The following is a 56,773-nucleotide window of genomic DNA, read 5'->3' on the forward strand; positions in this document are numbered from 1 at the left end:
AGATATCATAAACGTCACACTTGTTCACTCTCCATCCCGCATGATAAACTGACACCACAAAGAAAATGGGGGAGCAAGGATGAAAAAACAAAAATCAGCAGAAAAACACCGCTTACAAGACGATCTTCAATCCGATATCAAAGCAAAACTTCAACAAATGAAAAGTGAGCTGAAGGCAGAGGATGAGAGGAAACAAGAAAGAGAAAAAGCGGAGCAGATCAGAAAAAGAAAAGAAATTGAAAAGAATAAAAGCTTTGAAGAGCTGCTGAATGAAAGCAATCTCGACTGGCATCAGTATAAAAAATAAACCGGCACCGAGTTTCAGGTGCCGGTTTTATTTGTTTATGAGCGATGAGCTTCGTAAATATTCCGTTTCGTATGGAATTGGAGTGCTTTGATTTCTTGTCCGCTCAAGCTCCGGGCGCCTGCAGCCTTGATGTTTTCTTTCAGCTGTTCAATCTTGCTTGCTCCCGCGATAACCGATGCGACAGCGGGCTGCGCCAACAAGTATTGCAGCGACAGTTCTGTCATGCTGAGATCAGGAGCGATGTCGGAAACAGACTTTCGAACGTGTGCCAATTCATCATAAGAATAAGTTAAATAACCGTTTTGCTTTACGCGGTCTCCGGCTTTTTCAAGCGGTTTTTCGGTCAGCAGCCCTTTGGCAAGCGGCCCTCTTGCGACCACGCTGATTTGATGTTCTTCTAAAAGAGACAGCCACTCCTCAGGACGTCTGTCCAATAAGCTGAATTGCATCATAATGCTGGTGATGTTTGACTTTCGTACATATTCTTTAATCACGTTGGGCCGAATGGATGAAATCCCGTAATAGCGGATGACGCCTTCTTGCTTTAGCTCCTCAAACGCTTCGATTGTCTCATCTATATTGTCTTCCATCGTGCCGCCGTGAAGCTGATACAAGTCGATATAGTCAGTTTTCAGCCGCGTTAAGCTCTTTTTGACGGCTTCTTTTATGTAGGCTTTTGAAGGGTCCCAATGCCAGCCTTCTTTTCCCTCTTCCCAGCGGTTTCCCGCTTTTGTTGCCAAAATAATATCATGGCGCCTGTTTTGAATCGCTTCACCGACGATTTCTTCATTACGGCCGAAATCATAAAGGTCAGCGGTGTCCAGATAATTAATGCCAAGCTCGATTGCTTCATCGAGGAGGGACAAGGCTTTGTTTTTCTCCGTTCCGAGTGACATGCAGCCGAGCCCGACTTCGCTTACTGCCAAATCAGAAGCGCCTAGTTTCCGTTTCTTCATGGTTCCACTTCCTTTTCGTCTTTTTTAATGACCGTAATATAAAGGAGCGGAGTTTTCAACTTTTAAGCTCTGGATATCAACTCTCTCACATACCGGAATGTTTGTCCGCATTCCCTCAGCTTTGCCCGCACCTCCCGCGCTTTTCCGACTAAAACGATACCATTTTGCAGGCGATAAACTCTCATCAAAGGACCTCCTTTTGCATGTATGATAAAATGTATGGGGTATGATAGAGAGACAGAACGGGAGATGAAAATATGAAACATTTAGAAGAAAAAACCATCGGAAAAGAAAAGCTTTTTTCAGGCAAGGTCATAGATCTTTATGTGGAGGATGTGGAGCTTCCAAACGGAAAAACCAGCAAACGGGAAATCGTCAAGCATCCGGGAGCGGTTGCGGTATTAGCTGTTACAGACAGCAATAAAATCATTTTGGTTAACCAGTACAGAAAGCCGCTCGAGCGCACGATCGTCGAGATACCGGCCGGAAAGCTTGAAAAAGGAGAAGAACCTGAATATACCGCGTTAAGAGAACTTGAAGAAGAAACAGGTTATACAGCAAAAAAATTGACCAAAATCACCGCGTTTTATACCTCGCCGGGCTTTGCGGATGAAATCGTGCATTTGTTTCTCGCTGAAGATCTGTCTGTACTTGAAGAGAAAAGGGAGCTGGATGAGGACGAATTTGTAGAAGTAATGGAGGTGACGCTTGAAGACGCATTGAAGCTGGTGGAAACACGCGAGGTGTATGATGCGAAAACAGCTTATGCCATCCAATACCTTCAGCTGAAAGAGGCGCAGCAAGCACAAAAATGAAAAACATATATGCTGACTTACACATCCATATCGGCAGAACCTTCACTGGCCGGGCCGTAAAAATAACCGGCGCAAAAACACTGACACTTGACAACATTTTAATTGAAGCCAGTGAATCTAAAGGAATCGAGCTTTTAGGGATTATTGACTGCCATTCACCGGAAGTGATTCTTGAGCTTGAAGAGGGCATTTCTTCGGGCAGATATCGAGAGCTTGAGGAAGGCGGGATCCGATATCGCCGCACCACGCTTTTATTAGGAAGTGAATTGGAAATATACGATGAGTCTTGCAAAGGCCCTGTTCATGTACTTGCCTTTTTGCCGACAATCGCCAAGATGAAAGAGTTTTCTGTGTGGCTTTCTGCCCGGCTCAAAAATATTCATCTCAGCTCACAGCGAATATATGAAACGGGGCTGAATCTCCAGAGAAAAGTAAAGGAATTGGGCGGATTATTTATTCCCGCCCATATTTTTACGCCGCACAAAAGTTTGTACGGAAAAGGCGTTAAAATCTCATTGGCTGAAATCTTCGATCCTGAGCTGATTGATGCAGTTGAGCTTGGATTAAGCTGTGATTCGTATATGGCATCGCAGGTATCCGAGCTGAATAACTATTCATTTCTGACAAATTCTGATGCACATTCTTTAGGAAAAATCGGGAGAGAATATAATAAATTGATCATGTCTGAAGCGAATTTTTCAGAATTTGCGTTGGCTTTAAAAGGCCGGGAAAACAGAGGGATTGCGGCCAATTACGGGTTAAATCCATTGCTTGGAAAATATTATCGAACTGCTTGCGAAGCGTGCGGGGCTCCTGCTGTAAAAGAGGGAGAATCGTGCGCGTCATGCGGAGGAAGAAGATTTACAAAAGGCGTCAGTGAAAGGCTCAGTGAGCTGAGTGACCAGCCGGAAAATCTTACTATGCGTCCGCCGTATGTTCATCAAATTCCGCTGCAATTTGTCCCGGGGGTCGGACCGAAAACGCTGGAAAAACTAAAGAGCGCCTTCGGAACGGAAATGTCGATTCTCCATCAGGCAAGCGAAGAGCAATTGGCTAAGGTGGTATCTCCTAAAACCGCAGCTTTAATTGTAAAAGCAAGATCTGGAAAGCTGAACGTTGAGGCAGGAGGGGGAGGCGCGTACGGAAGAGTAAAAGCATAGGGGAACGGCTGCACGCAAAAATAGACATACTCAAAGAAGGCATGTACTGCCGTTTTAGATAAGCTCTTCTTCTATCTTTTTCTTCGCCCGAATAAAAGCGATCAACTGAATAATCTCTTCTTCAGTCAGAGGTTTTCCGTCAACGGTCATGTTAAGATTCAGGCTGCTCAACTCTGTCAATTCGATTGATGAAGGCGCAGACTGTTTTTTTGGCTCGGTGCGGCCCAGCAAATCGTCGCATGTGGTATTGAAGAGATCGGCTAATAGTGCCAGAGCTTCAAGAGAAGGACGACGGTATCCTGATTCATATCCGGCGTATGTGCTTTTGGCGATGCCGAGCCGGTCAGCCGTATATTGAAGAGACCAATTTTTCTTTTTTCTTAATTCTGTTAAACGATCTAGATTCATGTATCTTCCGCTCCTTTTCACTGAGCTGATTATATCATATAGGTCTGAAGAAGTGTACGCGAATCGAATAATATTTACTTGCTAATTTCATTTTCCGTGTCTATAATTGCATTAAAAGTATGCGGAAAGCGAATGTTTTCTCGCAAATCATCTTAAGATACAGTCATTTTTAGTTGAAGAGGTGTAGGTTATGAAAAAATTGCTGTTGTTGACAACAGGAGGAACAATTGCTTCAGTTGAAGGAGAAAATGGACTTGCACCCGCTGTCAAAGCGGATGAATTATTAAGTTATGTCTCACAGCTTGATAACGATTACACGATGGAAACTCAATCGTTAATGAATTTAGACAGCACCAATATGCAGCCTGAATATTGGGTGAAAATCGCCAAGGCGGTGGAAGAAAATTACGAAGCGTATGACGGGTTTGTTATTACTCACGGAACGGATACAATGGCCTATACGTCTGCTGCATTGTCATATATGCTGCAGCACGCAACGAAGCCGATCGTGATTACGGGATCGCAAATACCTATCACGTTTAAGAAAACAGATGCTAAAAAAAATATCACCGATGCGATCCGGTTTGCCTGTGAAGGCGTAGGCGGCGTTTACGTTGTATTTGACGGCAGAGTCATTCAAGGAACCCGAGCGATTAAATTAAGAACGAAAAGCTATGATGCCTTCGAAAGCATCAATTATCCGTACATCGCTTTTATCAATGAAGACGGCATTGAATACAATAAACAAATGACCCCGGAGCGAGAGCCGTTTGCAGTTGATACGTCTTTGTGCACGGATGTTTGCCTGCTTAAGCTGCACCCGGGCTTAAAACCGGAAATGCTGGACGCGCTGAAAAGCATGTACAAAGGCATTGTCATTGAGAGTTATGGAAGCGGTGGCATTCCATTTGAAGAAAGAGACCTCCTCACCAAGATAAACGAACTGATTGAGAGCGGAATCGTTGTTGTGATTACGACTCAATGTTTGGAAGAGGGCGAGGATATGAGCATATATGAAGTCGGGCGGAGAGTGAACCAAGATTTAATCATCCGTTCAAGAAATATGAACACCGAAGCGATCGTGCCGAAATTAATGTGGGCCCTGGGTAAATCCTCTGATCTGGTGGAAGTGAAAAAGATCATGGAAACACCGATCGCCGATGATGTCGTATTGTAAACGTTCTCAAAATAATTACCACAGAGAAAGTAGGTTTTAAATCATGTTAAACGGCCAAAAAGAATATCGTCAGGAAAAAGATTTTCTTGGAGAAAAAAATATCGAAGCAGATGTATACTACGGTATCCAAACACTTCGTGCAGCAGAGAATTTCCCAATTACAGGCTATAAAATCCATGAGGAAATGATCAATGCGTTAGCAATCGTTAAAAAAGCGGCTGCGCTTGCCAATATGGACGTAAAACGCCTGTATGAAGGAATTGGAAATGCGATTGTCCAAGCAGCAGACGAAATTTTGGAAGGCAAATGGCATGACCAGTTTATCGTCGATCCGATTCAAGGCGGCGCCGGCACATCCATGAACATGAATGCAAATGAAGTGATCGGAAACCGGGCGCTTGAACTGATGGGGCATAACAAAGGCGAGTATATTCATCTCAGCCCGAATACACACGTCAACATGTCACAATCAACAAACGATGTCTTTCCGACAGCGATTCATATTTCCACTTTGAAGCTGCTCGAAAAACTTCTGGGTACGATGGAAAATATGCATAAGGTGTTTAAGAAAAAAGCGCAGGACTTTGACTCAGTTATTAAAATGGGGCGGACGCATCTTCAAGACGCAGTTCCGATTCGTTTAGGACAAGAATTTGAAGCTTACAGCCGCGTGCTGGAGCGGGATATAAAAAGAATTAAACAATCACGGCAGCATCTGTATGAAGTAAATATGGGCGCAACTGCTGTAGGAACAGGCCTTAATGCGGACCCGCGCTACATTGAGCAGGTCGTTAAACATCTGGCTGATATCAGCGGTCTGCCGTTAGTCGGCGCTGATCATCTTGTTGATGCGACACAAAATACTGACGCATACACAGAAGTATCAGCGGCGTTAAAAGTTTGTATGATGAATATGTCCAAAATAGCCAACGATCTTCGTTTGATGGCATCTGGGCCGCGCGCCGGACTTGCGGAAATTTCCCTTCCTGCACGTCAGCCGGGATCATCCATCATGCCGGGAAAAGTGAACCCGGTTATGGCGGAGCTCATCAACCAGATCGCCTTCCAGGTAATCGGAAACGACCATACGATCTGCTTGGCTTCCGAAGCCGGCCAGCTTGAGCTGAACGTGATGGAGCCTGTGCTCGTATTTAACCTCCTGCAGTCAATCAGCGTGATGAACAATGGATTCCGCTCATTTACTGACTATTGTCTGACAGGCATTGAAGCAAATGAAAAACGCTTGCAGGAATATGTAGAGAAAAGCGCCGGAGTTATTACAGCGGTTAACCCGCATCTTGGATATGAAGCGGCGGCCAGAATTGCGAGAGAAGCGATTATGTCCGGTAAATCGGTCCGTGACCTTTGCTTACAATATGATGTCTTAACAGAGGAAGAATTGGATATCATTTTAAACCCGTATGAGATGACTAAACCGGGAATAGCGGGAAAAGAGCTCTTTGACAGACAATAAAGTTTGGAAGAAATGAACATTTAGTTCATTCGGCTCCGGCCGGGTGAACTAAATGTTGCATGCTTTGGGATGAGGCAGTATAGTATACTTTGTTGCACTATTTATTGTAAGCGTTTTAGCTTTTTTCTTTAAGGGGGATGTAGAATGAAGGATGTAAGATTGCCAACATTATTTGAAATTATCATTATATTAGGGGGATTCCTCGCGCTTGTATTGTCTTTTACAGTTTTTTTAGACTTATCGATACAATTGGCGCTTTTCATTTCCTGGTTTTTAGTCATCATAATTGGAATTCGGCTTGGCCACACATTTCAAGATTTGCAAAAATCTATTATTAACGGAATATCAAACGGCCTTGAAGCTGTCCTGATTCTTGTATCTGTAGGCGCCTTAATCGGAACGTGGATTGCGGGCGGCGTTGTGCCTACCCTGATTTACTACGGTCTGGAATTTATTCATCCGAGTATCTTTTTATTAGCAACTTTAATTATTTGTTCGATTATGTCAGTAGCAACAGGTACTTCATGGGGAACTGTCGGAACAGCCGGAATTGCCATGATTGCCATAGGGGAAGGTCTCGGTATGCCGCTGCCGCTCGTAGCCGGCGCTGTCTTATCCGGAGCTTACTTTGGAGACAAGCTGTCACCGCTGTCTGACAGCACTGTGCTTGCATCCTCGCTTTCAAAAGTGGATGTACTCAAGCATGTTCGGGCTATGATGGTTTTAGCCATACCGGCTTATATTATTACGGCTATTTTATTTACGATTACTGGGTTTATCTATGGCGGAAAAAATGTAGATTTAAAGAAAGTCGATTCTTTAAAGTCCGCATTACACCAAAACTTCGATATTCAGATTTGGATGCTGATACCGGCTGTTATCGTTGTTGTATTACTAGCACTGAAAAAACCTTCAATGCCTGTGATAGTGGTCGGGGCTTTACTCGGGGCCATCTGGGCTTCCGTATTCCAAGGGATGAACTTTGCAGAAGCCATTGGAACAGCCTACAACGGATTTCACATTGACACTGGCATGAATTTTATAGATGGGATCCTGAATCGCGGTGGTATTACGGGAATGCTGGACACGCTCGTCGTCATCCTATTCGGTCTCGGCTTCGGCGGATTGTTGGAAAAGCTCGGCGTATTGCGGGTCATTGTATCTTTGTTTGAAAAGAAATTGACTTCAGCGGGAAATGTCACCTTAACCACTCTAATCGTCGCGTTTTTGGGAAATATATTAGGCTGTGCGATGTACGTGTCATTGATTTTGACACCGAAAATTATGGAAGACAGTTATGACAAACTAAACATTGACCGAAGAGTTTTATCCCGAAACGCAGAGGTAGGCGGCACATTGACATCTGGAATGGTGCCTTGGTCTGATAACGGAATCTATATGGCTGGTATTCTCGGCGTTTCTACTTTTTCTTACTTGCCTTTTATGTGGCTGAGCTTCGTTTCAATAGGACTCGCAATTATTTACGGCTATACAGGAAAATTCATTTGGTATACCAAAAACAAATCTGCTCAAACTGAAGAAGTAGTATAAGGGAGAGGCGATAGTGAATGATTACTAAACATATGATTCGGACACTAATGATAGAAACACCTACCGTTCCGGGGAATCTAGGAAAAGTGGCAACTGCCATCGGTCTTTTGGGCGGAGATATCGGTGAGGTTGAGACAGTAAAGGTCGGACCCAATTATACAATGCGGAACATTACCGTACAGGCAGAGAATGAAGAACAGCTTCAAGAGGTTATTAATGCCATTGAGGCACTGGGGGAAGGAATCAGGCTTCACACGGTATCAGATGAAGTGCTCTCCGCCCATGAAGGCGGCAAAATTCAAATGAAAAGCAAAATGCCGATTCGATCATTGGCAGAGCTTGGACGTGTGTATACACCGGGCGTTGCAGATGTGTGCAGGCTGATTGAGAAAGAACCTGAGAAAGCCGATATTTATACGACCATCAGCAACTCAGTCGCTATTGTTACAGACGGAACGGCGATTCTCGGCCTCGGAAACATCGGTTCGGTTGCGGGTATGCCCGTGATGGAAGGAAAAGCCGCGCTGTTTGACCAGCTTGCTGATATCAGCGGTATTCCAATTTTACTGGATACAACAGATCCTGAGGAAATCATCAATACGGTTAAACACATTTCACCGGGGTTTAACGGTATTTTGCTTGAAGATATCGGATCACCGCATTGCTTTGAAATAGAAGACCGCCTGAAAGAAGAGTTGAATATCCCTGTTATGCACGATGATCAGCACGGGACGGCTGTCGTTACTTTGGCCGCGGCAATCTCCGCATGTAAAAGCGCGGGTGTGGATCTGAAGGAAGCGAAAGTGGGACAAATCGGTCTTGGAGCGGCTGGCGTCGCCATTTGCAGGATGTTTATGGCATACGGTGTCAAAGACGTTTTCGGGACAGATAAATCAGAGGATGCAATGAACCGCCTTCAGCAATACGGCGGAAAAACAGCAGCCAACATTGAAGAATTGATGGAAACATGCGATATCATTATTGCCACAACAGGCGTGCCGGGGTTAATCAAAAAAGAATTTGTACGGCCCGGACAGGTTATTTTAGCCTTATCAAACCCTAAACCGGAAATCGAGCCTGAGGAAGCATTACAGGCAGGAGCCGCCTATGCAGCTGACGGCCGTTCTGTTAATAATGTACTGGGCTTTCCGGGTATTTTCCGAGGGGCGCTTAATGCAAAAAGCAAGGTCATCAACCATGACATGCTGGTTGCGGCGGCAGAAGCCATCGCTGCTTGTACGAAACATGGGGACGTAGTGCCGCAGCCTCTTGATCAGAGAGTTCATGCGGCGGTATCTGCAGCGGTTGAACATGTTGCAGTACGCAATAGTTTGTAAGTTTAAGTGAAACAGCGCCAAGTAAAAATGGCGCTGTTTTTTTATCTATCGGCAGCTGCGCCGCTTCTAACTTCCCCCGCGCTTACAGAACAAAGCATGAACGTTATACATAAGAGAAGAGGCCGGTCCAGACAAAAATCTGCTGATTTCTAATGTCAAACATGCCTAAACCTGTGTATAATAGAGCAAACATATAAGGAGAGTGATCGGCATGTCAAAAAGCAACGTGAAGAAAAAACGGGCGCATCTGCTTAGAAACGGCGGACGGGACGCCCCATTGTCAAGAGGGCTGGCCCCATCCTTCAGCACACATGTTAGGAAAACAAAAAGTAAAAAAGACAGGCTTGAAAGAAGCAGGCATAAAGGAAGGAATCCTTATGATCGTTATTTAGACAATCATAAGGATTTTTTATGTGCGTAACGTGTCTGGTGCACGCCCCCGCAAGGAGGTTCTGACGGCATTTCTGATGCGAATCTATTAAAAAAATCATGGGCGCATCGCTTCTTTTATGATTTTTATAAAAGGTAACAGGCATGTTTTCTCTTTTCTTTCATACAATCTATTAAATCAAATCAATAGAGCGTGGGAGGAAAAACATGCGAAAAACATCTTACAAGGAAATCTTTCTGCGGCACGTGAAGGATCATCTGTCTATTTACGTATTTGTCTTTGTTTTATTTCTCATTGGAGTCATATTCGGGGCGATTATTGTCAACAGCATGACAATGACTCAAAAAGAGGATCTGTATTATTACTTAAGCCGGTTTTTTGGACAGCTTTCGGACGGAAAACAGGCGAGTGCCTCGGACATGTTTTGGCAAAGCGTCTTCCATAATGTAAAATACTTAGGCCTGATGTGGATTTTGGGGATTTCGGTCATCGGAATGCCGGTCATTTTTATTATGATATTTTTGAAAGGGATTGTGGTCGGCTTTACAGTGGGATTCCTCGTGAATCAAATGGGGATGAACGGCTTTTTCTTGTCTTTCATTGCCGTATTGCCGCAAAATGTGCTGCTGATTCCGGCTTATATCATCATGGGAACAGTTGCGATCGCTTTTTCATTAAGGCTGATCAGGCAGCTGTTTGTCAAACGGAGTATCAATGAGGCGCCGATTCAATGGTTTGGAAGGTATGCCCTCGTATTCATTCTCATTTTGATATTGTCGCTTTTGTCTTCTGTTTTCGAAGCCTTTGTCTCTCCTTTGCTCATGGAAAAACTGGCGGCTTACTTTTAAAGGGGAGATTTTTTGAAATAATTATTAAAAGAAAATCATTTTATTTATCAGTTTATAATAATTATAGTTGGAACTCCGCGCGTATTTTGTTATAATGAGTCATGGAATGCGGCGTAGGAGGGAAAGACATGGAAAACCGTATCGATCGAATTAAGAAGCAGCTGCACTCATCCAGCTACAAGCTTACGCCACAGCGTGAAGCTACAGTCAGGGTGCTGCTTGAAAACGAAGAAGACCATTTAAGCGCAGAAGATGTATACCTCCTCGTAAAAGAGAAATCTCCTGAGATTGGTCTCGCAACAGTGTACCGTACGCTTGAATTATTAACAGAATTAAAAGTCGTTGATAAAATTAACTTCGGAGACGGCGTATCCCGTTACGACCTTCGCAAAGAAGGGGCAGCTCACTTTCACCACCATCTGGTGTGCATGGAGTGCGGAGCCGTGGACGAAATTGAAGAAGATTTGCTTGGAGACGTAGAAGAAGTGATTGAACGTGATTGGAATTTTAAAATTAAAGATCATAGATTGACATTTCACGGCATCTGCCATCGCTGTCACGGAAACGAAACAAAATAAAGAACATTGCTGAACCTTTTCTCCTGAAGAAAGGGTTTTTTGCTGTTTGAATGTATAAACCCTTTCTGATTTGGCATATGGTTAACTAATGGGATCAACAGAGAAAGGGTCGATTGGGACATGTCAAGATTCTTTAAAGCAGCAGCGGATACTGTAAAGGTCTTTATTCTATTTACCGGTTTTACCGCTTTGTTCTATTATGCTATGATATGGGTGAATTCAGAGTATGAAAACTATCATCGGTATGATAAACCGGAAGGCTCCGCTATGAAAGTCATTGGAATGGAAGACAAAGAGACAGACGGGTGGCTCGGCCGGTTAATGTTTTTTTACCAAAACGGGGAGTAGATCTGTGTGAAGGATCAATTGAAGGATTTCATCCACTATGTAATGGTTGAAAGAGGGCTTTCTCAAAATACGATGATGTCATATGAGCGTGACTTGAAAAGCTATTCTCTATTTTTAACGGAAACCCTTCAGGTCACTTCTTGGAATGAAGTGACACGGATTCATATTATTCAATACTTAAAACATTTGAAGGATTCAGGAAAGTCCGGAAAGACATCGGCACGGCACTTGGCATCCATTCGTTCTTTTCATCAATTCCTTCTTAGAGAAAAGGTGACGGACAAAGACCCTTCCGTACATATAGAAACACAGAAAACAGAGCGGACGCTGCCGAAGGTCCTGTCGCTGAAAGAAGTTGAACTGCTGCTGGACACGCCAAAGCTGACCAGTCCGTTCGGCTATCGGGACAAAGCGATGCTTGAACTGCTGTATGCCACGGGAATACGGGTCAGCGAAATGATTGATTTGAAGACTTCGGATGTGCATCTGTCAATGGGATTTGTCCGCTGTTTCGGAAAAGGGAGAAAAGAGCGGATCGTGCCGATTGGCGAAACCGCGGCGCACGCCATTGAAGAATATTTGGCAAAAGCGCGTGGAAAACTGCTGAAGAAAAATGTGTCAGATGCTCTTTTTCTGAATCATCACGGTAAACAAATCAGCCGTCAGGGATTTTGGAAAAACCTTAAAAAAATCGCGCTGGAAGCCGGAATAAAAAAAGAACTGACACCGCATACCCTCAGACACTCCTTTGCAACTCATTTGCTGGAAAACGGAGCAGACCTAAGAGCGGTGCAGGAGATGCTTGGGCATGCGGATATCTCCACAACCCAGATTTATACGCATGTAACAAAAACGAGGCTGAAGGATGTGTACAAGCAGTATCATCCGCGCGCCTAGCCGCAGGATGACTGCGGCTTTTTCCTTTAAGGGAAACTGAAAATAATAAAGTTTCTCACTATTTTGCTTTGCATTGCAAATGGGAATGTAAACGGTTTATACTTGAGTTGTCAGACCTCTAAACGATACAATGGACGTATAGAAAAAAAGGAGGCTTTATGATGCCTGCATACAATTATAATCGTGTGTTTTTAATCGTAATGGATTCTGTCGGAATCGGCGAAGCTCCGGATGCCGCCGATTTTGATGATAAAGGAGCAAATACGCTCGGACATATTGCCGAGCACATGGATGGCTTACATATGCCTCATATGGCAAACCTCGGGCTCGGTCTAATCGGCGACATTCAAGGCGTTGAAAAAACGGAGAGTCCGCTTGCGTATTACGGGAAGATGAAAGAAGCTTCAAACGGCAAAGATACAATGACAGGACATTGGGAAATTATGGGCCTTTACATTGATAAACCGTTTAAAGTTTTTCCGGAAGGCTTTCCTGATGAATTGATTCAGGAGCTTGAAAAGAGATCAGGACGCAAAATCATTGGAAACAAGCCGGCGTCCGGCACTGAAATTTTAGATGAGCTCGGCAAAGAGCATGTTGAAACCGGCGCGCTTATTGTCTATACTTCAGCGGACTCTGTGCTGCAAATTGCCGCCCATGAAGAGGTTGTGCCGCTGGATGAACTGTACAGCATTTGTGAAACGGCAAGAGAGCTGACGCTTGATCCAAAATACATGGTCGGCCGGATTATCGCTAGACCGTTTGTCGGCGAACCCGGAAACTTTAAACGCACGCCAAACCGCCATGACTATGCGCTTAAACCGTTTGAGCGAACTGTTATGAACGAACTGAAAGACAGCGGGTTAGATGTGATCTCCATCGGTAAAATTTCTGATATTTATGATGGCGAAGGAATTACTTCATCCAGAAGAACAGTGTCTAATATGGATGGCATGGACAAGGTGATTGAAACACTTGACGAAGAATTCACCGGAATCAGCTTTGCGAACCTTGTTGACTTTGATGCTTTGTACGGACACCGCCGCGACCCTGAAGGCTACGGACGCGCTTTGGAAGAGTTTGACGCCCGTCTTCCTGAAGTTTTTGAAAAAATGAAAGAAGACGATGTGCTGATCATCACAGCAGACCACGGGAATGATCCGGTTCATCACGGAACAGATCATACGCGGGAATATGTGCCGCTGCTTGTATACAGCAAAAAGCATCAAAAAGCGCAAAAGCTGCCGCTAGCAGATACATTTGCCGATATCGGCGCAACAATTGCCGATAATTTTCACACGAAAAAACCGAAATACGGAAAAAGCTTTTTATCATTATTACAGTAGGGGGACGTCTTCTTGAAACAAAAGATTGAACAAGCTGCCGCTTTTATTAAACAACATGCTCCGCAATCTCCTAAGATCGGTCTGATTTTAGGATCCGGCCTTGGCATTTTGGCCGACGAAATTGAGGGGGCTGTCAAACTAAAATATGAGGACATACCAGATTTTCCGGTTTCCACAGTTGAAGGGCACGCCGGACAGCTTGTGTTCGGAACCCTTGAAGGCGTTTCGGTTGTTGCGATGCAGGGCCGCTTCCATTTTTACGAAGGATATTCAATGGATAAAGTGACCTTCCCGGTACGTGTCATGAAGGAGCTCGGAGTGGAAGCGCTCATCGTGACCAATGCGGCCGGAGGCATTAATACAGCATTCCGCGCGGGAGATTTAATGATTATTACAGATCATATTAACTTCATGGGTACAAACCCTCTAATCGGGCCGAATGAAGTTAACTTTGGCGTCAGATTTCCCGATATGTCATCTGCTTATGACAAAGACCTTTCACAACTGGCTGAAAAAGTGGCGCAAGAGCTTCAGATTCCCGTTCAAAAAGGCGTATACACGGCTGTGACCGGGCCTTCCTACGAAACACCTGCGGAAGTGCGCTTTTTAAGAACGATTGGTTCAGATGCTGTCGGCATGTCAACAGTTCCAGAGGTGATTGTGGCTAAACATGCGGGGCTCCGGGTCCTCGGCATTTCCTGCATCTCCAACGCAGCTGCCGGAATACTGGACCAGCCATTGTCGCATGATGAAGTAATGGAAGTGACAGAAAAGGTGAAAGCCGGATTTTTACAGCTCGTAAAAGCGGTTATCGCAAAATATAAATAAGTTCAATAAGTAAGACAGCTGTTTCAAATGAAGCAGCTGTCTTTTTTATGTTCTGATTGTGAATGATTTTCCATTCATGGTGTATAAAACCATGTCTCTTGGAAAAAATAAAAGAGATTATGAAATGGAGGGCTTTGGAGATGAAACGTCTGATATCCACTTTATTGATTGGTATTATTTTGCTTACCCTAACACCGTCCGCTCTTGCCGAAAAAGACGGAAAACATACATCAGAACTTGCTCATGAAGCGAAGTCTGCTGTACTGATTGAGCGTGACACAGGCAAGGTTCTTTACAATAAGAACAGCCACGAAAGGTTAGCGCCTGCAAGCATGACCAAAATTATGACGATGCTCTTAATTATGGAAGCGTTAGACAAAGGCAAGATCAAGATGAGCGATAAGGTCAGAACAAGTGAATACGCCGCTTCAATGGGAGGGTCGCAAATTTTCCTTGAACCCGGCGAAGAAATGACCGTAAAAGAAATGCTGAAAGGCATAGCCATTGCTTCAGGAAACGATTCTTCCGTTGCGATGGCAGAATATATATCTGGCTCTGAAGAGGAATTTGTTCAGAAGATGAACAAAAAAGCCAAGGAGCTTGGGTTAAAAGATACAACCTTTAAAAACCCGACCGGATTGCCTGAAAAAGGACATTACAGCTCAGCGTATGACATGGCAATGATGTCCAAAGAGCTATTGAAATACGATAAAATCACCGCATTTACAGGAACGTATGAAGATTACTTGCGGGAAGATACAGATAAAAAGTTTTGGCTCGTCAACACAAACAGGCTGATCAAATTTTACCCGGGCGTTGACGGTGTAAAAACCGGCTATACAGGAGAAGCGAAATATTGCCTGACCGCTTCTGCTAAAAAAGGAAATATGCGGGCGATCGCGGTCGTTTTCGGCGCGAGCACACCGAAGGACCGGAACGCGCAAGTCACGAAAATGCTTGATTATGCTTTCAGCCAATATGAAACACACCCTATGTACAAACGAAATGAAACCGTTGCCAAAGCAAAGGTCAAAAAAGGCAAACAGAAAACGATCGATCTCGCTACATCTGAACCGATCTCGCTCTTAACGAAAAAAGGCGAGGATACCAAACATGTAAAAAAAGAAATTAAAATGAAAGAACAGATCACCGCTCCTATTAAAAAAGGTGATGTGCTTGGAACACTTATCCTGAAAAAAGATGGAGAAGTGTTGGCTGAAAGCCCGGTTACAGCTAAAGACGATATGGAAAAAGCCGGATTTTTGACATTCCTCAAGCGCACAATGGGAGATTGGACAAAATTTAAGTAATTATGCCGAATCGCCACTAGTTTTGTCACGGTGAAGGAATTGCCCCTGATAAAATCGAAACACTCATTATCCGATTAATCAAGGAGGAATGAGCATGAGCCTTGGAATTGACTTCCATGTCAAAGAAACCGTGCTTTGTATTCGATTAACAGGCGAGCTCGATCATCATACGGCAGAGTCCCTTAAACAAAAGGTCGCCAAGTCATTGGAAGCTGAAGACATCCGTCATATTGTGCTGAATCTAGAGGATCTTTCTTTTATGGACAGCTCGGGTCTTGGCGTTATTTTAGGCAGATACAAACAAATCAAGCAGATAGGCGGGGAGATGGTCGTCTGTGCGATCTCACCTGCAGTGAAACGGCTGTTTGATATGTCAGGCCTTTTTAAAATTATCAGATTTGAACAATCTGAACAAAAGGCGCTGCTCACACTGGGGGTGGCATCATGAAAAATGAAATGAACATTGAATTTTCCGCCCTCAGCCAAAACGAGTCGTTCGCCCGAGTGACAGTCGCCTCATTTATAGCCCAGCTCGATCCGACAATGGATGAATTGACTGAAATTAAAACCGTGGTATCAGAAGCGGTGACAAATGCGATCATTCACGGTTACGAGGAAAATTGCAACGGAAAAGTCTACATTTCGGTAACGTTAGATGATCATGTGGTGTACTTAACCATTCGTGATGAAGGGCTCGGTATTACAGATCTCGACGAAGCGCGCCAGCCGTTATTTACGACAAAGCCTGAGCTTGAGCGTTCAGGAATGGGCTTTACGATTATGGAAAACTTTATGGACGATGTCAGTGTTGATTCATCACCTGAAATGGGGACGACGATACGCTTAACAAAGCACTTATCAAAAAGCAAAGCGCTTTGTAATTAAGGAGATTTGTTATGGATGTGGAGGTTAAGAAAAACAGTAAAAACGCGCAGCTGAAGGACCACGAAGTCAAGGATTTAATCAAAAGAAGCCAAGACGGCGACCAGCAGGCAAGAGACCTCCTCATAGAAAAAAACATGCGTCTTGTATGGTCAGTTGTTCAGCGATTTTTAAACAGAGGCTATGAGCCTGATGACCTTTTTCAAATCGGATGTATCGGGTTATTAAAATCAGTTGATAAATTCGATTTATCGTATGATGTCCGTTTTTCCACATATGCCGTGCCCATGATCATCGGTGAAATTCAACGTTTTATCAGAGATGACGGAACCGTAAAAGTGTCTAGATCTTTAAAAGAGCTCGGAAATAAAATTCGGCGTGCGAAAGATGAACTGTCTAAAACATACGGAAGAGTGCCGACCGTTCAAGAGATCGCGGAGCACTTGGAGATTGATGCGGAGGATGTCGTACTCGCTCAAGAAGCCGTGCGCGCCCCATCATCCATTCATGAAACAGTGTATGAAAACGATGGAGATCCCATCACGCTGCTCGATCAAATCGCCGATCACTCGGAAGAAAAGTGGTTTGATAAAATCGCGCTTAAAGAAGCGATCAGTGATTTGGAAGAACGGGAAAAGCTCATCGTTTATCTCAGGTACTATAAAGACCAAACCCAATCAGAGGTTGCTGAACGGCTTGGGATATCGCAAGTGCAAGTATCAAGGCTTGAAAAGAAAATCTTAAAGCAGATTAAAGTTCAGATGGACCATACAGAAAGCTAGCCTTTTCATAAGGCTAGCTTTTTTATGTTGAAAAGAGATTAGTGGTAATTTATGGTCTTTCGGTGCGGATGAATGATAAAACAATCGAACCACATACTACATATATAACCACCCGAAAGATGGTGACCCATGATGGAACGACGCGTATTTATCAGACTCCGCCACCGGGTGCTGGCACACCCGGGTGACATCATCACAGTCGGACATGCCGCACAAATTGAAGGACAGCACCAGCTGAAAAAGCGGCTGTCAGCCTTGCCTCTTTATCAGGTGAGCAAAAAAGATAAAAACATCGTGATCCTGGATATCATAAAAGTGCTGAAAGCCATCCATAAAGCTGATCCGACGCTTGATGTCCAAACGGTTGGAGGAGCGGAGACCATTGTCGAGATTCAATATAAAAAAAGGCGATTATCCGGCGTTCTCTTTATTGGCGTTTGGATGCTTCTGTTCATCGGGTCTTGTCTTGCGATTATGAATTTTCATGAAGATGTAAGTATGAGAGATGTTCATATTGCGTTATATGAAATGATTACCGGAGAGCATAATGAATATCCGTATCTTCTTCAAATCCCGTACAGCATTGGTCTTGGTTTGGGCATGATCATCTTTTTTAATCATGTTTTTAAAAAGCGCCTTAATGAAGAGCCAAGCCCGCTTGAAGTTGAGATGTTTAATTATCAGCTTGATCTCGATGAATATGTGGCGATGAATGAAAATCAAGAAACGACAAAGGATTTACATGATCGTTAGTGTTTTGTTCGTTATGTTTGTCGGGCTTGGGGGCGGCTTAACAGTAGGGGCTGGGTTTGTCGCATTTCTCACCGTTATGGGGATTATTCCGCGACTCATGCAGCTGACCAAAACCATGCGATTTATTCAGGCCTATGAAGGTGCTGTTATATTAGGCGCTGTTTACGGAGGCTGGGAAACGCTTCACATGAATCATCTCTTTTTGTCTAAATGGCTTGCGGTCCCGGTCGGGCTGCTTGCCGGTGTATTTATCGGTATGCTTGCGGCCGCCCTGACAGAAGTGTTAAACGTTTTGCCTATTTTAGCAAAACGAATCGGCCTCGGCAGCAAAATCATCATTCTTATCATGGCCATAGTATTTGGCAAAATAGCGGGATCTTTGTTTCATTGGCTGTATTTTATCCATCATTTTTAAGGAGGTTCCTTCATGTCTAATTTAAAGGAAAATTACAAATCAAAAGTTAAAACCTATCAGCCGAAGCCGCCGTACATATGGAACTGCGTAAAAGCCTTTCTAGTCGGCGGTTTGATTTGCATGATTGGTCAAGCCTTGCAGAATTTCTACATCCATTTTTTTGATTTTAATGAAAAAACCGCGGGTAATCCGACTGCGGCAACATTGATCTTACTTTCCGCCTTACTTACCGGCTTTGGCATTTATGATAGAATCGGACAGTTTGCCGGAGCGGGATCTGCTGTTCCGGTCACAGGCTTCGCCAACAGTATGGCAAGCGCCGCGCTTGAACACAGAAGCGAAGGGCTTGTGCTGGGTGTTGCGACAAACATGTTTAAACTCGCTGGAAACGTCATTGTGTTTGGGGTTGTGGCAGCTTATATTGTCGGAATGATTCGGTTTGCTTTTGAAAGAATGTTTTCATAGGAGGAGAAGGAAATGAAATTAACTGGAAAGCAAACCTGGGTGTTTGAACATCCCATATTTGTGAATTCAGAAGGAACGGCAGTGGGGCCTAAGGAAAAAGACGGCCCGCTTGGATCTTTATTTGATAAAACCTATGATGAAATGCATTGTAATCAAAAAAACTGGGAAATGGCAGAACGGCAGTTAATGGAGGATGCAGTCAGCTCTGCTTTGCAAAAAAACAATTTGCAAAAAGACGATATCGACCTGTTTCTCGCAGGAGATCTCCTCAATCAGAATGTTACGGCGAATTATGTGGCGAGACATCTGAAAATCCCGTTCCTTTGTATGTTTGGAGCGTGCTCAACATCCATGGAAACTGTCGCTGTTGCATCTGCACTGATTGATGGAGGGTTTGCGAACAGAGCGATTGCGGCGACAAGCAGCCATAATGCAACCGCAGAACGGCAATTCCGGTATCCTACGGAGTACGGCGGCCAAAAACCGGATACGGCAACTTCGACAGTTACAGGAAGCGGGGCTGTAGTTATCAGCCAGACGCCGAGTGAGATTCAAATCACAAGTGCCACCGTCGGAAAAGTAAGCGACCTTGGCATTACCGATCCGTTTGATATGGGGTCGGCTATGGCACCTGCCGCGGCCGACACGATCAAACAGCACTTGAAGGATATGAACCGGACTGCTGATGATTATGATCTTATTTTGACAGGCGACCTCTCAGGCGTCGGTTCGCCTATTGTTAAAGATTTGTTAAAAGAAGAGGGGTTTTCTCTTGGGACAAAACATGATGATTGCGGGCTTCTCATTTATACGCCGGACCAGCAGGTGTTTGCGGGTGGAAGCGGTTGCGCTTGCTCCGCTGTAGTCACGTACACCTACATTTTTAATCAGCTAAAAGCGGGAGAACTCAACCGGGTTTTGGTCGTAGCAACCGGTGCGCTGTTAAGTCCTACGATGATACAGCAAAAAGAATCTATCCCGACGATTGCCCATGGTGTTGTATTTGAGCGTGCAGGAGGTGCATCTTAATGGACTATCTTCTTGCTTTTGTGTGCGGAGGCGCAATCTGCATTATCGGCCAGATCTTATTAGATGTTTTCAAATTAACGCCGGCTCACGTGATGACATCCTTTGTTGTAGCCGGCGCTATATTGGACGGATTTGGAATTTACGATAAATTTATCGAATTTGCAGGAGGGGGCGCTACTGTTCCTATCGTCAGCTTTGGCCACAGCCTTCTGCATGGCGCTATGCATCAGGCGCATGTACACGGCTTTATCGGCATCGGAATGGGGATTTTCGAACTGACATCTGCGGGAATCTCAGCCGCCATTTTATTCGCTTTTCTTGTAGCCGTTATTTTCAAACCGAAAGGATAATGCCGACATGACGACAAAACGGAAGGTCATACTTGTTACTGACGGGGATATCTATGCTGCTAAAACCATCGAATATGCAGCCGCGCAAGTGGGAGGGCGCTGCATTTCGCAATCAAAGGGCAATCCTTCGGTCAGGAGCGGGGCGGAACTTGTGAAAATGATTCATTCGGCCCAGAATGACCCGGTGTTTGTCATGTTTGATGACTCCGGTCTGCAAGGAGAAGGACCGGGGGAAACCGCTCTGAAATATGTTGCCTCGCATCCCTCAATAGAAGTGCTCGGTGTCATAGCGGTTGCGTCTAAGACCCATCAGGCTGAGTGGACAAAAGTCGATGTAAGTATTGACCGGGATGGAGAATTAACCGAATTTGGAGTGGATAAAATCGGGATGAGGGAATTTGATGAGCACAGAATGAGCGGAGACACCGTATATTGTCTTGATAAACTCGATGTCCCGCTTATTGTCGGTATCGGCGATATAGGAAAAATGGGCAGAAAAGACGATATCAGCAAAGGATCGCCGATTACCATGAAGGCTGTCGAGTATATTTTAGAAAGGAGCGGGTATCATGGCGGACAAATCGAAAGAGAAAATTAGAGTATACCGGGATCCTTCAAAAAATGAAGCGTATTATAAAAACAGGGTCGGCATGGGGACAAGCTATGATGTCGGTGTCCGCAAACTTAATATATTAGACAGGGAAGTTCAGCTTTATTATCTGAATGGACTATGTGATACGGCTTATATTATTCATTTGATGAGAGAACTTTTAGCCATTAATAATCGCAAAGAGGATTCAGATGAGTTAATAAACATAGTGGAAAACAGATTGCTGAATGCACAGGTAGAAAAAGTTGAAACATTGGACGAAGCAACAGATCAAGTCTTATCTGGATTGATTGCCGTTATTGTTGAAGATGCGGGTTTTGCATTTATCATTGATGTAAGGAGTTATCCCGGGCGGATGCCGGAAGAGCCTGATACAGAGAAGGTTGTTCGGGGCGCCAGAGACGGATTCGTCGAAAATATCGTCGTCAACACGGCTTTGATCAGAAGACGGATCAGGGATGAGCGTCTTCGTATTAAAATGACAAAAGTCGGTGAACGGTCAAAAACCGATATCAGCATTTGCTATATTGAGGATATTGCAGACCCCGATTTGGTCAGCATCGTCGAAAAAGAAGTTGAATCTATTGAGATTGACGGTTTAACGATGGCTGATAAAACAGTAGAGGAATTTATGGTGAAACAGCGCTATAATCCATTTCCGCTTGTCCGTTATACGGAAAGGCCAGATGTAGCCGCCAATCATATACTTGAAGGGCATGTCATTGTAATTGTGGATACGTCACCAAGCGTTATTATTACCCCTACGACCATTTTCCACCATGTACAGCATGCCGAGGAATACAGACAAGCTCCCTCTGTCGGCACGTTTCTCAGATGGGTCAGATTTTTTGGCATTTTATCATCGACCGTATTGCTGCCGCTTTGGTTCTTGTTTGTCCTCGATCCATGGCTTCTGCCTGATAGACTTGATTTTATCGGATTAAACAAAAATACTCATATCCCGATTGTCCTTCAAATTTTCTTAGCGGATTTAGGTGTTGAATTTCTCAGAATGGCAGCCATTCATACTCCGACCGCTTTGTCTACAGCCATGGGGCTGATCGCGGCAGTCCTGATCGGTCAGATTGCGATTGACGTCGGCCTCTTTTCATCGGAGGTTATTTTGTATGTCTCGCTTGCCGCTATCGGCACTTTTACAACACCGAGCTATGAATTGAGCGTGGCGAACAAAATGGCCCGCCTATTGCTGTTGGTATTTGTTGCTTTATTTCATGTAAAAGGATTTGTAATCGGATTGACATTGCTCATTATTTCAATGGCAAACATCAAATCCCTTCAAACCCCGTATTTATGGCCGTTCATTCCTTTTAACGGAAAGGCATTATGGCAGGTGCTTGTCCGCACGGCTGTCCCTGGTGAAAAAGTCCGGCCGAGCATCGTCCACCCTAAAAATCGTGAAAGGCAGCCTGACAATTCATAATCACATTGAAACCGACTGAAGATTATGATATTGTATGTCTTAACTTATATGAGAACTACTAGGTAAGGGCCTTTCAAAACGGTCCTTTTCACCCATAGGCGGACCAGAAAGAGGGAATGACATTGTTTTTACATGGGACATGCAGACAAAATCAGCACGGTCATTTGGAAATCGGAGGCGTGGACGCGCTTTATTTAGCGGAAAATTACGGCACTCCTCTTTATGTATATGATGTGGCTTTAATACGTGAGCGCGCTAAAAGCTTTCAACAGGCGTTTACTGCTGCCGGGTTAAAAGCGCAGGTCGCTTATGCAAGCAAGGCATTTTCTTCAGTCGCGATGATTCAGCTGGCGCAGGAGGAAGGGCTGTCATTAGATGTGGTTTCCGGCGGAGAGCTGTATACCGCAATTTCGGCTGGATTTCCGGCGGAACGCATTCATTTTCACGGGAACAATAAGAGCAGGGAAGAGCTGCAAATGGCTCTTGAGCATCATATCGGCTGTATTGTCGTTGACAATTTTTATGAAATCTCATTAATTGAAGAACTGTGCAAAGAGTCTGGTTACACTGTTGATGTTCTGCTCCGGATTACCCCGGGTGTAGAAGCGCATACGCATGATTACATCACGACAGGCCAAGAAGATTCAAAATTCGGTTTTGATCTGAATAATGGCCAGACAGAACGGGCGATTGAACAGATTCTGCCTTCAGGCCACATCCGTTTGCTTGGTGTGCATTGCCATATCGGTTCGCAGATTTTTGACACAGCCGGTTTTGTATTGGCCGCCGAAAAAATCTTCGCGAAACTGGATGAATGGAGAGAATCATATTCCTTTATCTCGAAAGTGCTGAATTTAGGTGGCGGATTCGGAATCCGCTATACAGAAGAGGATGAACCGCTGCCGGCAACAGTATACGTGGAGAAAATTATCGAAGCTGTAAAAGCAAACGCTGAGCGGTATTCTTTTTCCATTCCTGAAATCTGGATTGAACCGGGACGTTCACTTGTAGGAGACGCGGGAACAACACTTTATACAGTAGGGGCACAAAAAGAAGTACCCGGAACCCGCCGGTACGCAGCGGTTGACGGAGGCATGAGCGACAATATCCGCCCCGCGCTTTATCAGGCGAAGTATGAAGCGATTTCAGCCAATCGGATTGAAGAAGAGCATAATACAACAGTATCCATCGCAGGAAAATGCTGTGAGAGCGGAGATATGCTGATCTGGGACATTGATCTTCCTGAAGTAAAAGCGGGCGACCTTCTCGCGGTATTTTGTACAGGCGCATACGGCTACAGCATGGCGAACAATTACAATCGTATTCCAAGGCCCGCTGTTGTGTTTGTAGAAGACGGGGAAGCCCATCTTGTTATTAAAAGAGAAACATATGAAGACATTGTCAAATTAGATTTGCCCTTTAAAACGAAAGTAAAGCAATAAAAAAAGCGCCGGAATTTCGGCGCTTTTTTCTTTATCCGTTGGAGCTTGACTCGCTGCCGCCGGTGAAGATGGAGACAATCGCATTCCAGATGGATACAAAGAAATCAATCACTTTCTGAATAAAACCTTTTCCTTCATCTGAATCAAGGAACTTTGTGATTTTATCTTTTGCTTTATCAAGCTGATCGCCGACCTGGCCCCAGTCAATATTGACATTTTTCATCTTATTAAACAGGGAAACCAATTGATTTTTCTGGGCATCTGTCAGCGTGACGTTCAATTCAGATGCCGCGTCATCCACTTTCTTTTCGATGTCAGCTTTATTATCGGGTACGCCGTTTTTAGCGAAATCTTCTTTTATTTTTGCGATAAGGGCAGAAGCATTCTTATCACCAATATCATTGCCAAGTTCTGACGTCGTTACAAGCTCTTCATTTGCCACTTGTTTAACATCCTCAGAAATTGCTTCATCAGAAGAGACTTCATAAGCTTTAATCAGGCCGGTTAAAGCGGCTGTGCCAGACACTTCAAAAGGAGCCGTTACATAAACTTTGGCATCCTTAACACCGGCTGTCATAAGCGCGTTTAAGTACATTTCATCCGTAATTGTATCGATATTGTGCGTCTCAACGTTTAACCCGGAACCTTTTTTCGCGATAGTAATGGAAGATGAAGAAATCGCTCTTGTGCCGATTTGCGCGCTTGGTATATATTTTCCTAAGTATTCGTGCTCTTCTTTATTTGTCACGGTTACTTTTGTCGCGTTATCAGGAGCATTCATTTCATCAAGGACTTTTTGCCGATTTTCATTTGATAAATCCGCTCCAAGCGTGACAATTACATCTCCTACCGCCGCATCGGCGAGACTGACTTTCGGAATCGTCAGCAGCAAAACAAACGCTGCAAGCATTCCAATCCAAATTTTCTTCAAAGCAGTTTGACCTCCTTCATTTCACAAACGGCGTAATATCTCCTTTTGTGAGAAGCTGCATCCATTATAATAAATGCAGCTACGAAAGTATAGACGGCTCAAATAACATTCAAGTTTCATTTTATTGCAATTATGGGCGATAGATTCGTTTTCAGTCGAGAGGTATGGTATAATAGCCGCGAAAAGGAGAGAACTTGCAGCAAATAAATACATAAAGATCTCCTTTAAAAATCTTAAAATAAAGAAAGTGGGCATACAATTGAAAACAGGTTACTTTTTACTAGAAGACGGCAATAAAATCGAATTTGAACTATATCCGGAAGAAGCGCCGGGAACTGTTGCAAACTTTGAGAAGCTTGCAAACGAAGGATTTTATGACGGTGTGACTTTTCACCGAGTCATTCCAGGTTTCGTAAGCCAGGGCGGTGACCCAACAGGAACAGGAGCAGGCGGCCCAGGATACACAATCAAATGTGAAACAGAAGGAAATCCGCACACACATGAAGCGGGCGCACTATCTATGGCTCACGCAGGAAAAGACACAGGCGGAAGCCAATTCTTCATCGTCCATGAGCCGCAACCGCATCTAAACGGCGTACACACTGTTTTTGGCAAAGTGACAAGCGGTTTAGAATTTGCTAAAGGCATGTCTAATGGCGATGTAATGAAGGAAGTACGTGTACAAGGTTAATAAATCATGAAGCTTATCCTATACGGGGTAAGCTTTTTTATATGAACTAACTGTATCGTGTACTGAATTTTCAGCATGTGATCTAATTAATCAGGATTCCTTTGGGAGTCCTTTTTTTATTTATGGCCTCTAATGTAAAAAAATAAATAAATGCAAAGTAAATTTCATTTAGGGACAAAATACTTTTGATAAACATAGAAGGGAGGTAATTGAGATGAAAAAAATGCGGTTTGCTTCGTGTATGATACTTGTCGTGGGCATCATGATACCCGCATTAGATACGAAAGCTTTAACTTTTAACGTCTTACCAATCAAACAAGTCACAAAGCAATGGTCAGTTGAGGTTAGTAAAGCTAAATCAGATAAGAATGTATCATGGCCTGAAAAAGGGAAATATAGTACTTATTCAATAGAAATCAAAAACGTTGGTAACGATGCAGCAACTGCTGAAATCCAAATGTATAGAAATGAACCAGATTCAACTACAAGGCTCTCACTTTTTGGCTGTCCTGATGGCAAGTGTAAAAAACAAATTAAGGATACACAATCTCTTGCCAGGAGCTTGAATAACGGAAATCCTGTTCAATATCTCAACTTTATGCTAGCGGAGGAAGCAACAGAATTAGAAGTGGATATTATATGGACTCAGAAGGGGCAAGAAGGCAGAGATTTAAAAGAAACCTTCAGATTCACTGAAAATGGTGTTAATTAATTGAAAGCGGGCTGTCAAATCGACAGTCCTTTTCCATATTTTAAAGCAGAAGAATATTAAGATCTCATATTACATATAAAGACGTTTGATTTATAAGGGAGACGAAATTGGCAGCTATCGGGTTGGTGCAAATTTAATCGTTTTTGGTATCTAAAAGATTTTAAAAGCTAAAAAATGAAATTGCAGTATTCGTCACAACTCTAAAATCAATGGCGCTCTTCGCGGCTGCAATGAACATAAACAGATGGCATGGAGTAGCGTTGCTTTATGTTTTTGCCGGTATGATTCCATTTTCGATTCTCTATACATTAGTAAGTTTTATTAAACTCCTGGCGAAATACAAAACAAAATAATCATTTGGACTTATAAATGGGTAGGCTGATAGAAGCTGGGGATTTTTTTATCAAAGTATAGTTACTATATGGATCATCTTCTATAATCATGCGATCAGTGCTTTGAGCAAGAAGTTGAGATTATGAATATAGTCTTTCAAACTATGTTTTTCCATAAATGGATAATGTATAATGAATGAAGCAATTCATCCTAAATAGAAATGAGAATCCAATATGAGAGTGATATTTTTTATTTTTTCTGTAGTTGTTTTAACTTCTGTGATCACCGCCTTAGCTTATGATAAGACGGGGGCCAATGAACAAGAACCATTAAACAGCTTATACGTTTCTCCTGATGGAAATGATCAAAATGAAGGAACGAAAACAAAGCCGTTTCGCACACTGAAGCACGCGGCTGAAAAGGCTGTGGCCGGAACAACCGTATTGATTCGGAAAGGTACGTATAAAGAAACACTCGAAGTGAAGCATAGCGGTATCAATGGAAAGCCCATCACGTTCCGAAACTATCAAAATGAACAGGTCGTTATCAGCGGAGAATCCGCCGCAGATGAAGAATATGAAATGCCATTAATTCAGATTAACAATAAGAATTACATCACCATCAGCGGTTTGAGGTTTGAGAACCTCTCTGTTTCATCGGAGGAAGCAACCGCTATGGGGATTTTTGTTACTGGCTCCAGCAGCCATATCACCATTCAGAATAACCATGTTCGAAACATAAAGACGACAGCGGATGAAGGTAATGCTCACGGAATTGCGGTCTATGGAACGGGCAGCATGAAAGATATTAAGATCACGGATAATACGGTTGAAAAGCTGACGCTCGGAGCGAGTGAAGCGGTTGTGCTAAACGGAAACATTGACGGCTTCACGATTGCGGGCAATGTGGTCCGTGACAATAACAATATTGGCATCGATCTGATTGGATATGAAGGAACAGCGGATCAAAACGATTATGTGCGAAACGGCGTCGTTGAAAACAATACAGTTTATCATAACTCGACTTACGGAAATCCTGCTTACGGAGATGATTACTCCGCAGGCGGAATATACGTCGATGGAGGACAACGTATTGAGATCAAGAAAAACACGGTTTACAACAACGATATCGGTATTGAAGCAACCTCTGAACACAAAGGAAAATATGCTGAGGATATTCAAATAACCGAAAACAAGGTGTACGATAATGCTTACACTGGTATTTCAATCGGAGGATACGATAAACAGCGGGGCGGCACCATTAATTCTGTGATCGCGCACAACGTTGTTTACCGCAATGACACAAAAGGGCTTTATGGCGGACAGCTGCTCTTACAGCATGATACAAAAGATAACAAAATCGAAAAGAACATTGTGACTGCAAGTGATTCGAGGGTATTTATCGCAAACGATTTTACGACTAACGAAGGTAATGTGGTGAATTACAACGTCTACCACAAGGAAGCTGATAAAGACGGCATATGGATTTGGAAAAAGCATGAATATGACTCGTTTTCAACGTATCAAAAAGCAACGAAAAACGATCTGAATTCTATTTATGCCGATCCGATGTATAGTGACGAAGCTTCTTATGATTTTACGCTGAAGCCGGATTCACCAGCACGTTCCATCATCGAGTAAGCTAATTACATTTGTCAGCCAGAAAAAGGTGGGGCTATGGCAAAATAGAAAAGATGTGCCAGTATTCAAGATGATTACGTATTAGTTACATGAGAAGCAATAGAACAAATGCTGGAAGAAATCGAGGATGGAGTTGAGTTAATGGTTGGGGAATGAGTGACCTGATCAGTTACTTTTCTTCAGAAATGGGAAACGGCATCTTAGCATGAAAACCAAAGAAAAGCTTTATCTGGTAATCGGAAATAACAGGTTTTTGATTAAAGAAAATGAATAAAGAATGAAAGCATGCCGCCAAAGTCCATTAGTGGATTTGCCGGCATGCTTTTTTGAAGTCTAAAACGGAATTATAAAAAAGACTTTTCTCTTATGATCCGTTTAAACTAAAAACCGGTTGCTGACATAGAATGTTTTTGAAGGTTATCAGAATGCAGACAATACGCGATTACTTTCTTCTTGTACTGTTTGACTACATCAACGTGATCGTTGTAACTGTACACAAATAACTTAACATCGTTTTTACCTTTTTTGGTATCAATGACCAATGGAGTCCCGTTGTTTTCTGGATGTAAAAAACGCTGTTCGTCACCTGGATATATATAATATTTTTCCATAAATATAGCCTCGTTAAAAAAATCAATAATTTGACTTTTCTCTTCACCTTCCAAGCGTTTGCCATTGATAGATAAGGTGGCATTTGCGTCACTAAGTTTTGAATGCACTGCAAATTTGTTGAGAAGCCATTCCACAACACCTGTTGGAAGCGACGTCAATAATATTTTAACAAGACTCATGAGAATTAACAGCACAATCGCCCATGACATGTTTATCCACTCCGATACATTTTAAAGTAATATTCGTTTCTAATTTTATACTATCATTAGGACGAGCTTTTGGTTTTGTACATTATGTGAAACTTGATAATTGAGAAGTTGCTTTACTTCAAGGTTTGCAACTTTATTGTCATGTTGGTCTCTATAACGGCGAGCTTTGTCGATATAAGCGGCGCCTTCTTGATTTAAATGAAAAACCGGTAAAATGAAGCCGCAAATTGAATCACTATATTGTGGTGAAATCAAGGTGTAGTAGTAATAATGTCAAGAGTGACCCTTTTTCCGCCGAACAGGCGGTCCAGGATACACAATTACATGTGAAACAGAAGGAATCCGCATACACATGAAGCGCCGCATTATCAATGGCTTAAGCAGGACAAGACACAGGTTTAAAGCCTTTACAACTTCAGCCGCATCTAAACGATATTCACACTGTTTTTGGCAAAGTGACAAAAGGTTTAAAATTTGCAAAAGATAAATCTAATGGTGATGTGAATGAAGGAAGTACTGTACAAAGTTAATAAATCATGGATGTTATCCTATACAGGATGAACCTTTTTATTTCTAACAAACTAACTGTGTGTTGTGGGCCTGAATTTTCACTACGTGTAATGATGTCCTTTAAAAAAAGCCCTCATTTTGGGCTTCTTCATTTATTATTAAATCCGATAGGCCTCTCTGCAATCAGTTTTTATTTATCCTTTGTTTGCTCCTGCTTTTAACCCCTCCACAATACTTTTTTGAAAGGTAATAAATAAAACAGTAATGGGGATAGCAATAAGGACAGCGCCTGCAGCAAATGTTGTAAATTCTGTATTTCCCCGACCGGTTACGAATTCAAACAGACCAATAGCAAGCGTTTTGTTTTCACTTGAACGTAAAACAAGTCTTGCAAAGATAAAGTCCATCCAAGGTCCAATAAAGTTATTTACCGCAATAAATACTAAAATGGGGCGCGATAGGGGCAGCATGATGTTAAAGAAGATAGTGATATTACTGGCACCGTCAATTTTAGCTGCTTCTTCTAAACTTCTAGGCAGACCATCAAAGTAACCTTTCACTAACCAAGTTCCAAAAGGAATTGATCCTCCTGCATAGACTAAAATTAACCCCCAGTGATTGTCTAATAAACCTATTTGCAAAAGTAAAATGTATATTGCAATCATCCCCATAAAACTAGGGAACATTTGCAGAACGAGCATGGCCATTAAACCTTGTTTTCTTCCTGGAAAACGAAATCTAGAAAAAGCATAGGCAGCTGTCACAATTAAGAATGTGGAAATAATCATGTTGAAAAACGCAATCTTAAACGTGTTTTTGTACCAAATTAAGTAATCTGTTTCTTTGAATAAATACTTAAAATGATCAAGTGTTAGAGAATCAGGAAGTAATTTTGTTGAAAAAAGTGAATCACCTGGATTAAGAGAACCGATTATAATCCAATAAACTGGATACAAGATGAGTATGGCGGTAATGGCAAGAATCAAATAAATAAGCGTTATCATAAGGTTTCCGCGGAACTTTTTACTAAGTATCATGACATCAAATCCTCTTCTTTAAAGGCTTTGGTTTTTCTAAAGTTCCAAACTGACAATGTGGCAACAACAATAAAAATTAAAATTGATACAACTGAAGCCATTGCGAATTGATTTTGTTCAAGTGTCATTTTATAAATCCAGCTGATTAAAATATCGGTTGAACCTGCATAACTATAAGTATCGTTCACTGGTTTTCCTTGAGTTAACAAATAAATAATATTAAAATTATTGAAGTTGCTAGCAAAACTCATAATGAAAAGGGGGGCTGTTGAAAACATGATAAGCGGCATCGTAATCTTCCAGAACCGCTGAAGGGGTGTCGCTCCGTCTACATCCGCTGCTTCATATATTTCTTTATCAATGGATGTCATAACGCCGCTCATTAAGACCATCCAAAAAGGGAATCCAATCCACATATTAACGGTTACTAATGTTATTTTGGCCCACACCGGGTCTGATAACCAGGGGATTGCATGGAGGCCGATTGCTTGTAAATATTGATTTAAAGGGCCAAATTCACCATTAAAAAGGTTGCGCATAATTAATATGGTGACAAATGCCGGTATGGCCCAAGGCAAGATAAATATGCCTCTCCAAAATCTTTTGAAACGAATTCCTTTTCGATTAATTAATATCGCAAAAAATAATCCTAAAAAGAAAGTGGTAACGGTTGATAAAATTGCCCAAATAACCGTCCAGCTGAATACCCCGTAAAACGTATGACTCCACATTGATAATTGAAATAAATCGGCGAATGTTTGAATCCCCACCCAGTTCACTAAACTTTTGGGTGGCAGATGGTTAGGCCCAGAATAGTTTGTGAACGCAATCAAAGCACCGAATAATAGCGGTAAAATGGTTAAAAATGCTGTGAATAGAATAGAGGGCGTTAATAGGAGATAAGGAAATCCTTTTTCCCACACATTGAGAGCCGTTTGTTTAAATTTGTTTGCATCAATTCCTTGATCCCTAAGCTTTCCTACTTTATAAGCATCAAGTATATTTAAATAGTATAACCAAACAAAAAGGAGGAAGAGTATCAAAAAGATAATCCCTTCAATCATTAAAAAAATGGAATGATCTCCTTGGACCACGTCAAACCCTTTTCGCGTTAACGGCGTATCTCCTAATGTTGTAAGTCCCCACATAGCCCATCTGAAAGGTAATGTCCAAAATACAATCAAATAAATTTCTAATGTAATAAAAAGAATTCCTTTGACAATTTGTTTATGATAAAGCTGACCCAGTCCCATGAATAATAGTGATAGCATTACGCCAACTTTTGTATGCGAAGACGAATTAAACTTTATTTTTCTTTGAATATCTGATTGAATTTTCATCTTTTCCCACCTTCCGTTTGTTATTGTTTGTGTATTTTAATGGTTTCTCTAATTTGCTTGACAGCTTTTTCAAACGCTTTTTGAGGGTCCTGATCGTTATTCCAAATCGTTGAATATGCAGTGCCCATCGGTTCCCAAACTGGTTCCATTTCTGGAATGTTTGGCATTGGAACAGCTTTTTGGACTTGTTCTAAAAAGGCCATTGAAATCGCGTCTTTTGTAAATACATCAGTTTTCACTAATCCATTATGAGGTGGAATTTGCCCTGTCAATTCATAGCGCTTTTCCAGCATTTTTTCGCTTGTTGCATATTGTGCGAGCAGAGTGGCTGCTTTTGGATATTTAGAGTAAGGGTTTACGAAGTAAGATTTGATACCGGCAAAACTTTTCGGTGATTTTCCGTTATCCAGTTTAGGCAAAGGAGAAACACCCAGGTTAATTCCTGCATCCAAATGATTTTTAACATCCCAGGGTCCTGATACATGATACATTAGTTTTCCTTCATTAAAGAAAGTACTAATTATATCTTGAGAAATGTCTTCTATTTTCAACGGTAACAGCTCTTTATGAATCCGGCGTACAAATTCACCTGACTTCACTGCGCCATTGTTATTTAATCCAAGCTGGTTGGGATTTGTATTTTTATCTCCAAACACATACCCTCCATATCCAGCTAAAAAGGCATGAGTATAATAGAAATTGCCTGGGTCCATCATAAATCCATATTTGGGGTTAGCTTTAGTCGCTCCTTTATTAAACTCTTTTACTTGTGCAAACAGCTCTTCCCACGTTTTTGCCGGCTTATCAACTAAATCTTTGTTGTAGTAGAGGGCATATGTTTCAATGGCAATAGGGAATCCGTATAGCACTCTTTTCCCCCTCTCAATGACAGATGTAGCATCAATTGCTGTTTTCATAAAATCTTTTTTATAATCTTCGGCCACCATATTTTCAAACAGTAAACCGGATTTTGCCAAGCTGCCTGTATGATCATGGGGTGCATTGAACACGTCGGCTGCAAGCCCAGCGGGTCCATCCACTTTTAATTTTTCAGGAGCGTCAGTATGATTGACATGTTCATACTTAACAGGGACACCGTATTTTTTTGTGAATTCTTTTGCTACATAAGTTGCCCATTCACCTTCTTCGTCTTTATTATCCCATAGGAGAAGGGAGGCGCCTTTTTCCGGTTTAATTTCGTTATGGTTTGTAATAGCTTCTGCATTAGCAGTTGTTTCAGTTCCCTGCTTTGTTCCGGGGGGTTTGTTACAAGCTGCCAAAATCACAAGCAACGTGATAACAAGTACAACCCAAGCTGTTTTTCTCATACATTTTCCCACCTTAGCTTTTAATAAAATAATTGAATACATCTTCATCACATGCGAAAACGTTTGCTTACTGCTTATTCACTTGTATCAAACAAAAGCCGTAGGGTTTTATTTCTACTCTATTCGTTAAAACTGACTCGTCTGTCCATAAATTAGTTGCTTGTTTTCCATTAAGTTCATATGGAATGTGCAGGTGAAGCTTTAAATGAGAATTATTGATAATTGTGATGACTGCTTGTTTCGCATTTTCTCTCACATACATAACATAATTGGAAGTCGAGTTTGCTGCTAAAAATTGAAATGTACCTTCATTGGCAAGAAGAGAATTTTTTTTCCGAAGACTAATGGCTTTTTTCACAAAACCAAGCAGTTCCTGATCTTGTTTACCTTTATCCCATAGCATACATTTACGGCAATCTGGATCATTTTCTCCTGTCATGGCAATTTCATCTCCGTAATAAATACAAGGAGTTCCTGTATACGTCAATTGAAGCAAGAAAAGAAGTTTTACTTTATCCCGGTTTTTTTGGCTAATCGTCGCAATTCTAGGAGTATCATGGCTTCCTAACAAATTAAAAGCTACTTTATTTGTATTTTTTGGATAAGAGGTCATTACTTTTGTCAGCAGTTGGGCAAATTCTTCAGCATTGGTTTCATTTTTGGCTATGAAGTTTAACGCAGCTTCTCTAAATTGATAGTTCATTACTGCATCAAATTGATCGCCTTGAAGCCATGGCATTGCATCATGCCAAATTTCCCCCAAAATATAGGCTTCTGGTTTAATTCTTTTAACCATTTGTCTAAACTCTCTCCAAAACTGATGATCCACTTCGTTTGCTACGTCAAGCCGCCAGCCGTCAATATTAAATTCTTCAATCCAGTAAGCTCCCACTCTTAATAAATAATCTTTCACCTCGGGATTTTCAGTGTTTAATTTAGGCATGAATGGAGAAAATGCAAACGTATCATAATTAGGTTTCGGCAGGGGGGTGACAGGAAATTCTCTTAAATGAAACCAATCTTTATAAACTGATCTTTCTTGATTTTTTAATACATCTTGAAACGCATCAAAATAATAACCGCTATGATTAAACACGGCGTCTAACATGACCCGGATGCCTTTTTCATGACAAGTATCTACTAATCTTTTGAATGTTTCCTTGTCTCCGAACTGAGGGTCTATTTCAAAATAGTCAATTGTGTCATATTTATGATTTGATTCTGCTTTAAAAATAGGCGTGAAATAAATTCCGTTAATGCCAAGGTCAACAAGATAATCAAAATGGTCAATAATACCTTGAAAGTCTCCGCCAAAGAAGCTATTTACTTTTGGAGATTCACTTCCCCACGGTAATGTGGATGGCGGATCATTTGTTGAATCGCCATTGGCAAAGCGTTCAGGGAAAATTTGATACCAGACTGTATTTTTTACCCAACTTGGTGCTTTGAACATATCAATGTCGTTTAAGAAAGGAAAACAAAAGTAAAATGCCGTATCTATAGGAACTTCATTTGAAAATCCATTTTCACCATAAATAAGAGTTTGTTGACCATCATCTACCTTAAAACCATAACGCAACCTGCGATAGGGAGGGGTTAATTCAGTAAACCAATAGTCAAATAAATCGTCAGAACCTTCTAATTTCATTAGTGCAGTCAAATACATCCAGCCTTCTTCATTCCATTCGTATGGATCTCCATATATAACTTCAGCGGATTTTATATCACCTTTTTGCGCCCGAAATCTGATATGAATCAGATCTTTTTCATAAATATAGGCAAAATTGTTTTTAGGTCTGTGGAAAATTGCTTCTTTAAACAAATCTATCCCCGCCTTCTTTTGATATGAATATTAAGTATTCCTTTACGCAAACGTTTTCCTCGAGAGCAAACGTTTGCGTAAATGATATAAGATATTATAAGACACGCTATTTTATAAAGCGCTTACATTCATAATTGCATTTTATATCTCGATAAATTGCAAAGTCAACATATTATTTAATTAATTTTCTGAAAATTTTAACTCGCAAAATTGTATTAAAGTCTTTATAACAGAATATAAGTGTAAAAGATCAAGTGAAAACAAAAATTTTGAATTTTTTCAAAATACATTGAAAGCGCTTTAAACTTGTGCTAATGTTTTTTTAGAAAACGTTTGCGCAGAAAGTTGGTAAAAGATATTGGTTACAATCAAAGATGTAGCAAAGCGAGCAGAAGTGTCTGTTTCAACTGTTTCTCGCATTATGAATAACTTACCGGGTTATTCTGAAGAAACAAAAAAACGAGTTGAAAAAGTGATTAAAGAGATTGGTTATCAGCCTAACGCAGTAGCAAGAGGTTTGATTAATCGTAAAACAAAAACATTTGGCGTGCTGGTTCCTAAAGTATCAGATTTATTTGCAAGTGAAGTATTAGCAGGAATTGAGGATTCAGCGCATGATTTAGATTACAGTGTGATGGTTTGCAAAACAAATTTTGATGGGGTACGTACGATAAACTATCTGCAAACCCTTTCTGAAAAACGTGTTGATGGAATTGTTATTGTAAGTCAAGGAATTACATCAGAGTGCTACAAAAAGATTGAAAAAATGGATGTGCCAGTTGCTTTAGTCGCAACACAATCAGATTTTCCGCTCCCGTTTATAAAGGTAAATGATTATCAAGCGGCTTATGATGCTGCCTCCTATTTAGTACAAAAAGGTCATTCCAAGGTTGGAATGATTGCCGGAACAAAAGGGGATGTCATCTCGACAGTTCCGCGTGTAGAAGGTTTTAAAGAAGCTTTAAGGGACGCTGGAATAACTGTAACCGATCAAATGATTGCTTACGGATATTTTGATTTTAAAAGCGGGATTGAAGCAATGTCTCAATTGTTAAAAAATGAACCGGCAATTACAGCTGTTTTCTGTGCAAGTGATGAAATGGCTGCGGGCGCATTGTCGCTTTTGCACAAAAAGGGTATAAAAATTCCATGTGAGATATCAGTGGTTGGTTATGATAATACTGCAATGGCTGAAAAGACTGTTCCGCCCTTAACGACGTTAGCTCAACCATTATACGACATGGGGAGAGCATCAATTGATCTTTTGCTGAGTTCTTCGGCAAAAATAGAAAATTTGTATCCTCATCATATCGTTGAGCGTGAGACAGTTCGTTCATTTAGTCAGTAAAAAATGGTATAAAACAGGGTGGAAGCTGAGGAGTGATGACTTTCACTTCTTAACTTTTACGCAAACGTTTGCGTTCTTAATTTTTGATGACAAATATGATGGAAGTTTGAGTGAAGACAAGGGGGAAAATAAAGATGGAAAAAATAAAAGTAGGCGTGATTGGTTGCGGAAGTATCGCCCAATATCGTCATTTGCCAGAATATCATATGAATAAACAAGCAGAGATTATAGCAGTTTGCGATAGCAACCAACAACGGGCGAATAAAGTTGCCGAGCAATTTGGGGCAAAAGCATATGTGAACTATAAAGAATTATTATCAAGCGGAGCCATAGATGCAGTAAGCGTCTGTACCCCTAACTATTTACACGCCCCCATTTCTATTGCTGCATTAAAGAGCGGTTTGCATGTATTATGTGAAAAACCAATGGCCACGTCCAAAGAAGAAGCAGAAGCCATGATAGAAGCTTCAAAGGAAACCGGTAAAAAGTTAATGATCGGTCACAATCAGCGGTTTGTATCATCCCATCAAAAAGCACGTCAACTGATCAAAAGCGGAGAAATCGGAAAAATATATAGCTTCCGCTCGACATTTGGTCATAGCGGACCAGAAGGGTGGAGTGCAGACGGAAAGGAGAGTTGGTTCTTTAAGAAAGATAAAGCGTTTATTGGAGCATTGGGAGACTTAGGCGTACATAAAACGGATGTCATTCGCTACATTCTTGGCGAGGAAATTATTGAAGTAGGTGCATTTGTAGAAACAAGTGCAAAGGATTTTGCGAGTGTTGATGACAACGCAGTTTGTGTGCTGAAAACTGAAAGCGGTATCATAGGTACACTTGCAGCTAGCTGGAGTTATAAAGGTAAGGAAGATAACTCCACAATTATCTATGGAGAAAAGGGGATTCTTCGCTTAGAAGATCATTCAACGTATTCCTTAATTGTACAATACGCAACAGGAGAAGTGACAAATTATGAGCTTGGCAAGATTCAATCGAACGATGATGACGGCCAATTTAATTCACAGACCATTAATCAATTTATCAATGCCATTGTGGAGGACAAAAAACCTGCTGTTTCAGGAGAAGAAGCGTTAAAATCACTATCTGTTATTTTAGCAGCATTAGAATCAAATAAAACAAAACAAATCGTTTCATTACTATAAGTTATCTTCTGGTTGCTCAGAAGCCAATTAAAAATTGAGGTGAGTTGTTTGAAAATTGGTATTATTGGCGCGGGAGGTATTGCTGTAGCACGTCATATTCCTGCATTTATGCAATTTGGTGACGAGTGTGTCATTTGGGCAATAAGTGATATCAATAGTAAACGTGCGACTGAAGTCGCGAACGAGCATAACATTAGTCACGTGTTTTTAGACTATAAAGATATGTTTAAAGAGATAGACGCAGTGTGTATTTGTACGCCAAATAAGTTTCATGCTGAATATACAATCGAAGCATTACAAGCTGGTGTTCACGTCTTATGCGAAAAACCGATGGCACTTTCTAAAAAGGAATGTGAAGCAATGTTAGCTGCTTCTAAACAAGCAAATAAAATACTGGCAATCGCTTATCATTATCGTTTTATGAAAGAAGCACAAGCAGCGAAACGAATGATAGTAGAAGTAGGATGTCCTCTTGTTGTCCGTGTAAAAGCTTTACGGCGCCGAAAAGTGCCTAGTTGGGGGGGATTTACCAATAAAGCCCTTCAAGGCGGAGGCAGTTTAATTGATTATGGATGTCATTTGCTAGATCTGGCTCTATGGTTAATGGGCAATCCGCAACACATTCAAGTAGTGGGAACCACTTATAATGAACTAAGTAAAACACCAAACCAATTAAATGAATGGGGAACTTTTGATCACCAAACATTTAATGTAGATGATCATGTAACGGCATACATTAAATTTAACAATGGTTCCTCGCTTTTGCTTGAGACTTCTTGGGCCGCGAATATAAAAGAAGATGAAGAAGAAGTTAGCATTTCTGGAGTTGATGGTGGAATGAAACTTTTCCCTTTTGAATTTTACACAACTAAAAACGGTGTTTTACTGAATAGCAATGCAGCCTGGATGGTTGGGGATAATGACTTCAGCCGAGCACAAGCAAGAAATTTTATTGATGCTTGTAAAGGAACTGACGAACTTGTCGTTAAACCAGAAGAAGCTCTTCAGGTATCTTCTATTATTGATGACATTTATAAAAATAATGAAAGCGCTAGAATAAAGGGGGAAATAATATGAAATTAGGGGTATTCACAGTATTATTTGCAGATTATACATTTGAAGAGATGTTAGATAAAGTTCAAGAAGCTGGTTTACATGCAGTTGAAATTGGAACAGGCTGCTATCCAAACAATCATCATTGTCCATTAGATGAGTTATTAAATAGTGCGGAGGCACGTGAAAGTTATAAGAAAAAGGTAACTGAGCGAGGAATAACAATCAGTGCATTTAGCTGTCATGGGAATCCTATTTCACCGGTAGACAGCTTTGCAAAAGAATCCAATGAGACATTACGCAAAACCATAAAACTGGCATCTTTGCTTGGTGTTCCAGTTGTCAATTGTTTTTCAGGAACAGCGGGTGATCATGAAGATGCTAAATACCCAAACTGGCCGGTTACTTCATGGCCGAATGAATATGGGGACGTCTTAAAATGGCAATGGGAAAAAAAGCTCATTCCTTATTGGAGAGAGCTGGGGATGTACGCTCAAAAGCATAATGTGAAAATCGGCTTAGAACTACACGGAGGCTTTTTGGTGCATACACCTTACACGCTGTTAAAGCTTCGTGAACAAACCTGCGATGCAATTGGGGCAAATTTGGATCCAAGTCACTTATGGTGGCAAGGAATTGATCCTGTCGCCGCTATAAAAATTTTAGCCAAAGAAAATGCAATTCATCATTTTCATGCAAAAGACACGTATTTAGATCAAGAAAATATAAACATGTACGGACTTACAGATATGCAGCCTTACAGGAACGTGCAGACGCGTGCTTGGACATTTCGTTCAGTTGGGTGTGGGCACGATCTTAAGGAGTGGTCGGATATGATGAGTACTTTACGTACTTATGGCTATGATTATGTAATAAGTATTGAGCATGAGGATCCGATTATGTCAATTGATGAAGGGTTTAAACGTGCCGTTAAGAATTTAAAAACCATATTGATAGAGGAGGCACCCTCTCAAATGTGGTGGGCATAAATTACAAAAATCATTTAATGTTTGTTATTTTGTTCCATCAATTATGAAAAGGATGTAAACCCCTTTTGGGCATTAGATAATCCATAACAAAAAAAGTTAGATGAAAGTTAAAGATACGCGCTTGCTTTTTATTTTCTTTAATGGTATTATAAAGGTGAATTATTTTTGTTCGGTATCTAATGACAGACAGAGTATAATAACTTAACTTCTGGGTATAAAGAGCAGGGATAGTATTATAATGTGTGCTTTGCACACTGGGAGGCAACAAAAATGGAACAAGGTAAAGTAAAATGGTTTAACGCAGAAAAAGGATTTGGATTTATCGAACGCGAAGCTGGAGACGACGTATTCGTTCATTTCTCAGCTATTCAAGGAGAAGGATTCAAGTCTTTAGAAGAAGGCGAATCTGTTTCATTTGATGTTGAACAAGGTCAACGTGGACCACAAGCTTCAAACGTCCAAAAAGCATAATCCGTGTTCATATAAAAAGCAGGCTCAATAGAGCCTGCTTTTTTATTTGCGCAAATAAAGGCATAAAAAAACCCTTGCTCACAATTTCTGAGCAAGGGGGCTAGAAGACAAACTAAAATGGTTGCATTCATCATAACATACTTTTGGATGAATGCAAAAAATTAATTGAAAAATATGTGGACTGAAGAATTCTGTTACAATGGCGTTTCATTTTAGACCGATTCTTATTCGCGTCAGAAGGATAGAGGAAAATAACGGTGAGCCGATCGGGAATTGTTAACGCAGAGAAGCCATACACGCTTTAGAAGGGTATCTCGACATCATTTTTTTGCGTTATCGGCGTAAATTGATATAACATTTAAGTAGAGGTAAATCCAAAGCTCAAGTAATCCCTAGATGAACAGTAAGGTGAATACTTGTGTTCGCAAAAGACTTTGCAGAAACAATGCAACTGCGCTTTGTTATCTATAGCGATGCGGCAGTGTTATGAATTTTCTGGGAAATAGTAAAAATTCCCTTATGTATAAAGAAAAATTGTTATAGAATAAAGAAAAGGAGTTTTACAAGATGGACAAAAAAGGTTGTTTAAAATGCGGAAGCACCGAGGCTGGACAAAAAGAAATAGCAACAACAGGGACCGGGTTCTCAAAATTATTCGATGTACAGAATAATCGCTTTCTGGTCGTTTACTGCAAAAACTGCGGATATTCAGAACTGTACAATAAAGCGTCTTCAAAAGCCGGAAATATTCTTGATTTGTTTTTCGGCGGATAAGCATGCTGCCTACATTCCATGTCTTTCTAATAGGAAAGTCTGGGCATGAATTCTTTTGCGGCTCATGTTAAAATAAAACGGGATGACACCGCGAGTTTATTGGAGGAAAGCAGTTGAAAACAGAAAAAAAATCTAGAAAAAATTCAGTATTAGAATGGGCAAAAGCCATCATTATTGCTGTTGTATTAGCACTTCTTATTCGAAATTTTTTATTTGCTCCGTATGTAGTTGACGGGGAATCAATGGATCCGACACTGCATGACCGTGAAAGGGTTTTTGTCAATATGACGGTCAAATACATCGGCGAATTTAAGCGCGGTGATATCATCGTTCTTAATGGAGATCATGTCCACTACGTCAAGCGGCTGATCGGGCTGCCGGGGGACACAGTAGAGATGAAAGACGACCAGCTTTACATCAATGGGAAAAAAGCAGCCGAGCCTTATCTTGCCGCCAATAAAAAGGAAGCAAAACAAGAAGGGGCGGCAAATTTAACCGCTGATTTTGGTCCGGTCAAAGTGCCTGATGATAAGTATTTCGTAATGGGAGATAATCGCTTAAACTCCATGGACAGCCGAAACGGACTCGGTCTCTTTACGAAAAAACAAATTGCCGGAACATCACAATTTGTCTTCTTTCCTTTCAATGAAATCCGTCAAACGAAGTAGAATGAAAATCAGCTTTCAAAATATGAAAGCTGATTTTTTCTTTCCTTTTCTGAAACCTACACCCGTAAAACAGAACATAAATTCGTATATCTATTGAAAAGAAAATTTTGCAGAAACGTGAAACATATTCCCGTTATGTATCGTTATATTAATAATTTACGAGAAATAGCGGTTTTTTATTCATGAAAAAGAGGAATAACTCATAAGAATGAATAGATTCATATGTGCTGGAGGTTGTGAAGATGGGGAGAATAAAAACAAAGATTACCATTCTATTAGTGCTGCTGATCTTACTTGCAGGCGGTTATATGTACATAAATGACATTGAATTGAAGGATGTGCCTACGGCGATCGGACAAACCCTTTCCTCTGAAGAAGAAGAATATACGATCCATGAATATAAAATTATAAAAATTGACGGAACGGAATATTATGGTGAAGCGGATAATGGTACAAAAATTATATTCAACGGAAAAAAACTGGACCAAGACTTATCGGATATTAAAAAAGGGGACAAGGTCAAAGCATATTTCAGTAAATCAAAACGGATTGACGGTTTAATCAAGGTTGCAAAAGTGAATGATTAACGAAGAAAACACCTTTTTTTTACGAAAGGTGTTTCTTTATTTTCTCAAATTGTAAGTTTATTTCATTGCGTACTCTCGGAAGGATCGTTATAATAGCCACTAAGGACAAAAAAATATCGATTGTATCCTTCGGGGCAGGGTGGAAATCCCGACCGGCGGTAGTAAAGCCAATGCGCTTTAGAGCCCGTGACCCGTGTGCATATGCATACGGTGGATTCAGTTATAAGCTGAAGCCGACAGTGAAAGTCTGGATGGGAGAAGGATGAAAGACAGCTATGCAAAAGAATGAAAAACGCATAGTGTTATTTCGTATGGTTAAAAAATGGACAGCCCCGAATTTATATTAAAAATTCGGGGCTTTTTGACGGCCAAATTCACAAAAGAGAAAGGAGGGAAAATGAATGGAAGAGTATTACATGAATACGGCGTTAGAGCTTGCAAAGCAAGGCGAAGGCCAAACCGGTTCTAATCCGCTTGTTGGCGCCGTCGTTGTAAAAAACGGCGAAATTGTCGGGATGGGCGCTCATTTAAAGTACGGTGAAGCGCATGCGGAAGTCCATGCCATAAAAATGGCGGGAAAACACGTAAAAGATGCTGACATCTATGTCACTCTGGAACCATGCAGCCATTACGGAAAAACGCCTCCTTGCGCCGAGCTGATTATAACATCAGGCATTAAAAGAGTCTTTGTTGCGATGAGAGATCCAAATCCACTGGTGGCGGGAAAGGGAATCAGCATGATAAAGGCTGCGGGCATTGAAGTGAAAGAAGGCATTCTGGCAGATCAGGCAGAAAAGCTGAACGGAAAATTTCTTCACTACATGCGTACCGGGCTTCCGTACGTTACGTTAAAAGCAGCTGCAAGCCTTGACGGAAAGACAGCCACAAGTACAGGCGACAGCAAATGGATTACCTCAGAGGCGGCCAGACAGGATGCCCAGCAATACCGGAAAACACATCAAAGCATTCTTGTCGGAGTCGGTACAGTGAAAGCAGATAATCCAAGCTTAACCTGCAGGCTTCCGAACACAGTAAAACAGCCCGTCAGAGTCATTCTTGATACGAGCCTTACCATTCCTGAAGAAGCAAATGTAATCCAAGATCAAGCGGCACCGACATGGATTTTTACAACGTCGCAAGCGGACGCGGAAAAGAAAAAACGCCTTTCTGATTTCGGAGTGAAAATATTCACACTGGAAACCGGACGTATCCATATTCCCGATGTGCTGAAGATTCTCGCAGAAGAAGGTATTATGTCGGTTTATGTTGAAGGCGGGGCCGCTGTTCACGGAAGCTTTGTCAAGGAAGGCTGCTACCAAGAAATCATCTTCTATATTGCCCCTAAACTAATCGGAGGAACGCATGCTCCCAGCTTGATCTCCGGTGAAGGCTTTCAATCGATGAAAGATGTCCCCTTATTACAATTCACTGCAATTACCCATATTGGCCAAGATATAAAACTGGCAGCAAAACCAAAACCTATACATGAGTTAGGATGGTGACAATGTTTACAGGAATAATTGAAGAAACAGGCACAATTGAGTCCATGAAAAAGGCAGGCCTTTCTATGGCCTTGACGATTAAGTGTTCACACATACTAGATGACGTAAAACTCGGCGACAGCATTGCGGTTAACGGCATTTGTCTCACCGTCACTGCGTTTACAAAAACTCAATTTACGGTCGATGTGATGCCGGAAACGGTAAAATCTACCTCCTTAAACGGTTTATCTAAAGGAAGCAAAGTCAATCTGGAAAGAGCGATGGCGGCAAACGGGCGTTTCGGCGGACATTTTGTTTCCGGACATGTGGACGGAACGGCGGAAATCACGCGAATCGAAGAAAAAAGCAACGCTGTATATTATGATCTGAAGATGGACCCTTCTTTAACGAAGACCCTTGTATTAAAAGGCTCCATTACTGTTGACGGCGTCAGTTTAACAATTTTTGGATTGACGGAAGACCAAGTGACAGTGTCGATTATCCCGCATACCATCAGCGAGACGATTTTTTCAACAAAGGCGATTGGCAGCACGGTGAATATCGAATGCGATATGATCGGAAAATATATGTACCGCTTTTTACACAAAGCTGATCAAAAAAAGAATGACCAATCCATTACAAAAGCGTTCTTAAGCGAGAATGGTTTTTAGAGAGGAAGATTAACATGTTTCATCCGATAGAAGAAGCATTAGACGCTTTAAAAAAGGGCGAAGTCATTATTGTAGTAGATGATGAAGACAGAGAAAACGAAGGTGATTTTGTGGCGCTCGCCGAGCATGCCACACCGGAAGTGATTAATTTCATGGCAACCCACGGGAGAGGGCTGATCTGCACGCCATTGGAAGAAGACATCGCCAATAAACTTGATCTTCACCCGATGGTTGACCATAATACAGATTCACACCATACAGCCTTTACGGTAAGCATTGACCACCGTCTTACAAAAACGGGAATCAGCGCGCAGGAAAGATCCCTTACTGTTAAAGCGCTCCTTGACAGCCAAGCGGTTCCGACTGACTTTCAGCGCCCTGGCCACATTTTTCCCTTAATCGCGAAAAAGGGCGGCGTGCTCAAAAGAGCGGGTCACACAGAAGCAGCGGTTGATTTAGCAAAAGCCTGCGGTTCACAAGGAGCAGGCGTCATTTGCGAAATTATGAATGAAGACGGAACAATGGCGAGAGTGCCCGAACTGATTGAAATTGCCAAGCAGCATCAGCTGAAAATGATTACAATCAAGGCGTTGATCGAGTACCGCTACAACTTAACAACACTTGTAGAGCGGGAAGTGCAAATCAGTCTGCCAACAGATTTCGGCACATTTAAAGTATACGGGTATACAAACGAAATAGACGGCAAAGAGCACGTGGCGCTCGTTATGGGAGAAGAGCCGTTTGATGAAGAGCCTGTGCTGGTCAGGGTGCATTCTGAATGTCTCACAGGCGACGTGTTTGCGTCACACCGGTGTGATTGCGGTCCGCAGCTTCATGCAGCGCTTGCGCAGATTTCTGAAGCGGGACGCGGCGTTCTGCTATACCTGCGCCAAGAAGGACGGGGAATCGGCTTAATCAATAAATTAAAAGCGTACAAGCTTCAGGAAGAGGGCTATGATACAGTCGAAGCCAACGAAGCGCTCGGCTTCTTGCCTGACTTGCGCAACTATGGTATCGGTGCGCAAATATTACGCGATCTGGGTGTCCGTGAAATGAAATTGCTGACAAATAACCCTCGGAAAATTGCCGGGCTTGAAGGCTATGGCTTGCGCATTGCTGAAAGAGTGCCATTGCAAATGGATGCAAAAGAACATAATAAAAAATATTTGGAAACAAAAATGGATAAACTAGGACATTTACTTCATTTCTAAAACAAACTCACAAAAAAGGATGGGAATCATATGAATATTATACAAGGAAATTTAGTTGGCACAGGTCTTAAAATCGGAATCGTCGTAGGAAGATTTAATGATTTTATCACAAGCAAGCTGTTAAGCGGTGCGGAGGACACTTTACTGAGACACGGAGTAGATACAAATGATATCGATGTGGCTTGGGTGCCGGGTGCATTTGAAATTCCGTTTGCAGCAAAAAAAATGGCGGAAACAAAAAAATATGATGCGATTATCACACTCGGAACCGTTATCCGGGGCGCTACGACTCATTATGATTATGTTTGCAACGAAGCCGCCAAAGGCATCGCGCAAGCAGGAAATACAACAGGAGTGCCGGTCATTTTTGGAATTGTCACTACGGAGACCATCGAGCAGGCGATTGAACGCGCCGGGACAAAAGCAGGGAATAAAGGTTCTGATTGCGCCGTATCTGCCATAGAAATGGCAAATTTAAACCGCTCATTTGAATAATTTGTTGAAAAGAGTTTAAAAACATGGCGAAAATGATATAATGTGAGAAAGCGGATCACCTTTATTCATCCGTTTGACAGACAAGACTGGATATTTTGGATATAGAGGGGTTTTTATGTTAATTCGTTATAAGAAATCGTTTGAAAAGATTGCGATGGGGCTTCTTTCATTCATGCCGAATGAAAAAGATCTTAAGCAGCTTCAGCAGACAATTAAGGCCTACGAAACGGATACTGACCGCCAGCTCTTTCTCTGGAAAGAGGATGAGGACATTGTCGGAGCAATCGGAGTCGAAAAAAAAGATTCTGAAGTCGAAATCCGGCATATCAGTGTAAATCCTTCTCATCGCCATCAAGGAATCGGAAAACAAATGATGGATGCTTTAAAGCATTTGTTTAAAACACAAGTACTGGTTCCGAATGAATTAACGCAGAGCTTTTTTGAACGCTGTCAACATCAAAAAGATCAAGACATCACATATAATAATTAAGCAGAGGCTACAGTGTTAGCCTCTGCTTTTTTTTCTGCGTTCGATTTCTTGTTCTCGTTCTAGAATGACATCTGTCCGGTCACGCAAGCGGTGTTTATTTACAAGATAGGTATCGGTAAGTACGCTGGGCTGACCCCATGTGTAAGACTTGCGCTGACACTGCTTGCGGCAAGCTTCTGCCAAGTGCTTGTCCTTCATCGGCAACATGATGCTCTCGTATGAAGCTCCCGTGTTGATCCGTTCATACAATGACTGCATGAGCTCCATTAAGCGTGGATAGTCAAGCCCAAGAGCTTCCACCGCCTGCTTTTCTGCCTGGAAAATGCGGATGCTGTTTGCAAGTAGGCGCTTTGCCCCGCGCATATTAGCCCTCCGCTGATGATACAAGGCAACGGCAAGCTGAATAAACCCTACCCAATATTGCTTCCGTTCTTCCGGAGGGTCTTCTTTCCAGTATTCTTCTAATATTTCATGGCACTCAAAATAATCGCGTGTAGCGTGAAATTCAATGAGGAAATCAATATATGCTTTTGGATACAAGGCGCTTCCCCCTTTCTCTCTCCTCAGTGTACCATAGGAAAAATAAAAGGAAAAAGGAGCGTCCTCACTCGAACGCTCATAGTCCTGTGTTCTAGCAAATCCAGGCAGCTCCTACGATAATCAGCAAAATGAACAAGACGACAATTAATGCAAAGCTGCCGCTGAATCCTTTTTCTCCCATGGACATTCAGCCTCCCTTTCTTCTTTATACATGGGTATCTTATGTGTATTCGCCTTCTTGTGTATAGGCGATTATCTTATCTTTCAGTATTTTCTGTACAAATTGTTTGGAAATCACATAATAAATAGTATTGGACGAGAGCTTTTGGGTGGCTTATACTAAAGGGTAGCCAGTTTTTCCGGCAATGAAAGTGATACTGAAAATGGTGAGATGATGTTAGAATATCAAGTGAAAATTGATTCGTTTGAAGGGCCTTTGGACCTGCTGCTTCATTTAATAAACCGTCTTGAAATTGACATATATGATATACCTGTGGCAAAAATCACTGAACAATATTTATTATATGTACATACGATGCGCGAGCTTGAGCTTGATATTGCCAGCGAATATTTAGTCATGGCCGCAACACTGCTCAGCATCAAAAGCAGGATGCTGCTTCCGAAACAAGAGGAAGAGCTGTTTGAAGATGAATTACTTGAAGAAGAAGATCCGCGTGAGGAACTGATTGAAAAGCTAATTGAGTATAGAAAATACAAAGATGCGGCGAAAGATTTAAAGGAACGGGAAGAAGAGAGACAAAAATCCTTTACAAAACCGCCGAGTGACTTGAGCGAATATGCAAAAGAAGTGAAACAAACAGAACAAAAGCTGTCAGTTACCGTTTATGATATGCTCGGCGCTTTTCAAAAAGTGTTAAACCGAAAAAAAATAGCAAGGCCGACGGAAACGACCATTACAAGACAAGAAATACCGATAGAAGACAGAATGAACGAAATAATGAAAAGCTTGAAAACAACCGGAACGAGAATCAATTTTATGGCGCTTTTTCCGTATGAACAAAAAGAACACTTAGTCGTTACTTTTTTAGCAGTTCTCGAGCTGATGAAAAATCAGCTGATCCTGATTGAACAGGAGCAAAATTTTTCAGATATTTACATTACGGGGAGTGAATCCATTCATGGAGCTTGACATCGTGAAATGGAAAGCAATAGTAGAAGCCCTGCTGTATGCGGCGGGTGATGAAGGACTGACTAAAAAGCAGCTGTTGACTGTGCTTGATATAGAGGAAGCAGAGCTGCAAGATATTATGGCGGACGTGGCCGGCGAATATCGTAAGGACGATAGAGGAATCGAATTAATTGAATTTGCGGATACGTATATGCTTTCTACTAAGAAAGAGTTTGCGGCGTATTTAAAAAAACTTATCGAGGTACCGTCAAAAGGCCTTTCTCAAGCTTCTCTGGAAGTATTGGCGATTGTATCGTATAAACAGCCGATTACAAGAGCGGAGATTGAAGATATCAGAGGTGTGAAATCAGAACGGATTCTGCACAGCCTAGTCTCAAAGGCGCTTTTATGTGAAGTCGGACGGGCCGATGGTCCCGGGCGTGCGATTTTGTACGGCACAACGGCGACTTTTTTGGAACAGTTCGGCTTGAAAACGCTGGACGAACTTCCTCCGCTGCCAGAAAATGCGGAAGAAGACGTGTTCCAAGAAGAAGCTGATTTGTTTTTTGAAAACTTTAACCAAACATTCGAGGATATAAAATAGAAGATTATTTTTGCTTTTTCATCATACGATAGTAAAGAAAAGGCCAGTGATGAAAGAAGCAGAACAAGATGCACAAAGATATGAGGGGAAGGTAACGAACGGAATGGGAAATTCGATGGTGAAAACCCAGACTAAGGAAACCGGCGAATTCTTATCAAAGGTTGTCACAACCGTCAACAATTATTTAAATCAAACCACTTTATCATCTATGCAGGCCGATTTGCCTCTTGAGGAGGAGTATTGCCGAGATGTGCTCAGTACGCTGAGAAGGATGTCAGTATTTTGTGAAGGAGGCGCTGAAGCATGCCGCCTGCTTCTTCAGCATGAGCCATTTCAGGATAAAAGAGCGGAAAACACGCTGTACAAAGTGTATCATCAGTGTATTGAAGAATTTTTTATGCCGAAAAAAGATACATGGTTTGAAAATAGCCGGGCAGCTTACACCGGCAATAGCGCGATCCAATTTTATCAGGCTGTGCCTGCCTCTCTGCATGAACTATTGACGGCTCTCAGCCCCGACTTCCTGCATATGCGGGAAGAATTGGCGCACTATGAAACGTCAGGATCAAACATGGCGAAAATCAGATAAGATGAACTCTCCCTTAAAGGGGGAGTTTTTTTATTGCTGAAAAGGGCCTGACAAACAATTGGTATTCATAACTGGTGGACATGCGCATAAACTTGTACAAACCACAACAAGGACGTGAGCAAACATGCGCTTTCTGAAAAAAGCTGCCGTAATCATTCTGGTCACTGCTTTTCTACTCACCTTTATTAAAGAGCATAAAGCATATGCAGCAATAAATGTCAGCGCAAAAAGCGCTATTGTCATTGACGGTGCGTCAGGCAGAGTGTTATTTGCTAAAGACGAGCACGAAAAACGGCGAATTGCGAGCATAACAAAGATCATGACGGCCGTTCTCGCCATAGAATCAGGAAAAATGGAAGAGACTGTGACAGTGTCGGCAAACGCGGTCAGAACGGAAGGTTCAGCGATCTATTTAAAAGAAGGACAAAAGGTAAAGCTAAAAGATCTTGTATATGGGCTGATGCTGCGTTCAGGCAATGATGCGGCTGCGGCTATTGCCGAACATGTCGGAGGAAGCCTAGACGGATTTGTGTATATGATGAACCAAAAAGCTGAGCAGATCGGCATGGAAAATACACGTTTTCAAAACCCTCACGGACTGGATGACCATGAGAATCATTACTCAACAGCCTATGACATGGCGATTTTAACTAAATACGCCATGAAGCTGAAAGACTATCAAACCATTTCAGGCACTAAAGTGTATAAAGCGGAAACGATGGAAAGCGTATGGAAGAATAAAAACAAGCTTCTGACAGGACTTTACCAATACAGCACAGGCGGTAAAACAGGCTATACGAAGCTTGCGAAACGGACGCTGGTCTCGACTGCATCAAAAGACGGCACAGACTTAATTGCAGTCACCATTAATGACCCTAACGATTGGGATGATCATATGAATATGTTTGAGTATGTATTTAACCATTATAAAACCTACATTGTCGCAAAAAAAGGAGACATTCCAAAGCTCAAAGAAACCTTTTATGGCAGCCGTGCCTTTATAAAACGGGATGTTACTTATTTACTCGATGAAGATGAAAAAGACGAAGTGAAAATTAATACAACCCTGCTCAAGCCGAAAAAAGCATGGAAAAAGGATCGCTCTGCCATTCCTGACGTTGTCGGACAAATGACGGTCACCATTAATGACGAAACCATTGCGAAATTGCCGATCTATTATGAAAATGAACGGAATAAAAAACCGAAAAAACGCTTCTTTGAAACCTTCAAAGCAATCTTCTCGAATGCGGCTGGCGGGTCAGAATGGTCAATTTAATTTGGGTTGGCTTAACTGTGATCGGGCTTGTGTTCGCAATGTGCAACGGGACCCTTCAAGAGGTGAATGAAGCTGTTTTTAAAGGGGCGAAAGAGGCCGTTACGATCTCACTTGGGCTCATGAGCGTCCTTGTCTTCTGGCTCGGCTTGATGAAGATAGCTGAACAGTCGGGGCTGCTTGATATCTTCAGCCGTATGTGCAGGCCGTTTATATCAAAGCTGTTTCCAGATATTCCGCCGGATCATCCCGCAATGGGCTACATCTTATCAAATCTTATGGCCAACTTTTTCGGTCTGGGCAATGCGGCGACACCGCTTGGGATTAAAGCGATGGAACAAATGAAAAAGCTGAATGGCAACCGTTCTGAAGCAAGCCGCTCAATGATCACGTTTCTGGCCGTTAATACATCGAGTATTACGCTCATTCCGACAACAGTGATTGCAGTCCGAATGGCTTATTCTTCAAAGTCGCCGACTGATATTGTCGGCCCCACTATTTTGGCGACTCTTATCTCAGGCATCGGCGCCATCCTGATCGACCGTTATTTTTATTATCGCCGGAAAAAGAAGGGGAGATGAGCGGATGGAAATCATCAATTGGCTGTCTTTGGCAATGATTCCGATTATTATTGCCGGAATTCTTCTTTACGGAACCTTCAAGAACGTTCCGACATATGAATCTTTCGTAGAAGGCGGAAAAGAAGGAATAGAGATTGCGTTTTCCATTATTCCGTATTTAGTCGGGATGCTTGTCGCTATTACCGTTTTTCGGGCTTCAGGCGCGCTCGATTTTTTTATGGGGCTTTTAAAACCCGTCTTCTCCGCCCTTGGCATGCCCGCTGAGGTAGTGCCGCTCGCTTTGATCCGTCCAATTTCAGGAACGGCGGCACTCGGCATGACAACAGATTTAATTGCCGTTTACGGGCCGGATTCCTTTATCGGCAGGCTCGCGTCGGTCATGCAAGGCTCGACCGATACGACACTTTACGTTTTAACTGTTTATTTTGGGGCGGTTGGAATTAAAAAAATGGGTGATGCTTTAAAGGTAGGACTTCTCGCTGATTTGATCGGAGTAGTTGCATCCATCATCATCGTTACGTTATTATTTGGAAGCGCCTGAAAATGGCGCTTTTTTGTTTCGAAACAGTAAGCTCCTGAAAAAGCTTGTTTGTTCAGGTTGAAAAAAGTAAGATAATACTTGAGGTGAAAGACATGGAAAGACTGCAAAAAGTTATTGCTCACGCCGGAGTTGCGTCACGCAGAAAGGCAGAAGAGCTGATTAAAGAAGGAAAAGTAAAGGTGAACGGCAAAATTATAACAGAACTGGGTGTAAAGGTGACCGGTTCTGATCAAATTGAAGTAAATGGGATGAAGATAGAACGCGAAGAGCCTGTATATTTTCTGCTCTACAAGCCGCGAGGCGTCATTTCGGCTGCTGACGATGATAAAGGGCGAAAAGTGGTAACTGACTTTTTTAAAGAAATTCCGCAGCGCATTTATCCGATCGGACGCCTTGACTATGATACAAGCGGATTATTGCTTTTAACGAATGACGGCGATTTTGCCAACAAGCTTATGCATCCTAAGTATCAAATTGATAAAACATACGTGGCGAAGGTAAAAGGAATTCCGTCAAAAGAGCTGGTCAGAAAACTCGAACGGGGCGTACAGCTGGAAGAAGGCAAAACAGCGCCCGCCAAAGCGAAGCTGCTCTCTTTAGATAAGAGAAAACAGACAAGCATTATTCAGCTGACCATTCATGAAGGCAGAAACAGACAAGTTCGCCGCATGTTTGAAGCAATCGGCCATGAGGTGCTGAAGCTGAAGAGGGAAGAATACGCATTTTTAGACCTGCGCGGACTTCATACCGGAGATGCGAGGGAACTGACGCCGCATGAGGTAAAAAGACTCAGAGCTTTGGCTGAACACGGTAAAAACGCTTTCTAATTTTCACATAACCTTCAAAAAAAACAAATGTGAATAGAATTGGCAATGGTATAATGAAATGGTATGCAATAGGGGAAGGGGGCTGTGCAATGAAGAAAAAAAGGCGTTTATTCATTCGGACCGGCATCCTTCTCATATTAATCTGTGCGCTGGGATATACGATTTACAATGCCGTATTTGCAGACAAAGAAAGTATATCTGAAGGGTCCCAAGCACCGAATTTTGTGCTGAAAGATGCGGAAGGGAACCGTATTGAACTGAATGGGTTGAAAGGCAAAGGCGTTTTTTTGAATTTCTGGGGAACATGGTGTGAACCGTGCAAAAAAGAGTTTCCCTATATGGCGAACCAATACAAACACTTTAAAGACCAAGGAGTCGAAATTGTTGCAGTGAATGTAGGCGAGTCAAGATTAGCAGTACATAATTTTATGAATTCCTACGGAGTCAATTTTCCAGTTGTGCTGGATAGTGACAGACAAGTGCTTAATGCGTATGGCGTGAGTCCGATCCCAACAACATTTTTAATTAATCCGGAGGGGAAAATTGTCAAGGTGGTGACCGGCACAATGACAGAAAGCATGATTCATGATTATATGAATCTGATTAAGCCCGGGGAGTCTTCAGGATGAAGCGGGTAAAATGCGAGTGCGGACATATCAACCCGATCGGAACCGTCTTATGTGAATCGTGCGGCAGAACGCTTCAAGAAAAACAGCCGGCGCTTGCTGATATGAGGTATGACGGCAGTGCCAGGCGCTCCCAAACCTATAACAAAACCATCATCGATAAAATTTGGAACTTCTTTTCTTCGGTCAAGGTAGGGATATGGCTTATCATCATTACACTGGCTGCCTCTGCATTCGGCACCATTTTTCCGCAGGAAGCCTACTTGCCTCCAGGGGCACAAGCTGATACATATTATAAAGATCAATACGGCACATTCGGCCATATCTATTATCTGTTAGGCCTTCATCACCTTTACGGGTCTTGGTGGTATTTGCTTCTGATCGCTTCCATTGGCATCTCTCTTGTGATTTGCAGTCTTGATCGAGTCATCCCGCTTTACAGGGCGTTGAAGAACCAAGGTGTCAAACGGAATCCTGTCTTTTTGAGAAGGCAGCGGCTGTTCAGCCAATCAGAGACAGAGCTGACAGGACAAACAAAGGAAAAAATCATCACTCATTTAAAAAAGAAGCGTTATAGAATAAGAGAAAAAGAGGGAAGTCTTTTAGCTGAAAAAGGCCGTTTTTCCAGATGGGGTCCATATGTCAACCATATCGGTCTGATTATCTTTCTCATCGGCGCGATGCTGAGATTTGTCCCCGGAATGTACGTTGACGAAACTCTGTGGGTTCGTGAAGGCGAGACAGCGGTGATCCCGGGAACTGACGGCGAATATTATTTGAAAAACAATCAATTCAGTGTGGAAACCTACAACAGCAAAAATGAAAAAAAAGTCTTTGCGGACGCTATTGACCGGGTCGGAAACGGAAAAGTCGCCAAAAGCTTTCAGACAAAGGCAGAGCTTTTCAAACGCGAAGGCAAGATTGTTTACGGAGAAAAACCGAAGCTGAAGAAAATAAAAGAGGACAACATCATTGTCAATGAACCTCTGCGTTTTGATTCCTATTCGGTTTATCAAGTAGACTATAAAGAGAATCAGCTCGATCAGATGGTGTTTCAGCTGATTGATAAAAAAACCGAAAAATCCTTTGGAAGTATTAAGATTAATCTTCTGGATCCAGATGCGGACTATGATCTTGGTAACGGTTACAAGGTTGAAGTGGCAAGCTACCTGCCGGATTTTTATTTTAATAAAGATGGAGAGCCGAGCACCAAAACAAAAATCCCTAACAATCCTGCATTTGTCTTTAATATGATTACACCAGACAAGCCAAAAGGTGAAAAAAGCTTCGTGGCGATCCAGGAGACGATAGAAGGATCAGACAGCAACAAATATAAAATGAAATTTGATCATGTCGAAACGAAAAACATCTCCGGTCTTACCGTCAGAAAAGATTTGACGCTTTGGGTGCTTGCTTTAGGCGGAGCTATTTTTATGATCGGTGTTATTCAGGGCATGTACTGGCAGCATCGGAGAATCTGGCTGCACACGCAGGATGGTAAGGTGCTTATAGCCGGGCATACCAACAAAAACTGGTACGGACTTAAGCAGGATTTGAAATATGTCCTGACTGATACAGGGCTGGCTGAGCCGGCAGATCAAAAAGAATTAATGAAATCGCAGGAATAGTTATAAAAAGGGAGTGTTGTAATGGCGGAGCTGAGCGGAAATTTTCTTTATGCGGCCTTTCTTGTATATTTAATAGCCGTCGCGTTTTTCGGCGGGGCTATTCGCGGTAAAAGAGGCAGGAAGGACGGTAAAAACCGTTGGGCGGCGATCGGAATTGCCCTTTCTTGTATCGGGTTTGTTTGCCATCTTGGATATTTCATCACAAGGTGGGCTGCGAGCGGTCACGCGCCTGTCAGCAATTTGTTTGAATTCACCACGGCCTTTGGCATGATGCTGGTTCTTGCCTTTATCATTATTTATTTTATTTATAAGCTGCCTTCATTAGGGCTGTTTACGCTGCCGATCGCTTTGCTTCTCATTGCATATGCGAGCATGTTTCCGACAGATATTTCGCCATTAATTCCTTCATTGCAGAGTAATTGGCTGTATATTCACGTCACAACCGCTGCGCTTGGGCAGGCTATACTTGCGATCAGCTTTGTTGCGGGCGTTATTTTTCTGCTGAAAGATGTGGATCAGACAAAGCCGGGCAAAAAAACCTTTTGGCTGGAAATGATCATGTTTATACTGGTGGCAACCATCGCGTTTATTGCTGTCACTTCAGCATTCCGCTTCGCAGATTACAAAGCGGAATTCAATTGGGTTGATAAAAACAAGGAAAAAAGCGTAATGGTGTATGAAATGCCTGCACTTGTCGGACCGCATCAAGGCGAGCTGGTGACAAACGGCAAAATGGAGCCATTCATAGAACTTCCGGCAATCTTTTCAGGCAGAAAAGTAAATACAGTCATCTGGTCATTTGGCGCCGGGCTTCTCCTATATGGCGCGTTGCGTCTAATCATCAGAAAAAGGATCAGTGCGTTTTTACAGCCGCTGGTGAAAAGTGCGAATCTTGATCTGGTGGATGAAGTCGGATACAGAGCTGTTTCCATCGGATTTCCCGTCTTTACACTTGGGGCGCTAATCTTTGCGATGATTTGGGCTCAGCTCGCTTGGACAAGATTTTGGGGCTGGGACCCGAAGGAAGTATGGGCGCTGATTACGTTTTTGTTCTACGCCGCTTATTTGCATTTAAGGCTTTCGAGAGGATGGCATGGCGAGAAATCAGCATGGCTTGCCGTCATCGGGTTTGCTATCATTATGTTCAACTTAATTTTCGTGAATCTTGTGCTTGCCGGACTGCACTCCTACGCATAAGTTCCTAAAAACCTATTCAGTTCTCAATCTTTCACAGGTTTTGATAAAATGAAAGTAACAGAAGGAAAGCAGGGGGAAAACGATGGATCAATCTAAAGAAACAAAAATATTAGTAGTAGATGACGAAGCCAGAATTCGCCGCCTTTTAAAAATGTATCTTGAACGGGAAGAATATGAAATTGAGGAAGCGGAAAACGGAGACGAAGCAATCGTTAAAGGGCTTGAAACCGATTACGATCTGATCTTACTCGATTTAATGATGCCAGGCACAGACGGAATCGAAGTCTGCCGCCAAATTCGGGAAAAAAAGGCTACACCGATCATTATGCTGACGGCAAAAGGCGAAGAAGCAAACCGCGTGCAGGGCTTTGAAGCGGGAACAGATGACTATATCGTCAAGCCTTTCAGCCCAAGGGAAGTTGTGCTGCGTGTAAAAGCGCTGCTGCGCAGAGCATCACAAACATCTTACTTCAATGCAAATACGACAACGAAGGATGTGCTCGTGTTCTCGCATCTCTCCATTGATCATGACGCCCACCGCGTGACCGCCGATGGAACTGAAGTGAGCTTAACCCCAAAAGAGTATGAGCTTCTTTACTTCTTGGCGAAAACGCCGGACAAAGTCTATGACAGGGAAAAGCTTCTGAAAGAAGTATGGCAGTATGAATTTTTCGGAGACCTCAGAACGGTCGATACACATGTCAAACGGCTGCGGGAAAAACTGAACAAAGTATCACCGGGCGCGGCAAAGAAAATCGTTACAGTTTGGGGC

At 42.1% G+C, this 56,773-nt stretch carries 64 protein-coding genes, 1 pseudogene and 1 riboswitch (1 of these 66 running past the window's edge); of the genes and pseudogenes, 54 read left to right on the top strand and 11 right to left on the bottom strand.

The genetic code is table 11. The features are described from left to right. Nucleotides 1–79 precede the first annotated feature (79 nt). A complete protein-coding gene (locus tag GXP75_RS13485) occupies nt 80–307 on the top strand; it encodes a YqkE family protein (protein WP_242557015.1) in 228 nt (75 codons plus the stop codon). 35 nt (nt 308–342) lie between these two features. Here GXP75_RS13485 and GXP75_RS13490 read toward each other — a convergent pair whose 3' ends face one another. Continuing rightward, on the bottom strand, nt 343–1,263 hold the full coding sequence (locus tag GXP75_RS13490) for an aldo/keto reductase (RefSeq protein WP_242557016.1): 921 nt from the start codon (nt 1,261–1,263) through the stop codon (nt 343–345). Nucleotides 1,264–1,325: 62 nt separating this feature from the next. Then, on the bottom strand, nt 1,326–1,448 hold the full coding sequence (mciZ, locus tag GXP75_RS13495) for a Z-ring formation inhibitor MciZ (RefSeq protein ID WP_003325554.1): 123 nt from the start codon (nt 1,446–1,448) through the stop codon (nt 1,326–1,328). 72 nt (nt 1,449–1,520) lie between these two features. Here mciZ and GXP75_RS13500 point away from each other — a divergent pair, with 72 nt between their 5' ends. Next, entirely contained in the window at nt 1,521–2,078 is a 558-nt protein-coding gene (locus GXP75_RS13500) for an NUDIX hydrolase (RefSeq protein ID WP_214918632.1), read from the top strand. Next, nucleotides 2,075–3,238 carry a TIGR00375 family protein gene (locus GXP75_RS13505; RefSeq protein WP_061572912.1) on the top strand — a complete coding sequence of 388 codons (1,164 nt, stop codon included), beginning with the start codon at nt 2,075–2,077 and terminating at the stop codon, nt 3,236–3,238. The genes GXP75_RS13500 and GXP75_RS13505 overlap by 4 nt, the downstream gene beginning before the upstream one ends. Before the next feature lie 54 nt (nt 3,239–3,292). On the opposite strand, the gene GXP75_RS13510 is transcribed toward GXP75_RS13505, so the two are convergent. Beyond that, nucleotides 3,293–3,646, bottom strand: coding sequence for a helix-turn-helix domain-containing protein (locus GXP75_RS13510; protein WP_010789122.1), 354 nt, complete (start codon nt 3,644–3,646; stop codon nt 3,293–3,295). A gap of 190 nt (nt 3,647–3,836) precedes the next feature. On the opposite strand from GXP75_RS13510, the gene GXP75_RS13515 reads away from it, so the two are divergent. The 23 genes from GXP75_RS13515 (at nt 3,837) to lysA (ending at nt 23,900) form a co-directional block, all read left to right on the top strand. Further along, the gene (locus tag GXP75_RS13515) at nt 3,837–4,823 is read left to right on the top strand and encodes a type I asparaginase (RefSeq protein ID WP_061670053.1); all 987 of its coding nucleotides are present in this window, start codon (nt 3,837–3,839) and stop codon (nt 4,821–4,823) included. 43 nt (nt 4,824–4,866) lie between these two features. Continuing rightward, a complete protein-coding gene (gene aspA / locus GXP75_RS13520; RefSeq protein WP_003325560.1) occupies nt 4,867–6,297 on the top strand; it encodes an aspartate ammonia-lyase in 1,431 nt (476 codons plus the stop codon). Nucleotides 6,298–6,441: 144 nt separating this feature from the next. Beyond that, nucleotides 6,442–7,848 (top strand): Na+/H+ antiporter NhaC, encoded by a 1,407-nt coding sequence (gene nhaC / locus GXP75_RS13525; RefSeq protein ID WP_061572914.1) that lies wholly within the window; start codon nt 6,442–6,444, stop codon nt 7,846–7,848. Between the two features lie 17 nt (nt 7,849–7,865). Further along, nucleotides 7,866–9,185, top strand: a complete 1,320-nt coding sequence (locus GXP75_RS13530; RefSeq protein ID WP_214918638.1) for an NAD-dependent malic enzyme — start codon at nt 7,866–7,868, stop codon at nt 9,183–9,185. A 211-nt stretch (nt 9,186–9,396) separates the two neighbouring features. After that, on the top strand, nt 9,397–9,606 hold the full coding sequence (locus GXP75_RS13535) for a hypothetical protein (RefSeq protein WP_242557017.1): 210 nt from the start codon (nt 9,397–9,399) through the stop codon (nt 9,604–9,606). A gap of 176 nt (nt 9,607–9,782) precedes the next feature. Next, entirely contained in the window at nt 9,783–10,424 is a 642-nt protein-coding gene (spoIIM, locus tag GXP75_RS13540; RefSeq protein ID WP_106044204.1) for a stage II sporulation protein M, read from the top strand. 128 nt (nt 10,425–10,552) lie between these two features. Continuing rightward, entirely contained in the window at nt 10,553–11,002 is a 450-nt protein-coding gene (fur, locus tag GXP75_RS13545) for a ferric iron uptake transcriptional regulator (protein WP_003325565.1), read from the top strand. A gap of 120 nt (nt 11,003–11,122) precedes the next feature. After that, nucleotides 11,123–11,350 (top strand): YqzK family protein, encoded by a 228-nt coding sequence (locus GXP75_RS13550; protein WP_242557018.1) that lies wholly within the window; start codon nt 11,123–11,125, stop codon nt 11,348–11,350. Between the two features lie 6 nt (nt 11,351–11,356). Next, nucleotides 11,357–12,247, top strand: a complete 891-nt coding sequence (gene xerD, locus GXP75_RS13555) for a site-specific tyrosine recombinase XerD (RefSeq protein WP_003325568.1) — start codon at nt 11,357–11,359, stop codon at nt 12,245–12,247. Nucleotides 12,248–12,408: 161 nt separating this feature from the next. Next, on the top strand, nt 12,409–13,593 hold the full coding sequence (gene deoB, locus GXP75_RS13560; RefSeq protein WP_106044205.1) for a phosphopentomutase: 1,185 nt from the start codon (nt 12,409–12,411) through the stop codon (nt 13,591–13,593). A 12-nt stretch (nt 13,594–13,605) separates the two neighbouring features. Next, on the top strand, nt 13,606–14,421 hold the full coding sequence (locus GXP75_RS13565) for a purine nucleoside phosphorylase I, inosine and guanosine-specific (RefSeq protein ID WP_242557019.1): 816 nt from the start codon (nt 13,606–13,608) through the stop codon (nt 14,419–14,421). A gap of 140 nt (nt 14,422–14,561) precedes the next feature. Beyond that, entirely contained in the window at nt 14,562–15,731 is a 1,170-nt protein-coding gene (locus tag GXP75_RS13570) for a D-alanyl-D-alanine carboxypeptidase family protein (RefSeq protein ID WP_061572919.1), read from the top strand. Nucleotides 15,732–15,825: 94 nt separating this feature from the next. Beyond that, nucleotides 15,826–16,179, top strand: coding sequence for an anti-sigma F factor antagonist (gene spoIIAA, locus GXP75_RS13575; protein ID WP_061572920.1), 354 nt, complete (start codon nt 15,826–15,828; stop codon nt 16,177–16,179). Continuing rightward, entirely contained in the window at nt 16,176–16,616 is a 441-nt protein-coding gene (gene spoIIAB, locus GXP75_RS13580) for an anti-sigma F factor (RefSeq protein WP_003325573.1), read from the top strand. Before spoIIAA ends, spoIIAB begins: the two co-directional genes overlap by 4 nt. 11 nt (nt 16,617–16,627) lie before the next feature. Beyond that, nucleotides 16,628–17,395 carry an RNA polymerase sporulation sigma factor SigF gene (sigF, locus tag GXP75_RS13585; RefSeq protein WP_003325574.1) on the top strand — a complete coding sequence of 256 codons (768 nt, stop codon included), beginning with the start codon at nt 16,628–16,630 and terminating at the stop codon, nt 17,393–17,395. 132 nt (nt 17,396–17,527) lie between these two features. After that, nucleotides 17,528–18,148 carry a stage V sporulation protein AA gene (locus GXP75_RS13590; protein WP_061572922.1) on the top strand — a complete coding sequence of 207 codons (621 nt, stop codon included), beginning with the start codon at nt 17,528–17,530 and terminating at the stop codon, nt 18,146–18,148. Beyond that, complete coding sequence (locus GXP75_RS13595; RefSeq protein ID WP_061572923.1) at nt 18,138–18,563, top strand: stage V sporulation protein AB; 426 nt, start codon at nt 18,138–18,140, stop codon at nt 18,561–18,563. Before GXP75_RS13590 ends, GXP75_RS13595 begins: the two co-directional genes overlap by 11 nt. Nucleotides 18,564–18,575: 12 nt before the next feature. Continuing rightward, entirely contained in the window at nt 18,576–19,028 is a 453-nt protein-coding gene (spoVAC, locus tag GXP75_RS13600) for a stage V sporulation protein AC (RefSeq protein WP_061572924.1), read from the top strand. A gap of 12 nt (nt 19,029–19,040) precedes the next feature. Beyond that, a complete protein-coding gene (gene spoVAD, locus GXP75_RS13605) occupies nt 19,041–20,057 on the top strand; it encodes a stage V sporulation protein AD (RefSeq protein ID WP_003325578.1) in 1,017 nt (338 codons plus the stop codon). Beyond that, nucleotides 20,057–20,407: a stage V sporulation protein AE gene (gene spoVAE / locus GXP75_RS13610; RefSeq protein ID WP_003325579.1), complete on the top strand. Its 351-nt coding sequence runs from the start codon at nt 20,057–20,059 to the stop codon at nt 20,405–20,407. The genes spoVAD and spoVAE overlap by 1 nt, the downstream gene beginning before the upstream one ends. Nucleotides 20,408–20,414: 7 nt before the next feature. Beyond that, the gene (gene spoVAEA, locus GXP75_RS13615) at nt 20,415–21,005 is read left to right on the top strand and encodes a stage V sporulation protein SpoVABEA (RefSeq protein ID WP_150223242.1); all 591 of its coding nucleotides are present in this window, start codon (nt 20,415–20,417) and stop codon (nt 21,003–21,005) included. After that, nucleotides 20,977–22,458 (top strand): spore germination protein, encoded by a 1,482-nt coding sequence (locus GXP75_RS13620; RefSeq protein WP_106033497.1) that lies wholly within the window; start codon nt 20,977–20,979, stop codon nt 22,456–22,458. The genes spoVAEA and GXP75_RS13620 overlap by 29 nt, the downstream gene beginning before the upstream one ends. A gap of 122 nt (nt 22,459–22,580) precedes the next feature. After that, entirely contained in the window at nt 22,581–23,900 is a 1,320-nt protein-coding gene (lysA, locus tag GXP75_RS13625; protein ID WP_106044207.1) for a diaminopimelate decarboxylase, read from the top strand. Between the two features lie 31 nt (nt 23,901–23,931). Here lysA and GXP75_RS13630 read toward each other — a convergent pair whose 3' ends face one another. Next, nucleotides 23,932–24,831 carry a DUF1002 domain-containing protein gene (locus GXP75_RS13630; protein WP_061572928.1) on the bottom strand — a complete coding sequence of 300 codons (900 nt, stop codon included), beginning with the start codon at nt 24,829–24,831 and terminating at the stop codon, nt 23,932–23,934. 259 nt (nt 24,832–25,090) lie between these two features. Between GXP75_RS13630 and GXP75_RS13635 the strand changes: the two genes are divergently transcribed. The 3 genes from GXP75_RS13635 (at nt 25,091) to GXP75_RS13645 (ending at nt 28,207) form a co-directional block, all read left to right on the top strand. Beyond that, the gene (locus tag GXP75_RS13635) at nt 25,091–25,522 is read left to right on the top strand and encodes a peptidylprolyl isomerase (RefSeq protein ID WP_010789102.1); all 432 of its coding nucleotides are present in this window, start codon (nt 25,091–25,093) and stop codon (nt 25,520–25,522) included. A gap of 214 nt (nt 25,523–25,736) precedes the next feature. Then, the gene (locus GXP75_RS13640) at nt 25,737–26,234 is read left to right on the top strand and encodes a hypothetical protein (protein ID WP_214918660.1); all 498 of its coding nucleotides are present in this window, start codon (nt 25,737–25,739) and stop codon (nt 26,232–26,234) included. 566 nt (nt 26,235–26,800) lie between these two features. Continuing rightward, the gene (locus GXP75_RS13645) at nt 26,801–28,207 is read left to right on the top strand and encodes a right-handed parallel beta-helix repeat-containing protein (protein ID WP_242557020.1); all 1,407 of its coding nucleotides are present in this window, start codon (nt 26,801–26,803) and stop codon (nt 28,205–28,207) included. A gap of 380 nt (nt 28,208–28,587) precedes the next feature. On the opposite strand, the gene GXP75_RS13650 is transcribed toward GXP75_RS13645, so the two are convergent. Next, nucleotides 28,588–29,028: a YfmQ family protein gene (locus tag GXP75_RS13650; protein ID WP_242557021.1), complete on the bottom strand. Its 441-nt coding sequence runs from the start codon at nt 29,026–29,028 to the stop codon at nt 28,588–28,590. A 298-nt stretch (nt 29,029–29,326) separates the two neighbouring features. On the opposite strand from GXP75_RS13650, the pseudogene GXP75_RS13655 reads away from it, so the two are divergent. Continuing rightward, nucleotides 29,327–29,558, top strand: a pseudogene (locus GXP75_RS13655) (peptidylprolyl isomerase); the annotation flags it as partial. 174 nt (nt 29,559–29,732) lie between these two features. Here GXP75_RS13655 and GXP75_RS13660 read toward each other — a convergent pair. The 4 genes from GXP75_RS13660 to GXP75_RS13675 form a co-directional block, all read right to left on the bottom strand. Then, nucleotides 29,733–30,575, bottom strand: a complete 843-nt coding sequence (locus GXP75_RS13660) for a sugar ABC transporter permease (RefSeq protein ID WP_214918668.1) — start codon at nt 30,573–30,575, stop codon at nt 29,733–29,735. After that, nucleotides 30,572–31,915 carry a carbohydrate ABC transporter permease gene (locus GXP75_RS13665; RefSeq protein ID WP_242557022.1) on the bottom strand — a complete coding sequence of 448 codons (1,344 nt, stop codon included), beginning with the start codon at nt 31,913–31,915 and terminating at the stop codon, nt 30,572–30,574. The genes GXP75_RS13660 and GXP75_RS13665 overlap by 4 nt, the downstream gene beginning before the upstream one ends. 20 nt (nt 31,916–31,935) lie before the next feature. Then, entirely contained in the window at nt 31,936–33,243 is a 1,308-nt protein-coding gene (locus GXP75_RS13670; protein ID WP_242557023.1) for a sugar ABC transporter substrate-binding protein, read from the bottom strand. A 67-nt stretch (nt 33,244–33,310) separates the two neighbouring features. After that, entirely contained in the window at nt 33,311–35,065 is a 1,755-nt protein-coding gene (locus GXP75_RS13675) for a glycoside hydrolase family 13 protein (protein ID WP_242557024.1), read from the bottom strand. A 358-nt stretch (nt 35,066–35,423) separates the two neighbouring features. Between GXP75_RS13675 and GXP75_RS13680 the strand changes: the two genes are divergently transcribed. The 13 genes from GXP75_RS13680 to ribT all read left to right on the top strand — a co-directional run bounded on the left by GXP75_RS13680 (nt 35,424) and on the right by ribT (nt 46,466). Beyond that, complete coding sequence (locus GXP75_RS13680) at nt 35,424–36,413, top strand: LacI family DNA-binding transcriptional regulator (RefSeq protein WP_242557025.1); 990 nt, start codon at nt 35,424–35,426, stop codon at nt 36,411–36,413. 134 nt (nt 36,414–36,547) lie between these two features. Further along, nucleotides 36,548–37,576 carry a Gfo/Idh/MocA family protein gene (locus GXP75_RS13685; RefSeq protein WP_242557026.1) on the top strand — a complete coding sequence of 343 codons (1,029 nt, stop codon included), beginning with the start codon at nt 36,548–36,550 and terminating at the stop codon, nt 37,574–37,576. Between the two features lie 48 nt (nt 37,577–37,624). After that, nucleotides 37,625–38,653 (top strand): Gfo/Idh/MocA family protein, encoded by a 1,029-nt coding sequence (locus GXP75_RS13690; RefSeq protein WP_242557027.1) that lies wholly within the window; start codon nt 37,625–37,627, stop codon nt 38,651–38,653. Beyond that, a complete protein-coding gene (locus tag GXP75_RS13695) occupies nt 38,650–39,618 on the top strand; it encodes a sugar phosphate isomerase/epimerase family protein (protein ID WP_242557028.1) in 969 nt (322 codons plus the stop codon). The genes GXP75_RS13690 and GXP75_RS13695 overlap by 4 nt, the downstream gene beginning before the upstream one ends. Before the next feature lie 270 nt (nt 39,619–39,888). Further along, a complete protein-coding gene (locus GXP75_RS13700; RefSeq protein ID WP_004429658.1) occupies nt 39,889–40,089 on the top strand; it encodes a cold-shock protein in 201 nt (66 codons plus the stop codon). 567 nt (nt 40,090–40,656) lie between these two features. Then, nucleotides 40,657–40,863: a zinc ribbon domain-containing protein gene (locus GXP75_RS13705; protein WP_004429659.1), complete on the top strand. Its 207-nt coding sequence runs from the start codon at nt 40,657–40,659 to the stop codon at nt 40,861–40,863. Nucleotides 40,864–40,976: 113 nt separating this feature from the next. Then, the gene (gene sipS, locus GXP75_RS13710) at nt 40,977–41,531 is read left to right on the top strand and encodes a signal peptidase I sipS (RefSeq protein ID WP_004429660.1); all 555 of its coding nucleotides are present in this window, start codon (nt 40,977–40,979) and stop codon (nt 41,529–41,531) included. A 242-nt stretch (nt 41,532–41,773) separates the two neighbouring features. After that, nucleotides 41,774–42,118: a hypothetical protein gene (locus GXP75_RS13715; RefSeq protein ID WP_004429661.1), complete on the top strand. Its 345-nt coding sequence runs from the start codon at nt 41,774–41,776 to the stop codon at nt 42,116–42,118. 121 nt (nt 42,119–42,239) lie between these two features. Beyond that, a riboswitch (FMN riboswitch) is annotated at nt 42,240–42,385 on the top strand. Nucleotides 42,386–42,519: 134 nt separating this feature from the next. Further along, nucleotides 42,520–43,620 (top strand): bifunctional diaminohydroxyphosphoribosylaminopyrimidine deaminase/5-amino-6-(5-phosphoribosylamino)uracil reductase RibD, encoded by a 1,101-nt coding sequence (ribD, locus tag GXP75_RS13720; protein ID WP_214918686.1) that lies wholly within the window; start codon nt 42,520–42,522, stop codon nt 43,618–43,620. A 2-nt stretch (nt 43,621–43,622) separates the two neighbouring features. Then, on the top strand, nt 43,623–44,270 hold the full coding sequence (ribE, locus tag GXP75_RS13725) for a riboflavin synthase (protein ID WP_004429667.1): 648 nt from the start codon (nt 43,623–43,625) through the stop codon (nt 44,268–44,270). A 14-nt stretch (nt 44,271–44,284) separates the two neighbouring features. After that, nucleotides 44,285–45,481 (top strand): bifunctional 3,4-dihydroxy-2-butanone-4-phosphate synthase/GTP cyclohydrolase II, encoded by a 1,197-nt coding sequence (locus GXP75_RS13730; RefSeq protein ID WP_106044222.1) that lies wholly within the window; start codon nt 44,285–44,287, stop codon nt 45,479–45,481. 30 nt (nt 45,482–45,511) lie between these two features. Continuing rightward, entirely contained in the window at nt 45,512–45,976 is a 465-nt protein-coding gene (gene ribH, locus GXP75_RS13735; RefSeq protein WP_004429671.1) for a 6,7-dimethyl-8-ribityllumazine synthase, read from the top strand. Nucleotides 45,977–46,091: 115 nt separating this feature from the next. Beyond that, nucleotides 46,092–46,466 carry a GNAT family N-acetyltransferase RibT gene (gene ribT, locus GXP75_RS13740; protein ID WP_004429673.1) on the top strand — a complete coding sequence of 125 codons (375 nt, stop codon included), beginning with the start codon at nt 46,092–46,094 and terminating at the stop codon, nt 46,464–46,466. 15 nt (nt 46,467–46,481) lie between these two features. Here the strand turns inward: ribT and GXP75_RS13745 are convergent, their stop codons facing one another. Both GXP75_RS13745 and GXP75_RS13750 read right to left on the bottom strand, forming a co-directional pair. Further along, nucleotides 46,482–47,006 carry a DUF309 domain-containing protein gene (locus GXP75_RS13745; RefSeq protein ID WP_214918690.1) on the bottom strand — a complete coding sequence of 175 codons (525 nt, stop codon included), beginning with the start codon at nt 47,004–47,006 and terminating at the stop codon, nt 46,482–46,484. 91 nt (nt 47,007–47,097) lie between these two features. Further along, nucleotides 47,098–47,193, bottom strand: a complete 96-nt coding sequence (locus GXP75_RS13750; protein ID WP_072053263.1) for a YjcZ family sporulation protein — start codon at nt 47,191–47,193, stop codon at nt 47,098–47,100. Between the two features lie 207 nt (nt 47,194–47,400). Here GXP75_RS13750 and GXP75_RS13755 point away from each other — a divergent pair, with 207 nt between their 5' ends. The 11 genes from GXP75_RS13755 to resD form a co-directional block, all read left to right on the top strand. Then, nucleotides 47,401–48,156 carry a segregation/condensation protein A gene (locus tag GXP75_RS13755; RefSeq protein ID WP_004429676.1) on the top strand — a complete coding sequence of 252 codons (756 nt, stop codon included), beginning with the start codon at nt 47,401–47,403 and terminating at the stop codon, nt 48,154–48,156. Beyond that, nucleotides 48,146–48,739 (top strand): SMC-Scp complex subunit ScpB, encoded by a 594-nt coding sequence (scpB, locus tag GXP75_RS13760; protein WP_061572939.1) that lies wholly within the window; start codon nt 48,146–48,148, stop codon nt 48,737–48,739. Before GXP75_RS13755 ends, scpB begins: the two co-directional genes overlap by 11 nt. A gap of 49 nt (nt 48,740–48,788) precedes the next feature. Further along, complete coding sequence (locus tag GXP75_RS13765; RefSeq protein WP_242557029.1) at nt 48,789–49,328, top strand: YpuI family protein; 540 nt, start codon at nt 48,789–48,791, stop codon at nt 49,326–49,328. Between the two features lie 124 nt (nt 49,329–49,452). Next, nucleotides 49,453–50,604 carry a D-alanyl-D-alanine carboxypeptidase family protein gene (locus GXP75_RS13770; protein ID WP_242557030.1) on the top strand — a complete coding sequence of 384 codons (1,152 nt, stop codon included), beginning with the start codon at nt 49,453–49,455 and terminating at the stop codon, nt 50,602–50,604. Continuing rightward, the gene (gene spmA, locus GXP75_RS13775) at nt 50,592–51,182 is read left to right on the top strand and encodes a spore maturation protein SpmA (protein WP_004429683.1); all 591 of its coding nucleotides are present in this window, start codon (nt 50,592–50,594) and stop codon (nt 51,180–51,182) included. Before GXP75_RS13770 ends, spmA begins: the two co-directional genes overlap by 13 nt. 4 nt (nt 51,183–51,186) lie before the next feature. After that, on the top strand, nt 51,187–51,723 hold the full coding sequence (gene spmB / locus GXP75_RS13780; RefSeq protein ID WP_004429687.1) for a spore maturation protein SpmB: 537 nt from the start codon (nt 51,187–51,189) through the stop codon (nt 51,721–51,723). A gap of 92 nt (nt 51,724–51,815) precedes the next feature. Next, a complete protein-coding gene (rluB, locus tag GXP75_RS13785) occupies nt 51,816–52,550 on the top strand; it encodes a 23S rRNA pseudouridine(2605) synthase RluB (RefSeq protein ID WP_004429689.1) in 735 nt (244 codons plus the stop codon). An 89-nt stretch (nt 52,551–52,639) separates the two neighbouring features. Next, a complete protein-coding gene (gene resA, locus GXP75_RS13790) occupies nt 52,640–53,179 on the top strand; it encodes a thiol-disulfide oxidoreductase ResA (RefSeq protein ID WP_004429691.1) in 540 nt (179 codons plus the stop codon). Next, nucleotides 53,176–54,804 (top strand): cytochrome c biogenesis protein ResB, encoded by a 1,629-nt coding sequence (resB, locus tag GXP75_RS13795; protein WP_242557031.1) that lies wholly within the window; start codon nt 53,176–53,178, stop codon nt 54,802–54,804. The genes resA and resB overlap by 4 nt, the downstream gene beginning before the upstream one ends. Nucleotides 54,805–54,825: 21 nt before the next feature. After that, nucleotides 54,826–56,001: a c-type cytochrome biogenesis protein CcsB gene (ccsB, locus tag GXP75_RS13800; protein WP_106044227.1), complete on the top strand. Its 1,176-nt coding sequence runs from the start codon at nt 54,826–54,828 to the stop codon at nt 55,999–56,001. An 82-nt stretch (nt 56,002–56,083) separates the two neighbouring features. After that, nucleotides 56,084–56,773, top strand: partial view of a DNA-binding response regulator ResD gene (gene resD, locus GXP75_RS13805; protein ID WP_004429698.1) — the 5' portion only. Its footprint extends 33 nt past the window's final position; only the first 690 of its 723 coding nucleotides appear in the window; it begins with the start codon at nt 56,084–56,086; the stop codon falls past the right edge of the window.

This window comes from Bacillus sp. HU-1818 (assembly GCF_022695965.1).
Taxonomy (GTDB): Bacteria; Bacillota; Bacilli; order Bacillales; family Bacillaceae; genus Bacillus; species Bacillus atrophaeus.

Coding starts and splice junctions, on each gene's coding strand:
- GXP75_RS13620 (WP_106033497.1), top strand. CDS start 20,977: ATGGCGGACAAATCGAAAGAGAAAATTAGAGTATACCGGGATCCTTCA.
- GXP75_RS13570 (WP_061572919.1), top strand. CDS start 14,562: ATGAAACGTCTGATATCCACTTTATTGATTGGTATTATTTTGCTTACC.
- GXP75_RS13510 (WP_010789122.1), bottom strand. CDS start 3,646: ATGAATCTAGATCGTTTAACAGAATTAAGAAAAAAGAAAAATTGGTCT.
- GXP75_RS13660 (WP_214918668.1), bottom strand. CDS start 30,575: ATGATACTTAGTAAAAAGTTCCGCGGAAACCTTATGATAACGCTTATT.
- GXP75_RS13550 (WP_242557018.1), top strand. CDS start 11,123: ATGTCAAGATTCTTTAAAGCAGCAGCGGATACTGTAAAGGTCTTTATT.
- ccsB (WP_106044227.1), top strand. CDS start 54,826: ATGGCGGAGCTGAGCGGAAATTTTCTTTATGCGGCCTTTCTTGTATAT.
- spoVAC (WP_061572924.1), top strand. CDS start 18,576: ATGTCTAATTTAAAGGAAAATTACAAATCAAAAGTTAAAACCTATCAG.
- GXP75_RS13645 (WP_242557020.1), top strand. CDS start 26,801: ATGAGAGTGATATTTTTTATTTTTTCTGTAGTTGTTTTAACTTCTGTG.
- spoIIM (WP_106044204.1), top strand. CDS start 9,783: ATGCGAAAAACATCTTACAAGGAAATCTTTCTGCGGCACGTGAAGGAT.
- GXP75_RS13535 (WP_242557017.1), top strand. CDS start 9,397: ATGTCAAAAAGCAACGTGAAGAAAAAACGGGCGCATCTGCTTAGAAAC.
- GXP75_RS13700 (WP_004429658.1), top strand. CDS start 39,889: ATGGAACAAGGTAAAGTAAAATGGTTTAACGCAGAAAAAGGATTTGGA.
- ribE (WP_004429667.1), top strand. CDS start 43,623: ATGTTTACAGGAATAATTGAAGAAACAGGCACAATTGAGTCCATGAAA.
- GXP75_RS13715 (WP_004429661.1), top strand. CDS start 41,774: ATGGGGAGAATAAAAACAAAGATTACCATTCTATTAGTGCTGCTGATC.
- resA (WP_004429691.1), top strand. CDS start 52,640: ATGAAGAAAAAAAGGCGTTTATTCATTCGGACCGGCATCCTTCTCATA.
- GXP75_RS13500 (WP_214918632.1), top strand. CDS start 1,521: ATGAAACATTTAGAAGAAAAAACCATCGGAAAAGAAAAGCTTTTTTCA.
- GXP75_RS13650 (WP_242557021.1), bottom strand. CDS start 29,028: ATGTCATGGGCGATTGTGCTGTTAATTCTCATGAGTCTTGTTAAAATA.
- ribT (WP_004429673.1), top strand. CDS start 46,092: ATGTTAATTCGTTATAAGAAATCGTTTGAAAAGATTGCGATGGGGCTT.
- GXP75_RS13530 (WP_214918638.1), top strand. CDS start 7,866: ATGATTACTAAACATATGATTCGGACACTAATGATAGAAACACCTACC.
- GXP75_RS13705 (WP_004429659.1), top strand. CDS start 40,657: ATGGACAAAAAAGGTTGTTTAAAATGCGGAAGCACCGAGGCTGGACAA.
- GXP75_RS13485 (WP_242557015.1), top strand. CDS start 80: ATGAAAAAACAAAAATCAGCAGAAAAACACCGCTTACAAGACGATCTT.
- GXP75_RS13695 (WP_242557028.1), top strand. CDS start 38,650: ATGAAATTAGGGGTATTCACAGTATTATTTGCAGATTATACATTTGAA.
- deoB (WP_106044205.1), top strand. CDS start 12,409: ATGCCTGCATACAATTATAATCGTGTGTTTTTAATCGTAATGGATTCT.
- GXP75_RS13515 (WP_061670053.1), top strand. CDS start 3,837: ATGAAAAAATTGCTGTTGTTGACAACAGGAGGAACAATTGCTTCAGTT.
- resB (WP_242557031.1), top strand. CDS start 53,176: ATGAAGCGGGTAAAATGCGAGTGCGGACATATCAACCCGATCGGAACC.
- spoVAEA (WP_150223242.1), top strand. CDS start 20,415: ATGACGACAAAACGGAAGGTCATACTTGTTACTGACGGGGATATCTAT.
- spoIIAB (WP_003325573.1), top strand. CDS start 16,176: ATGAAAAATGAAATGAACATTGAATTTTCCGCCCTCAGCCAAAACGAG.
- GXP75_RS13640 (WP_214918660.1), top strand. CDS start 25,737: ATGAAAAAAATGCGGTTTGCTTCGTGTATGATACTTGTCGTGGGCATC.
- rluB (WP_004429689.1), top strand. CDS start 51,816: ATGGAAAGACTGCAAAAAGTTATTGCTCACGCCGGAGTTGCGTCACGC.
- ribD (WP_214918686.1), top strand. CDS start 42,520: ATGGAAGAGTATTACATGAATACGGCGTTAGAGCTTGCAAAGCAAGGC.
- GXP75_RS13730 (WP_106044222.1), top strand. CDS start 44,285: ATGTTTCATCCGATAGAAGAAGCATTAGACGCTTTAAAAAAGGGCGAA.
- ribH (WP_004429671.1), top strand. CDS start 45,512: ATGAATATTATACAAGGAAATTTAGTTGGCACAGGTCTTAAAATCGGA.
- aspA (WP_003325560.1), top strand. CDS start 4,867: ATGTTAAACGGCCAAAAAGAATATCGTCAGGAAAAAGATTTTCTTGGA.
- sigF (WP_003325574.1), top strand. CDS start 16,628: ATGGATGTGGAGGTTAAGAAAAACAGTAAAAACGCGCAGCTGAAGGAC.
- GXP75_RS13505 (WP_061572912.1), top strand. CDS start 2,075: ATGAAAAACATATATGCTGACTTACACATCCATATCGGCAGAACCTTC.
- GXP75_RS13755 (WP_004429676.1), top strand. CDS start 47,401: ATGTTAGAATATCAAGTGAAAATTGATTCGTTTGAAGGGCCTTTGGAC.
- GXP75_RS13765 (WP_242557029.1), top strand. CDS start 48,789: ATGAAAGAAGCAGAACAAGATGCACAAAGATATGAGGGGAAGGTAACG.
- fur (WP_003325565.1), top strand. CDS start 10,553: ATGGAAAACCGTATCGATCGAATTAAGAAGCAGCTGCACTCATCCAGC.
- spmB (WP_004429687.1), top strand. CDS start 51,187: ATGGAAATCATCAATTGGCTGTCTTTGGCAATGATTCCGATTATTATT.
- GXP75_RS13490 (WP_242557016.1), bottom strand. CDS start 1,263: ATGAAGAAACGGAAACTAGGCGCTTCTGATTTGGCAGTAAGCGAAGTC.
- GXP75_RS13750 (WP_072053263.1), bottom strand. CDS start 47,193: ATGTCCATGGGAGAAAAAGGATTCAGCGGCAGCTTTGCATTAATTGTC.
- spoVAE (WP_003325579.1), top strand. CDS start 20,057: ATGGACTATCTTCTTGCTTTTGTGTGCGGAGGCGCAATCTGCATTATC.
- scpB (WP_061572939.1), top strand. CDS start 48,146: ATGGAGCTTGACATCGTGAAATGGAAAGCAATAGTAGAAGCCCTGCTG.
- GXP75_RS13595 (WP_061572923.1), top strand. CDS start 18,138: ATGATCGTTAGTGTTTTGTTCGTTATGTTTGTCGGGCTTGGGGGCGGC.
- spmA (WP_004429683.1), top strand. CDS start 50,592: ATGGTCAATTTAATTTGGGTTGGCTTAACTGTGATCGGGCTTGTGTTC.
- spoIIAA (WP_061572920.1), top strand. CDS start 15,826: ATGAGCCTTGGAATTGACTTCCATGTCAAAGAAACCGTGCTTTGTATT.
- GXP75_RS13665 (WP_242557022.1), bottom strand. CDS start 31,915: ATGAAAATTCAATCAGATATTCAAAGAAAAATAAAGTTTAATTCGTCT.
- GXP75_RS13770 (WP_242557030.1), top strand. CDS start 49,453: ATGCGCTTTCTGAAAAAAGCTGCCGTAATCATTCTGGTCACTGCTTTT.
- mciZ (WP_003325554.1), bottom strand. CDS start 1,448: ATGAGAGTTTATCGCCTGCAAAATGGTATCGTTTTAGTCGGAAAAGCG.
- nhaC (WP_061572914.1), top strand. CDS start 6,442: ATGAAGGATGTAAGATTGCCAACATTATTTGAAATTATCATTATATTA.
- GXP75_RS13590 (WP_061572922.1), top strand. CDS start 17,528: ATGGAACGACGCGTATTTATCAGACTCCGCCACCGGGTGCTGGCACAC.
- GXP75_RS13685 (WP_242557026.1), top strand. CDS start 36,548: ATGGAAAAAATAAAAGTAGGCGTGATTGGTTGCGGAAGTATCGCCCAA.
- GXP75_RS13670 (WP_242557023.1), bottom strand. CDS start 33,243: ATGAGAAAAACAGCTTGGGTTGTACTTGTTATCACGTTGCTTGTGATT.
- spoVAD (WP_003325578.1), top strand. CDS start 19,041: ATGAAATTAACTGGAAAGCAAACCTGGGTGTTTGAACATCCCATATTT.